At 50.6% G+C, this 57,671-nt stretch carries 53 protein-coding genes and 1 pseudogene (2 of these 54 cut by a window edge); 24 read left to right on the top strand and 30 right to left on the bottom strand.

Going from position 1 to position 57,671, the window contains the following annotated elements; translation table 11 throughout:
* Positions 1-793, top strand: partial view of a class I SAM-dependent methyltransferase gene (locus QZJ86_RS16425; RefSeq protein ID WP_301671556.1) — the 3' portion only. 134 nt of this gene lie to the left of the window's left edge; only the last 793 of its 927 coding nucleotides appear in the window; the start codon falls outside the window, past its left edge; its stop codon occupies positions 791-793.
* A 48-nt stretch (positions 794-841) separates the two neighbouring features.
* Here QZJ86_RS16425 and QZJ86_RS16420 read toward each other — a convergent pair whose 3' ends face one another.
* From QZJ86_RS16420 to QZJ86_RS16380, 9 genes are all read right to left on the bottom strand, one after another.
* Positions 842-1,168, bottom strand: a complete 327-nt coding sequence (locus QZJ86_RS16420; protein WP_301671555.1) for a hypothetical protein — start codon at positions 1,166-1,168, stop codon at positions 842-844.
* Positions 1,169-1,348: 180 nt separating this feature from the next.
* The gene (locus QZJ86_RS16415) at positions 1,349-1,483 is read right to left on the bottom strand and encodes a DUF2130 domain-containing protein (RefSeq protein ID WP_301671554.1); all 135 of its coding nucleotides are present in this window, start codon (positions 1,481-1,483) and stop codon (positions 1,349-1,351) included.
* A gap of 113 nt (positions 1,484-1,596) precedes the next feature.
* Positions 1,597-1,854, bottom strand: a complete 258-nt coding sequence (locus QZJ86_RS16410) for a type II toxin-antitoxin system VapC family toxin (RefSeq protein WP_301671553.1) — start codon at positions 1,852-1,854, stop codon at positions 1,597-1,599.
* 131 nt (positions 1,855-1,985) lie between these two features.
* Positions 1,986-2,270, bottom strand: coding sequence for a hypothetical protein (locus tag QZJ86_RS16405; RefSeq protein WP_301671552.1), 285 nt, complete (start codon positions 2,268-2,270; stop codon positions 1,986-1,988).
* 72 nt (positions 2,271-2,342) lie between these two features.
* A complete protein-coding gene (locus QZJ86_RS16400; RefSeq protein WP_301671550.1) occupies positions 2,343-2,966 on the bottom strand; it encodes an inorganic pyrophosphatase in 624 nt (207 codons plus the stop codon).
* Positions 2,967-3,100: 134 nt separating this feature from the next.
* The gene (locus QZJ86_RS16395; protein ID WP_301671548.1) at positions 3,101-4,156 is read right to left on the bottom strand and encodes a hypothetical protein; all 1,056 of its coding nucleotides are present in this window, start codon (positions 4,154-4,156) and stop codon (positions 3,101-3,103) included.
* A gap of 83 nt (positions 4,157-4,239) precedes the next feature.
* Positions 4,240-8,379, bottom strand: coding sequence for an EAL domain-containing protein (locus QZJ86_RS16390; protein ID WP_301671547.1), 4,140 nt, complete (start codon positions 8,377-8,379; stop codon positions 4,240-4,242).
* A 228-nt stretch (positions 8,380-8,607) separates the two neighbouring features.
* Positions 8,608-9,489 carry a transglutaminase family protein gene (locus QZJ86_RS16385; protein WP_301671545.1) on the bottom strand — a complete coding sequence of 294 codons (882 nt, stop codon included), beginning with the start codon at positions 9,487-9,489 and terminating at the stop codon, positions 8,608-8,610.
* 9 nt (positions 9,490-9,498) lie between these two features.
* Positions 9,499-12,033, bottom strand: a complete 2,535-nt coding sequence (locus QZJ86_RS16380; protein ID WP_301671544.1) for a circularly permuted type 2 ATP-grasp protein — start codon at positions 12,031-12,033, stop codon at positions 9,499-9,501.
* A gap of 456 nt (positions 12,034-12,489) precedes the next feature.
* Between QZJ86_RS16380 and QZJ86_RS16375 the strand changes: the two genes are divergently transcribed.
* Together QZJ86_RS16375 and QZJ86_RS16370 are read left to right on the top strand one after the other, a co-directional pair.
* Positions 12,490-13,944, top strand: a complete 1,455-nt coding sequence (locus tag QZJ86_RS16375; protein ID WP_301671543.1) for a circularly permuted type 2 ATP-grasp protein — start codon at positions 12,490-12,492, stop codon at positions 13,942-13,944.
* 1 nt (position 13,945) lies between these two features.
* Positions 13,946-14,884 carry an alpha-E domain-containing protein gene (locus tag QZJ86_RS16370; RefSeq protein ID WP_301671542.1) on the top strand — a complete coding sequence of 313 codons (939 nt, stop codon included), beginning with the start codon at positions 13,946-13,948 and terminating at the stop codon, positions 14,882-14,884.
* Positions 14,885-15,043: 159 nt separating this feature from the next.
* Here the strand turns inward: QZJ86_RS16370 and QZJ86_RS16365 are convergent, their stop codons facing one another.
* Positions 15,044-15,796 (bottom strand): peptidase, encoded by a 753-nt coding sequence (locus QZJ86_RS16365; protein WP_301671541.1) that lies wholly within the window; start codon positions 15,794-15,796, stop codon positions 15,044-15,046.
* Positions 15,797-16,182: 386 nt separating this feature from the next.
* Here QZJ86_RS16365 and QZJ86_RS16360 point away from each other — a divergent pair, with 386 nt between their 5' ends.
* A complete protein-coding gene (locus tag QZJ86_RS16360) occupies positions 16,183-18,207 on the top strand; it encodes a cache domain-containing protein (protein WP_301671540.1) in 2,025 nt (674 codons plus the stop codon).
* Positions 18,208-18,797: 590 nt separating this feature from the next.
* Here the strand turns inward: QZJ86_RS16360 and QZJ86_RS16355 are convergent.
* Positions 18,798-19,982, bottom strand: a complete 1,185-nt coding sequence (locus QZJ86_RS16355) for a glycosyltransferase (RefSeq protein WP_301671539.1) — start codon at positions 19,980-19,982, stop codon at positions 18,798-18,800.
* A gap of 76 nt (positions 19,983-20,058) precedes the next feature.
* Here QZJ86_RS16355 and QZJ86_RS16350 point away from each other — a divergent pair, with 76 nt between their 5' ends.
* On the top strand, positions 20,059-21,666 hold the full coding sequence (locus QZJ86_RS16350) for a tetratricopeptide repeat protein (RefSeq protein WP_301671538.1): 1,608 nt from the start codon (positions 20,059-20,061) through the stop codon (positions 21,664-21,666).
* A gap of 566 nt (positions 21,667-22,232) precedes the next feature.
* On the top strand, positions 22,233-23,030 hold the full coding sequence (locus QZJ86_RS16340) for a PEP-CTERM sorting domain-containing protein (RefSeq protein WP_301671537.1): 798 nt from the start codon (positions 22,233-22,235) through the stop codon (positions 23,028-23,030).
* A 96-nt stretch (positions 23,031-23,126) separates the two neighbouring features.
* Here QZJ86_RS16340 and QZJ86_RS16335 read toward each other — a convergent pair whose 3' ends face one another.
* From QZJ86_RS16335 to QZJ86_RS16310, 6 genes and pseudogenes are all read right to left on the bottom strand, one after another.
* On the bottom strand, positions 23,127-23,879 hold the full coding sequence (locus QZJ86_RS16335; RefSeq protein ID WP_301671535.1) for an SDR family oxidoreductase: 753 nt from the start codon (positions 23,877-23,879) through the stop codon (positions 23,127-23,129).
* A 19-nt stretch (positions 23,880-23,898) separates the two neighbouring features.
* The gene (locus QZJ86_RS16330) at positions 23,899-24,798 is read right to left on the bottom strand and encodes a class I SAM-dependent methyltransferase (protein WP_301671534.1); all 900 of its coding nucleotides are present in this window, start codon (positions 24,796-24,798) and stop codon (positions 23,899-23,901) included.
* Positions 24,795-25,400: a class I SAM-dependent methyltransferase gene (locus tag QZJ86_RS16325; RefSeq protein ID WP_301671533.1), complete on the bottom strand. Its 606-nt coding sequence runs from the start codon at positions 25,398-25,400 to the stop codon at positions 24,795-24,797. Before QZJ86_RS16325 ends, QZJ86_RS16330 begins: the two co-directional genes overlap by 4 nt.
* A 51-nt stretch (positions 25,401-25,451) precedes the next feature.
* Entirely contained in the window at positions 25,452-27,065 is a 1,614-nt protein-coding gene (locus QZJ86_RS16320) for a GMC oxidoreductase (RefSeq protein WP_301671532.1), read from the bottom strand.
* A gap of 329 nt (positions 27,066-27,394) precedes the next feature.
* Complete coding sequence (locus tag QZJ86_RS16315; RefSeq protein WP_301671531.1) at positions 27,395-28,453, bottom strand: nitroreductase family protein; 1,059 nt, start codon at positions 28,451-28,453, stop codon at positions 27,395-27,397.
* Between the two features lie 223 nt (positions 28,454-28,676).
* A pseudogene (locus QZJ86_RS16310) lies at positions 28,677-29,728 on the bottom strand (IS5 family transposase).
* Between the two features lie 68 nt (positions 29,729-29,796).
* On the opposite strand from QZJ86_RS16310, the gene QZJ86_RS16305 reads away from it, so the two are divergent.
* Positions 29,797-30,036 (top strand): transposase, encoded by a 240-nt coding sequence (locus QZJ86_RS16305; RefSeq protein WP_407081622.1) that lies wholly within the window; start codon positions 29,797-29,799, stop codon positions 30,034-30,036.
* Positions 30,037-30,340: 304 nt separating this feature from the next.
* Here QZJ86_RS16305 and QZJ86_RS16300 read toward each other — a convergent pair whose 3' ends face one another.
* The gene (locus tag QZJ86_RS16300; RefSeq protein ID WP_301671529.1) at positions 30,341-31,213 is read right to left on the bottom strand and encodes a ThiF family adenylyltransferase; all 873 of its coding nucleotides are present in this window, start codon (positions 31,211-31,213) and stop codon (positions 30,341-30,343) included.
* 128 nt (positions 31,214-31,341) lie between these two features.
* Between QZJ86_RS16300 and QZJ86_RS16295 the strand changes: the two genes are divergently transcribed.
* The 3 genes from QZJ86_RS16295 to QZJ86_RS16285 are packed head-to-tail and all read left to right on the top strand — an operon-like array spanning position 31,342 to position 34,186.
* Positions 31,342-32,478, top strand: a complete 1,137-nt coding sequence (locus QZJ86_RS16295; protein ID WP_301671528.1) for an ABC transporter permease — start codon at positions 31,342-31,344, stop codon at positions 32,476-32,478.
* Positions 32,475-33,185: an ABC transporter ATP-binding protein gene (locus QZJ86_RS16290; protein ID WP_301671527.1), complete on the top strand. Its 711-nt coding sequence runs from the start codon at positions 32,475-32,477 to the stop codon at positions 33,183-33,185. The genes QZJ86_RS16295 and QZJ86_RS16290 overlap by 4 nt, the downstream gene beginning before the upstream one ends.
* 23 nt (positions 33,186-33,208) lie before the next feature.
* A complete protein-coding gene (locus tag QZJ86_RS16285; RefSeq protein WP_301671526.1) occupies positions 33,209-34,186 on the top strand; it encodes an HlyD family secretion protein in 978 nt (325 codons plus the stop codon).
* Positions 34,187-34,192: 6 nt separating this feature from the next.
* Here QZJ86_RS16285 and QZJ86_RS16280 read toward each other — a convergent pair whose 3' ends face one another.
* The 4 genes from QZJ86_RS16280 to QZJ86_RS16265 all read right to left on the bottom strand — a co-directional run bounded on the left by QZJ86_RS16280 (position 34,193) and on the right by QZJ86_RS16265 (position 38,077).
* Positions 34,193-35,581, bottom strand: a complete 1,389-nt coding sequence (locus QZJ86_RS16280) for a TIGR03013 family XrtA/PEP-CTERM system glycosyltransferase (protein WP_301671525.1) — start codon at positions 35,579-35,581, stop codon at positions 34,193-34,195.
* A gap of 32 nt (positions 35,582-35,613) precedes the next feature.
* Positions 35,614-36,390: a S1 family peptidase gene (locus QZJ86_RS16275; RefSeq protein WP_301671524.1), complete on the bottom strand. Its 777-nt coding sequence runs from the start codon at positions 36,388-36,390 to the stop codon at positions 35,614-35,616.
* A 399-nt stretch (positions 36,391-36,789) separates the two neighbouring features.
* Positions 36,790-37,515 carry a UDP-2,3-diacylglucosamine diphosphatase gene (locus QZJ86_RS16270; protein WP_301671523.1) on the bottom strand — a complete coding sequence of 242 codons (726 nt, stop codon included), beginning with the start codon at positions 37,513-37,515 and terminating at the stop codon, positions 36,790-36,792.
* Positions 37,516-37,564: 49 nt separating this feature from the next.
* Positions 37,565-38,077 (bottom strand): peptidylprolyl isomerase, encoded by a 513-nt coding sequence (locus QZJ86_RS16265; protein WP_407081621.1) that lies wholly within the window; start codon positions 38,075-38,077, stop codon positions 37,565-37,567.
* A 182-nt stretch (positions 38,078-38,259) separates the two neighbouring features.
* On the opposite strand from QZJ86_RS16265, the gene cysS reads away from it, so the two are divergent.
* Positions 38,260-39,630 carry a cysteine--tRNA ligase gene (gene cysS, locus QZJ86_RS16260; protein WP_301939010.1) on the top strand — a complete coding sequence of 457 codons (1,371 nt, stop codon included), beginning with the start codon at positions 38,260-38,262 and terminating at the stop codon, positions 39,628-39,630.
* 10 nt (positions 39,631-39,640) lie between these two features.
* Positions 39,641-40,270, top strand: coding sequence for a methenyltetrahydrofolate cyclohydrolase (gene fchA, locus QZJ86_RS16255; protein ID WP_301671521.1), 630 nt, complete (start codon positions 39,641-39,643; stop codon positions 40,268-40,270).
* Between the two features lie 239 nt (positions 40,271-40,509).
* On the opposite strand, the gene nifA is transcribed toward fchA, so the two are convergent.
* Both nifA and nifL read right to left on the bottom strand, forming a co-directional pair.
* The gene (gene nifA, locus QZJ86_RS16250) at positions 40,510-42,036 is read right to left on the bottom strand and encodes a nif-specific transcriptional activator NifA (RefSeq protein ID WP_301671520.1); all 1,527 of its coding nucleotides are present in this window, start codon (positions 42,034-42,036) and stop codon (positions 40,510-40,512) included.
* Positions 42,029-43,666, bottom strand: coding sequence for a nitrogen fixation negative regulator NifL (nifL, locus tag QZJ86_RS16245; protein ID WP_301671519.1), 1,638 nt, complete (start codon positions 43,664-43,666; stop codon positions 42,029-42,031). The genes nifA and nifL overlap by 8 nt, the downstream gene beginning before the upstream one ends.
* A gap of 275 nt (positions 43,667-43,941) precedes the next feature.
* On the opposite strand from nifL, the gene rsxA reads away from it, so the two are divergent.
* The 11 genes from rsxA (at position 43,942) to QZJ86_RS16190 (ending at position 53,049) form a co-directional block, all read left to right on the top strand.
* Complete coding sequence (gene rsxA / locus QZJ86_RS16240; protein WP_026147191.1) at positions 43,942-44,523, top strand: electron transport complex subunit RsxA; 582 nt, start codon at positions 43,942-43,944, stop codon at positions 44,521-44,523.
* 10 nt (positions 44,524-44,533) lie between these two features.
* Positions 44,534-45,067: an electron transport complex subunit RsxB gene (rsxB, locus tag QZJ86_RS16235; protein WP_036273722.1), complete on the top strand. Its 534-nt coding sequence runs from the start codon at positions 44,534-44,536 to the stop codon at positions 45,065-45,067.
* Between the two features lie 11 nt (positions 45,068-45,078).
* Positions 45,079-46,587 carry an electron transport complex subunit RsxC gene (gene rsxC, locus QZJ86_RS16230; protein WP_301671517.1) on the top strand — a complete coding sequence of 503 codons (1,509 nt, stop codon included), beginning with the start codon at positions 45,079-45,081 and terminating at the stop codon, positions 46,585-46,587.
* Positions 46,584-47,645, top strand: a complete 1,062-nt coding sequence (locus tag QZJ86_RS16225; RefSeq protein ID WP_301671516.1) for an RnfABCDGE type electron transport complex subunit D — start codon at positions 46,584-46,586, stop codon at positions 47,643-47,645. Before rsxC ends, QZJ86_RS16225 begins: the two co-directional genes overlap by 4 nt.
* A gap of 8 nt (positions 47,646-47,653) precedes the next feature.
* Positions 47,654-48,394, top strand: coding sequence for an electron transport complex subunit RsxG (gene rsxG, locus QZJ86_RS16220; RefSeq protein ID WP_301671515.1), 741 nt, complete (start codon positions 47,654-47,656; stop codon positions 48,392-48,394).
* 382 nt (positions 48,395-48,776) lie between these two features.
* Entirely contained in the window at positions 48,777-49,487 is a 711-nt protein-coding gene (locus QZJ86_RS16215; protein WP_301671514.1) for an electron transport complex subunit E, read from the top strand.
* Positions 49,488-49,490: 3 nt separating this feature from the next.
* Positions 49,491-49,754 carry an RnfH family protein gene (locus QZJ86_RS16210; protein ID WP_301671513.1) on the top strand — a complete coding sequence of 88 codons (264 nt, stop codon included), beginning with the start codon at positions 49,491-49,493 and terminating at the stop codon, positions 49,752-49,754.
* A gap of 3 nt (positions 49,755-49,757) precedes the next feature.
* Entirely contained in the window at positions 49,758-49,979 is a 222-nt protein-coding gene (locus QZJ86_RS16205; RefSeq protein WP_301671512.1) for a (2Fe-2S)-binding protein, read from the top strand.
* 1 nt (position 49,980) lies between these two features.
* The gene (bfr, locus tag QZJ86_RS16200) at positions 49,981-50,445 is read left to right on the top strand and encodes a bacterioferritin (protein WP_301671511.1); all 465 of its coding nucleotides are present in this window, start codon (positions 49,981-49,983) and stop codon (positions 50,443-50,445) included.
* A gap of 353 nt (positions 50,446-50,798) precedes the next feature.
* Positions 50,799-52,106 carry a sigma-54 interaction domain-containing protein gene (locus QZJ86_RS16195; protein ID WP_301671509.1) on the top strand — a complete coding sequence of 436 codons (1,308 nt, stop codon included), beginning with the start codon at positions 50,799-50,801 and terminating at the stop codon, positions 52,104-52,106.
* Between the two features lie 13 nt (positions 52,107-52,119).
* Positions 52,120-53,049 carry an HDOD domain-containing protein gene (locus QZJ86_RS16190; protein ID WP_301671508.1) on the top strand — a complete coding sequence of 310 codons (930 nt, stop codon included), beginning with the start codon at positions 52,120-52,122 and terminating at the stop codon, positions 53,047-53,049.
* Between the two features lie 25 nt (positions 53,050-53,074).
* Here QZJ86_RS16190 and QZJ86_RS16185 read toward each other — a convergent pair whose 3' ends face one another.
* The 6 genes from QZJ86_RS16185 to QZJ86_RS16160 all read right to left on the bottom strand — a co-directional run bounded on the left by QZJ86_RS16185 (position 53,075) and on the right by QZJ86_RS16160 (position 57,218).
* Positions 53,075-53,866, bottom strand: a complete 792-nt coding sequence (locus QZJ86_RS16185; RefSeq protein WP_301671507.1) for an elongation factor-1 alpha — start codon at positions 53,864-53,866, stop codon at positions 53,075-53,077.
* Positions 53,867-53,944: 78 nt separating this feature from the next.
* The gene (locus QZJ86_RS16180) at positions 53,945-54,592 is read right to left on the bottom strand and encodes a c-type cytochrome (RefSeq protein WP_301671506.1); all 648 of its coding nucleotides are present in this window, start codon (positions 54,590-54,592) and stop codon (positions 53,945-53,947) included.
* 2 nt (positions 54,593-54,594) lie between these two features.
* Complete coding sequence (locus QZJ86_RS16175) at positions 54,595-56,214, bottom strand: b(o/a)3-type cytochrome-c oxidase subunit 1 (protein WP_301671505.1); 1,620 nt, start codon at positions 56,212-56,214, stop codon at positions 54,595-54,597.
* The gene (locus QZJ86_RS16170) at positions 56,207-56,731 is read right to left on the bottom strand and encodes a cupredoxin domain-containing protein (RefSeq protein WP_301671504.1); all 525 of its coding nucleotides are present in this window, start codon (positions 56,729-56,731) and stop codon (positions 56,207-56,209) included. The genes QZJ86_RS16175 and QZJ86_RS16170 overlap by 8 nt, the downstream gene beginning before the upstream one ends.
* A gap of 9 nt (positions 56,732-56,740) precedes the next feature.
* On the bottom strand, positions 56,741-56,893 hold the full coding sequence (locus tag QZJ86_RS16165; RefSeq protein WP_301671503.1) for a hypothetical protein: 153 nt from the start codon (positions 56,891-56,893) through the stop codon (positions 56,741-56,743).
* Between the two features lie 127 nt (positions 56,894-57,020).
* The gene (locus QZJ86_RS16160; protein ID WP_301671502.1) at positions 57,021-57,218 is read right to left on the bottom strand and encodes a hypothetical protein; all 198 of its coding nucleotides are present in this window, start codon (positions 57,216-57,218) and stop codon (positions 57,021-57,023) included.
* A gap of 33 nt (positions 57,219-57,251) precedes the next feature.
* Here QZJ86_RS16160 and QZJ86_RS16155 point away from each other — a divergent pair, with 33 nt between their 5' ends.
* A protein-coding gene (locus QZJ86_RS16155; RefSeq protein ID WP_301939008.1) for a glutamate-5-semialdehyde dehydrogenase crosses the window boundary here: on the top strand, positions 57,252-57,671 show its start. It continues 819 nt past the right edge of the window; the window shows 420 of its 1,239 coding nt (coding positions 1-420); it begins with the start codon at positions 57,252-57,254; its stop codon lies off the right edge, out of view.

Below are 57,671 nucleotides of genomic sequence, written 5' to 3'. Positions count from 1 at the left end.
CGACGGCAAGAAGCTGGAGCGCTGGGGCGAAGTCGTTACCATCCGTCCCGATATCCAAGCCCATTTCAAACCGGGCTGGTCATGGTCCGATTGGCTGGATAGGGCGGATTGGGAATTCGAGGAGCTATCGTCCACCCAAGGCACTTGGAAAAACTTGAAACAGCAGGCTCCCGAGCACTGGGATATTGCCTATCAACAATTGCACTTCGGTTTGAAGCTCACCAAATTCAAACATGTAGGCCTGTTTCCGGAACAGCAAGCCAATTGGCGCTTTATCGCGGCACGGGTGAAACCTGGTCAAAAAGTGTTAAACCTATTTGCCTATACCGGTGCGGCATCGCTGGTGGCCCGTGCCAATGGCGCGGAGCTGGTGCATGTGGATTCGGTCAAGCAGATGCTGGGTTGGGCTAACGAAAATAGGGAGCGCAGCGGACTAACCGACATCAAATGGGTGCTTGAAGATGCGTTGAAATTTGCCAAGCGCGAACTGAAACGCGGCAATCGCTACCACGGCATCATCATGGACCCGCCGGCCTGGGGCCTGGGCGCCAAGGGCGAAAAATGGAAATTGGAAAATCATCTCGCCGACTTGATCGAAACCGCGCGCGGCTTGATGCATCCGGGCGCGTTTTTAATCCTGAATACCTACTCGCCGAAAGTGGATTTGGCGGATTTGCAAAACGCCGCCGAGCAATGTTTCGCTAAGAATCAGATCGAAATCAAACAACTCTGGATGCAGACAAAAACCGGCAAGGCCTTGTTTTACGGTAATTTATTGCGGGCGATCAGATAGCGGCGACGGATTGTTCAGCCCATTCTATCGACTTACCCGTTTTTACGGCTAAAGAACCCAATGCTGCAGAGTTTGAATCGGATGCCGCAGCGGCGCATGCATATCCGGCGTTTGGGTGATGCCACTACCGCCGTCGCCGGAACCGACGATGTGGGTATGGCAATCCCACCAGTCGGCCGGATTGATGCCTTGCCAGGCCGCGGTTTCCAAGGCCGATGCCGGCGTTCCGGCTGGATCGAGACATTGATTGTTCAACCGGAACAGCGCCGCCGCCGGCGTGCTGGTGGTCGCCAGACTAGCAGCGGCCAGTTTTAGGAAACGGCGGCGGGCGCGGTTGGGGGTGGTGTCGGTATAACTTACGGAAAATGACTTCATGTCGGTGCTGGTTTGTCTCGGTAAGATTCGGGAAATCGTCGGAGAGGCGCAGGCCCAGCGCTGTTTAGAGTGCTCGACATTTTCGACAGTCTGTTCGCTGATATCGATTCCTTAGTGTTATACGGCGGCATTCATCGCATGCTGGTGTAACGTTTCGTTTAAGCCAAGATCGATTTGCGCTTAGCGCTTGGCCCATTGTTTCATGATGGCTTTGCATTCCTTGTCGAGGTCTTCCTGCATCGTCGAGAAGGCTTCGACGATGGCTTCAATGCGGTTTCTGTAGTATTTGGGCTGGTTAAGATAATCAAATGTCATAACTTGAGATTCTAGCAAGAGTCATGCTTCCAGCAAGAATTAAAATTGTCTTAGGTGCACGCGGAGCCGGCTTTTGATCTCAAAGAGATTGAGGTTGGTGATGAGTACCCGTCTCAAGCGGTAATTAATGGGTCGGTCAATTCCTGATAATTCGGAAATGCCGAATCAAAGCTGATGAGTTTATTTTGATTGACGATGCTGGTGGCGATGATGAGCCGGTCCGCTGGGTCTTTGTGATGTTCGGGGAAAATGCCGGCCAAGTGGGCGATTTCGCTGGTAATGGGGATTACTTGAATATCGGAGCCATGCAACGCCGCATCAAGCCATTGATTGAGCGGAACAGGCAATTCAATGCGTTGGCGTTTTTGCAACAGAATGACTTCTCAAATCGAAATTGCCGAAACGGCAATAGTCTCGCTGGTTTCTATTATCTCGACGATAACGTCCGGCAACGGGTCGTTACCAACTGGCCAGCGAACCCAAATGTGCGTATCCAACAGTATCAATTCAGAGCGTCCCATTCACTCTCGGTTGCGGCGGGTGCCATGATATCGCCAACGATTTTGCCTTTCCTGGCTATCAGCGTAGAAGGCTTGCGTCTCTTTGGCGGTGGAGGAGACTGATTCAGTACCAGGAAGATGGTTTCCAATCGCGCATTGGGCGGCAATTTGGGTATTTGCAGCAATTTGCCTTGTTGATCGGTTTCTAAAATGATTTTCTCGGCGTGCATGGATTTAATTCTTGGTTGGTAAAACCTTGGCATGCGCCGAGCGGTCTTATTTTGCATCTTGTCGTTGCTAGAGGTAACGCAACTGCGAATGCGCCGATTGCTGCTCGGCGCATCCATGTCCAGACAAATCTATTCGTCGTCCTGGCAGCCAAAATGATACTGATAATCCGCCATCGCGCGCTTGATCACCTCGTGGGCCTCTTCGCGGCCGTAGACGTGAGTGATTTCGCAGACGCTTTTCTCGCTGGGCAGATGTTTGTAGGTGAGGAAGTAATGTTTCAGGCGGTTGATATAGGATTCCGGGCAGTCGGAGACATCGCGCCATTGCCGATAGAACTCGTCGCCTTTCATCACCGCGATGATCTTGTCGTCGGCTTCGCCGCCGTCCAGTAAGCGGAATCCGCCGATCGGAATCGCTTGCAGCAGGATGTCGCCGTGGGTCACGCTGCGTTCGCTCAATACGCAAATATCCAAGGGATCGCCGTCGCCCTTGCTGACCGGGCGGCCGGACCGGGCGGCGGCGTAATCGGCGGTTTTTTCCGCGCAATAACTGCGCGGGATGAAGCCGTACAGCGTCGGAATCATGTTGGAGAATTTCTGCGGCCGGTCGATTTTCAGATAGCCGCTTTCCTTGTCGATTTCGTATTTAACGGTATCGGATGGGACGATTTCGATGAAAGCGGTGACGATGTCTGGCGTGTTGTCGCCGGGGGAAATGCCGTGCCAAGGGTGTGCTTTGTGTTGAATATTCATCTAAAGTTTTCTGTGTTAACGGAAATAGTTGCGAGGGATTATGACGATGGTGGGGACGCTACCCAAGCGATTCAAGGCTAATACTAGCATTGGATGCGGCTTGGGTAGCCATTCTTGCGGCCGGCGGGGTGAGTTTATTGCTCGACGGCGACCGTGGCGGGTTTACGTTTTAGGTCTTTATTCAGGCGTTGCAGACGTTTGATCATTTCTTTTTTCATCTGCTCGCGGCCTATCGAATGTTTCAGGCTGCTGCCCATGCCGGCGACTTGGTCGGTGGAGCTGCGGATCGAATAAAACACCAGTGTGCCGTCTTTATACGGTAAACCGCCGGCCACTACATGGCTGGAGTTGTAGGAATGGCCGACGTAGAACTGCCGGGAGACGATAATGCCGCCGGCCTCGCCGGTGACCATCACGCGGTGATTGAGGATGGCGGTGGGCCGGTCTTCGACCCGGCGATTGAGCCAGCTGAATTGCTCGGTGGCATTGGCCGGCAGCGTGGCCGGATAATTGAGCCAAGCTTGTTGCAGTTCCGGAAAATAGCGCGCCCAGGCTTTGCTGTTGACGGCGTCGTTGCGCAATTCGGCGGCTGGGTCGGCACTGCCGTCGTCTCGGCTGTAGGCAGGGATGCCGGCCAGGCCGCTTTTACGGTAGACCTGCAAGCGTTGCAGCAGAAATTCCCGATATTTTTGATTGGCGGTTTTCAGCAGGGTTTTGTTGTCGGCGTTTTCCAGTCCGGCTTTCAGGCTTTGCAAACTGTCGAATTCGCTTTTGGATAGATTGAATTCGTCGCCGGGCTCGGCTTCTAAAAAGGCTTTGGCCTCGTCGAGCTGCTTGTCGGTAAAGCCGAATTTCTTGAAGGCGTCGATGCCGGCGTTATCGGTGAGTGCGCCGCTGGCGATGATGTCGCTCTCGCCGGCATTGAGTTTGCCGCTTTTGATGTAATCGACGATTTGCGGCAAGGCCACCGGAATGATCATCGCCACGCCGATCGCCAGTTCTTTTTGACTGGTTTCGCTGACATCGTAGCCGACGATTTCGCCGCGTTCCAGCTGGGCGAATTGCGCCGACTCGATGCCGAAATTTTGCAGGGCTTGTTGCGGGCTGGGCGTGTCCTGGGCAGAAGCCGGTAGGCTGAATAACGCGCCACTCAGTAACACGGCCTTGAAACGGATTAGGTCGATGCGCATAAATACTCCTAGAAAATTTGGCATAAGTTGGATAGTAGCCAATTTGGCGGGTTTTTGCCAAAAGCGTTCAATATCCGATGCGCTCAATCCACCGATTTGTCGGAAGCGAACAGTTTGGAAATGCTGGAATCAGCGCGGGTTGCCGATCTTGCCGCCGGTTTTGTCGAGGTTTGTGCCGATGGCTGCGCTTCCGTATCGAACAATAGGACAAATTCAGCGGCGGGCAGCGGTTTGGAGAACAAATAGCCTTGACCATAATCGCAGCCGGCCGCCGTCAGCAGATCCAGCTGTTGTTGGGTTTCAATGCCTTCGGCGATTACTTGTAGCCCCAGTTTGTGCGCCATCACGATGATGGCCTCGCACAAGGCATGGTCGCTGGAACCGGCGGCCAAATTGCGGGTAAAGGATTGATCGATCTTCAGATAATCGATATCGAATTTTTTCAAATAGGATAGCGAGGAATAACCGGTACCAAAGTCGTCGATCGCCACCTGGATACCGGCGTCGCGATAGGCGTATAAATGTTCACGCACGGTGCTGTCCGCGTCCAGCAACAGGCTTTCGGTAATTTCAACGACGATGCTTTGCCCGGACATGCCTTGTTGTTGTAGATAACTGATCCAGTCGTTGCCACCTTCAGCGCTACGGATGAATTGTACCGGCGATTTATTCACCGCAATTTTAAAGTTCGCTTGGTAGTTGGCGCGCCATTCGGCTGCCTGCGTCGCCGCGGTGTGAAATACCCAGTTGCCGATATCGACGATCAAACCGGTTTCTTCCGCAAGCGGTATGAATTCGACTGGACTGATCATGCCGCGGCTGGGATGTTGCCAGCGAATCAGCGCTTCGGCTTTGTGGATATGGCCGCTATTCAACGCGACGATCGGCTGATAAACCACCCGAAATTGCTGTTGGGCAAGCGCCTGACGTAAATCGTTGGTCAAGCGCATCCGGTTTTGCGCGGCTTGTTCCATTTCTAGGGTAAAGTAACTGTAACGGTTGCGGCCCTGTTGTTTGGCGGAATACATGGCTTGGTCGGCGTTTTTGACCAATTGCTCGGCCTCTTTGGCGTCTTGTGGATATAGTGTGATGCCGATGCTGGCCGAGATATAGGCTTGCTCATCGCCTAGGCGGAACGGATCGGCAAGCTTTCGCAAGATCGCCTGCGCTACTCGGTCGGCGCTGACGCCCGAGTCCAGATCGCCTAGTATGATGGTAAATTCGTCGCCGCCCAGGCGGGCCACGGTGTCCACCTTGCGTACGCAACTGAGGATGCGTTTGGCGGTTTCTTGCAACAATGTGTCACCCATGCCGTGGCCCAGGGTGTCGTTGACTTCCTTAAAATGATCCAGATCCAGCAGCATCACCGCCAGGCTGTTGCCGTCGCGCTGGGCTTTGTTGATTTCCTGGCTCAAACGGTCCTGGAACATGCGCCGATTGGCCAGGTCGGTGAGCGGATCAAAGTTAGCCTGCCGCCAGATGGTTTGTTCGACCTGCTTTTGCTCGGTGATTTCCGAGAACATGCCCACACGGCGTTCCACGCTGCCATTGCTGCCATAAATGGTGTTGATCACCAGCCACTCGTGGTAAATCTCGCCGTTTTTGCGTTTGTTCCAGATTTCGCCCTGCCAATGCCCGGTGAGCGCCAGCGAGTGCCACATCGGTTGATAGAAATCCGGGTCATGACGGCCGGATTTCAGCAGATTGGTGGATTGACCGATCGCGTCCAGTTCCGTGTAGCCGGTTAGGCGGGTAAATGCCTCATTGATGGCAATGATGCGATTATTCGCATCCGCCACCATCACGGCCTCGCCGATGGCCTGATAGATCATCGCCATCAACTGCATTTCGTGTTCAACCCGTTTGCGTTCGCTAACATCCAGCACCGAGACGATGATGGCCCGCTGATTATCGATATCGATGGGCGTTAGACTGATCTCCACTGGAAATTCGCTGCCGTCGCGGCGCAAGGCTTTCAAGTCGCGGCTGGCATTCATCGGTCTGGCCTTGTTATCGCTCACGAAATGCGCGCGTTGCCGGTCGTGGCCGGGTCGGGCGGCATGCGGCACCAGGCTGTCGACTTTGGTGCCGATCAACTCGTCAAGCGGATAGCCAAATATCCTCGCGGCAGGTGAGTTGGCCAGTTTGATGTTGCCGTTAGCGCCGACCAGCAACATTGCTTCCGGCGAGCCATCGACAATCTTGGCGAGTTGGGTCCATTCCAACTGCTTGCGTTCGGTAATATCGGTCTGAGTGCCGATCATGCGCTGGGCTTTGCCGTTCGCATCGCGGCTGACTACCAGGCCGCGAGTCAGGATCCAGCGCCATTGCTGATTGGCTTGTCTGACCCGATGTTCGTTGTGGAAGCGCGCGCTACGGTTTTCCAGATGCGCCTGTAAATCGGCCATCATCCGGGCATGATCTTCCGGGTGTATGGTGTCTTGCCAATTGCGGTAATTGTAGTTTCGATCCTGCTCGTTCAAACCCAGGATTTCCATGCAGCGCGGCGAATAAAATGCTTTGCCGGTCGCCAGATCCCAGTCCCAAACGCCGTCGCCGCCGCTTTCCAACGCAAACTTCCAGCGCAGCTCGCTTTCTTGCAGCATTTTCTCCGCTTGTTTGCGTTCGCTGATGTCGGAGGAGATGCCGCACACCGCATAAATTTCGCCTTGCGGATTGCGTAATGGAAATTTATGCGACAAATAAATGCGGGTTTCGCCGTTCCAATGAGAGACTTGTTCTTCAAATATCCGTGCTTGACCGGTATTCAATACCAGGAAATCGTTCTCACGAAGTGCGCGGGCTTGGTCTGGCGGAAACAGATCAGTATCGCGTTTGCCTCTGATAGTCTCATTGTCGATGTTGAACAGCTTTTCGAATTGGCGGTTGATCAGCAGATAGGTTCCGTTCCGGTCCTTGCTGTAAATGACCGCGGGTGTGTTGTCGAGAATGCTTTGGAAGCGCGATTCGCTGGCCGACAGGGATTTGCCGAATTCAATGTGCAGCGACTCATCGTTAATCAGCTCGATCACGCCGACGATACGTTCCTGTTCGTCGCGCAACGGCATTTGCACTGTGCTGATCCAGATGCCTGTGCTGGACATAAAGGGGGCATGACTGACGGTTTCTCCGGCTAGTGCTTTTTGCATGCCTTGGGGCAGCGTGGTTTTCGCTAGCCAGGGAAACACATGCAGCGGCGACTTGCCCAAGCACTCGGCTTCGGCGATGCCGCTGAGCTTTTCCATAAAGCGATTCCACAGTTTGAAGCGGCCGTGAATATCGTAGACTACCACGCCTTCCTGTAACGATTGCAGAATTTGCCGATTGAAGTCGCTAATGGCTTTTATGTTCTGTTCGGCGTGTTTATGTTGCACAAAGGCCAGCGCCAGTGGAATCCCTATGCTGGACATCATCAACAGGAACGACCAATGCAGTATCAATCCGGTTTCGCCACTGTCGGCTGCAAAATAGCCGACTTGCAGAATGACGCTGAACATACTTTGCAGCGTGACCATGCCTATCAGAATCAAGGTGCCGTGCAAGCCAAAATGCAGCGCGCCGTAGACCAAAAAGGCGAACATATAAAATGCTTTACCATAGTGGCCAAGATCAAACGGCCATTGCAAAAAGACCATTTGTCCTATCAGAAATGCCGTAAGCAAATAAATCGCCATGTGCCAGGCTTGTAGCCGACTCCAGACGAAGCTGATAGGTTGCCGCCACATCAGAATCAACGGCGCCACGATGGTGATGCCCAGCGTATCGCCCATCCACCAATAGGCCAGGTTGCTTGGCCATTGCCGTTCCGATATAGCGCCGGAATACCATAAGGCCGAGGAACCGATGATGGCGGCGATACCGGAAGCTAACCCCGCTGCAAATAACCAGCGCAGGTAATCGCGCGGCTGTTGCAGCTTGCTAGCCAGCGTCCCCAGCAAATAGCAAACGGCCAAGGCTTCCAGGGTATTGCCACCCGCTATCGGCAAAGCTTGCGCAACCGAACTGCCTGCCCATAGATTGCCGGCCAATGCGCCGAGGAATACGCCGGGCCAGAGTTTTTTGCCGTCCAAGAGCAAAGCTGCCAGCGCGATGCCGCTGGAGGGCCAGATGACGGAAACCAAATAATTTGCCGCAAAAAACGCCAACACCAGTTTCGCGACTAGCGCATAGACAATGGCCAATCCTACTATTCTGGCGCCGGCACGGGTCAATAAATGTCGCAATGGATTATCTTTTTGTAGGTTAATGCTTACAGAAATCAGGAGAATAGGCCGGCCAGTTTATCTCATGAAATACCATGTGTTGTCACGGGTTGAGTGTCTGTAATGTAAGGACGTAATCAATATCTGGAAATCGGTCGCGGAATGCTGTTGATGAAGGGGATAGAGATAGAGGTATAGCGCGGCAGTTGTGGTCCCTGGAACTAACAAGCTAGTGTGGCATGGCGAAAATTATGCTCCCAAATTTGCTACTTCCACCGCCACTTTTAATTCATGGTTTTGACCGCCGAAAATCACCCCTTTCAAAGGCGTCACGTCGCTATAGTCGCGGCCCCAAGCGACGATGATATGTCGGTCGCCGGGCAGTTGGTTGTTGGTAGGGTCGAAATCCATCCAGCCCAGATCCGGCAAGTACACTGAGAACCAGGCGTGCGAGGCGTCGGCGCCGACCAGTTTTTTCTTACCCGGCGGCGGCAAGGTTTCGATGTAACCGCTGACATAGCGAGCTGCCAGGCCTTGCGAGCGGATGCAGCCGATGGCGAGGTGGGCGAAGTCCTGACAGACCCCGCGCCGGTGTTCCAGCACGGTGGCCAAAGGCGTGGCAAGATTGGTGAATTCCGGGTCGAAGGTGAAGTCGCGATGGATGCGTTGCATCAGGTCGTGTATCGCTTCGATCAGTGTTTTGCCGGGGGAGAACGAGGCTTGAGCGTAATCGGCCAGATCGGCATCGGCGGCGATGAACGGCGAGTCCAGTGCGTATTGCCTGGCTTCCAGCGTAGGTTCGCTCCTGTCGGTCCTCAGCGTTTCCTTGACCGCCTCCCAACTCATGCCGTGGCTGAAGTCCAGCTGCACCGGCTGCGGAAACACCTGCACTTCGCTCACCGCGGTGACCAGGAATTCCCGATGCGGTTCGCGGATCGAAAACCAGACCACCTGATTGCCGAAAAAATCGGTTCGGGTCCGATAATCGCTGGGTTGGGGGGCGATGCGCAGGCTCGAACTTAGCAATTGCTGGTTGGGGCAGGGGCGCGGCTGCATCCGGACTTCGTTATAGGACAATCCTACCGGCTGGTGATAGCGATATGTGGTGGTATGAGTGACTCGATAACGCATGGGGCTTCCTTAAGACAGCGATTGCGGCGCGTCCCCGTGCCGAAAATAGGTAGACGTCAGGGTATCGGACAGCGCGGCCAACAGCGCGTAGATTTTGCCGAGATGTTGATCGAGCGTTTCGCGGATGCCGGCTTCGGATACGCTCAGCAAGTCTTCGATATTGGCGATATTCAGAATACAGCTGGCCTCCAACAATAGCCGCTCCGCTGGGCTGATCCGGCGCTTGTCGGTTTCGCGCGGCAGTTTGCCGACATGCTCCTGCAGTCGGTTGATTTGATAGGCCAGCGAGCGCGGGTTATTCGGGTCCATCAACAATAATTCCAGAAACGATCCCAGTTCCAGATTACTGCGGTAATGCTGGCGGTAGCAGATCAGATTATCGCTGGTGTCCAATAAGGATTCGATCAAGCGGGTTTCCGCCGCTTCGCTTTGCGCCATCGCAAATGCGGTTCTTAATACCGAAACTAGCTGCAAGCCGCGCTCCAGCCGCCGGCCGATGTCCAGAAACAGCCAGCCGTTACCGCGCGTCATGCTTTCCATCACCAAGCCGCTGAACGCCGATAAGGTGGTAATCAACTGGTCCATCTGTTCCTGCATCGACCATAAACCGGTTTTGCCTAGCCGCCGGGCTTCGGTGATTTGTTCCTCGATCTCGTCTATCACCCGCCAGGTGTCGGACGACCACAAATCGCGCACCGCATAACCCGATTGTGCCATTCTGGCCACGGTGTTGGCCAAACTGCCAATACGGTTTTCGGCCGTCACCACCGCCAGCAGTTCGGTTTCGGGTGCTTGTAGCAGACTATCGTTATCCTCGGCAAAAAATCCGGGGTAGGTGCCGGTCATACTGGTCACGCAACACAGCAGAGTCTGAAGGCTGTGTTGGTAATCCGGATTATCGCAGTCGGGATTGATGAACAGTTTTTTGATGGTGGCGCGCAGCAGGCGCACGCCGCCTTCCGCGCGTTCGGCATTGCGGCCCACCCAGAAAATATTGTCCGCTGCCCGGCTGGGCAGAGCGTTGCCGTGGTTAGCCACTCCGCTGTTGCTCTGTTTGGCCTGGATCGCAGCGTGTTGCGGCTCGGTGGCGATCACCCAGGTGTCCTTGCTGATGCTGCCCATTTGGCTGGTGATCAACATGTCGCCGTATTGCGGGGCGCTACGGGTCAAGCCGCCCGGCAGCAAGGCATAGCCGTCGGCGCGCGCCACCATGAAACAACGCAGCAGCGTGGGGCGTGGTTCGTAGCCGCAGGCAATCAACGACGGTACCGTGGAAAAGCTCTCATATTCCTGACCCACGTACATGGCCGGTCGGGCGCGGATTCGCTCGCGCCAGGTCGCCAACTGCGTCCGGCTGAGTTGATGGCCGAACACCGAGTGTTCGCCAGGTTTGCGGTAGATCGGTTTGATCACCAGCCGTTCCAAATTGGCCAGCACATAATTCAGTTCGCGGGCCTGGCCGCACCACCAGGTGGCGATCGAGTTCAGTTTCAGCGCTTGGCCGAGGAAGTGTTTGGCGATCCCAGGCAGGAAGGGCATGATTCCGGGATTTTCCAGCACGCCGCTGCCCAGCGGATTGGCGATGGCGACATTGCCGCGTCTGGCGACGTCCAACAAGCCGGGGACGCCCAGTCGGGAGTCTTCGCGCAATTCCAAGGGGTCGCAGTAATTGTCGTCGACCCGGCGCACAATCACGTCAACCCGTTGCAGACCGACTAGCGATTTCAGCCAGACATAGCCGTCGCGGACGGTCAGGTCGTCGCCTTGTACCAAGGGATAACCTAGATAAGAGGCTAAATAAGCATGTTCAAAGAAGGTTTCGTTCAGCGGGCCGGGGGTTAGCACTACGATGCGCGGGATTTCGGCGTCGCTGGGGGCGATGGCGTTCAGGCCGGCGCGCAGAGATTGAAAGAAACGCGCCAGCCGGTGGACATGCGTGTCGCGGAACAGACTGGGCAAGACGCGCGACATCGCCATCCGGTTTTCCAGTGCATAGCCGGCGCCCGAGGGTGCTTGGGTGCGGTCGCCCAATACCCACATTTTTTTGTCCGGGCCACGGGCCAGGTCGGTGGCGTACAACACCAGTTGATGTTGGCCTGGCAGGAACACTTGATCGCAAACCCGCAGGAAGCCGCCGTGGTTATAGATTAGTTCCAGCGGTAGCAGGTTTTTCTTGATCAACTCGCGTGGACCATATAAGTCTGCCAGGATCAGGTTCAACAGTTCGGCGCGTTGCAATAAGCCGGCCTCGATATCGAACCATTCGTCGCCGGACAATAGTAGCGGTACCGGGTCGAGTTGCCAGGGACGGTTGATGCCGTCCGGATCGCCGTAGACGTTGTAGGTGACGCCGTTTTCGCGCAGCAGTTTCAGGGCTTCCAGGTGGCGTAGCCCGACTTCTCGTGGCCCGAGTTGCTGCAAGGCCTGCATCAGATGCGCCCAATGCGGCCGCACTCGGCCGGTCTCGTCCAACATTTCGTCGTAGATGCCTGGGTCGAGGGGATATCCCGGCGCGAAAGCTTCTGGTGTACTTAGCGTTTTCATAAGGCTTAGTTTGCCGGTTTGTTGGGTATTGCGCAATTTATCAAACTTGATCGCGATTCGGCGTTTATGCCGAATCGGATTCCAGGCAGGGGTTGATGTTTTGAATGAGGTATCGGGTTGCTGCTAACGGGCTTTGCATGGGACAAATGCAAACGCAAAAACCATGCCGTGAAGCGTGCGACTAACTCGTGAGTCCCGGCTTCGACAATAGTCCAGGGCGATTGGCCTGGAGCGGTACTGATGTCCAAAGCGATCAGTAGCTGGTCGGCACAGATCAAACCAGCGGATGGGCCTATTTATCCGATTGTTTGGGTAGCGTCCTTGAAACTTGGCATTGCTATTGCTTTAGGGGTATCAACCCATTAGAACCGGCTTGCTTCGAAATGGTGCAGTACTTTTCGCACCATTATCGAGCATATCCGCACCATAAAAGCAATGCTCAAGGATGTAAACAATATGGCTACGCAATCGATTTGGGCGCAGTACAGCGCCGACAAGGCTTACGACGAAATGATAGCAGCGGGCGGCAAGTCTCGTGACGCCTGCGCCAGTTTGAGTCAATACCTACAATCCTTGGGCATGGAAGCCATTAAAGGCCGATTGTCGGCGGCGGAAGCGGCGATCATGGAGATGGGCATCACCTTCACGGTTTACAGCGACGAAGGCAATATCGATCGGGCGTGGCCGTTCGACATTATTCCGCGCTTGATCGATTTTCAGGAATGGAAAATCGTCGAAACCGGCCTGAAGCAACGCCTGAAAGCCTTGAATTGCTTCATAAACGATATTTATAACGAACAACAGATTATCAAGGATGGCCTGGTGCCGGCCGAACTGATCGCCAGTTCCAGCAATTTCCGTCAGGAATGTCTGGGCATGCGACCTAAGTTCGGCAGTTGGGCCAATATCTGCGGTAGCGATCTGGTACGGGCCGGCGACGGTAAGCTGTATGTGTTGGAGGACAATTTACGGGTGCCGTCCGGTGTGTCCTACATGATCGAAAACCGGGTGATTACCAAGCGGATATTTCCGGAGTTATTGGAAAATCTGAATATTTTGCCGGTGGACGATTACCCGACCCAATTGTTCGAGATGCTGGCTTCACTGGCGCCCAAGCCTGACGACACGCCGCAAATCGCGGTTTTGACACCGGGCATCTACAACTCCGCGTATTTCGAACACGCTTTCTTGGCCCAGCAAATGGGCGCGGAGCTGGTGGAAGGCGGTGACTTGCTGGTCAAGGACGACGATTGCGTCTATATGCGCACCATCAAGGGCTTGGAGCAAGTCGATGTGATTTACCGGCGCATCGACGACTTGTTTCTCGACCCGGAAGTGTTCCATAAGGACTCGGTGTTGGGCGTCAAGGGCTTGATGCGGGCGTGGAAGGCCGGCAATGTGGCCTTAGCAAATGCGCCAGGTGCTGGCGTGGCGGATGACAAAGTGGTGTATGCCTACGTGCCGGAAATGATTCGGTATTATCTAAACGAAGAACCCATCCTGCCCAATGTACCGACTTATCTATGTAGCGACCCAGAGCAATGTGCCTATGTGTTAGCGCATTTGCCGGAACTGGTGGTGAAGCCGGCCAACGAATCGGGCGGCTACGGTATGTTGGTCGGTCCTCACGCTACGCAAAAGGAGATCAGGCATTTTCATAAGTTGATCCAGGATAATCCGCGTAATTACATCGCCCAGCCGACCTTGGCTTTATCGACTTGCCCGACACTGTGTGGCGACAAACTGGAACCTCGGCACATCGATTTGCGGCCCTTTATCTTGCAAGGCGAGAACAGCTTTGTCACCGCCGGCGGCTTGACCCGCGTGGCGCTGCGGGCCGGTTCGCTGGTGGTGAATTCTTCGCAGGGCGGTGGCAGTAAAGACACTTGGATTATCAATAGGGAGCAATAAGATGTTATCGCGATCTGCCGAACGTTTGTACTGGATGGCGCGTTATCTGGAACGCACCGAAAACACTGCCCGCCTGATCAGCGCCACGATGCATTTGATTTACGATCTGCCTTATGGGGTGGAACTGGGCTGGCGCAATCTGCTGAACATTTGTGGCGTGGAAGAGGCGTTTTACCAGCGCTTTAAAAATCCCAGCGAGCAAAATGCAACCCGTTTTTTGCTGGCCGATATGAATAACCCTGGCTCCTTGCTGGCTTCGCTGTCATTTGCCCGCGAGAATATCCGCACCAGCAGGGAACTGATGCCCGACGAAGCCTGGCAGCAAGTCAACGAGATGTATCTGTATGCCAACAATAATCTGGATAGCCTGTCCAACCGCAGGGGTAGGGCCTTGTTTTTGCAGGAAATCATGGCTGGTTGCCAGCGTTTTACCGGTTTTATGGCCGGAGCGATGAGTCTTAGCGACAGTGCCCGGTTTATCTGTATCGGTCGTAATCTGGAACGGGCCGACATGACCAGCCGGATCATGGATTTCGGCACCGTATTGCTGGCGGAAAATCGTAGCGACAAGATGCGCGAGTACGAGACGATGTTGTGGATTAATGTCTTAAAGTCGCTGAGCGCGGTGCTGATGTACCGCAAACATGTACGCAACCGGATTAAGGGCGAGGATGTATTGAATTATCTGTTAAAAAATCCGGATTTTCCCAGGGCGGTGCTGCATTGTCTGGAAGAAATTACGCACTGCATCAAGCGCTTGCCGCATGCTGTCGAGTTGTATCCACATCTGGAACAGCTGGAACAACATTTGTTGGCTATCGATATTCAGCAGGCCTCTCCGCAACAATTGCATCAGGTGTTGGATGGCTTGCAGAGCCAGTTCGACGATTTGCATCGACAGATAGCCGCGACGTGGTTTTTTAATAACCATGAAGCTTGACGTGGCTGCCGAGAGTCGGCACGGGTAAGTATCATGGGTTTTCCCGATGCGGTGCGCCAGTCCTTGCGCCTCTAAAGATGGGGTGCAAGGACTGGCAGATCGTGTTTTGTATGGGTGGCTGCCGCTTGAATCGGGATGGCCAACGCCTTTTACACTGATTTATATACTGCCCGGTAACGGCCTTGAATCATTCTTACTGAACTGCGGTAAGGTTGCAAACGCTTCTTTTAGTTTCTCGTGCCACATCCGCCGCAGTTGAATCAAATACTCGTTGTCTTCCTGAAAACAATAATACTCATCCAGCGCCAGGGTGTCCCTGTGGTAAATCAACAGTTCCACCGGCGCACCGACGCTGGCGTTGCTGCGCATGGTCGAGTCCATCGAGATCAAACAGCAGCGGCCGGCTTCCTGTAGCGAGGTGTCGATTTTGATGAAGCGATCCAATACCGGTTTGCCGTATTTGTTTTCGCCGATTTGCAGGTAGGGGGTTTGCCGGGAGGTGGTGATGCAGTTGCCTTCCGGATAAACCAAATAGGCGCCATGAGGCTCTTGGCCGATTTGGCCGGCCAGGATAAAAGTGGCGGAAGGGTTGAAACTGCTTTGACCGGCGTCGACATGGCGGCGTTGTTTTTCGACGCTGATTTTGCCGATATAGTCCGCCGCTTCCGACAAGTAACGTACGCTATCCAGATTGACTTCGGTTTCTTCCTTGATGTCGCGTTTCAACTGGTCGATCACGGCCTGGGTGGTGGCCAAGTTGCCGGCGCTGAGTAGGACGATCTTACGGTCGGCCGCCGTGGTAAAAGCATGCATTTTGCCGTAGATGCTGACATTGTCGATGCCGGCATTGGTTCTGGAATCCGAGGTTAATACCAGTCCGTCCTTTAGAGAGACAGCGATACAGTAAGTCATACGCTCTGCGCCTGGAAATGGGTTGTTGGCAGTGTACTAAAGATGCGGGATAAAGGCCAAGGGGCGGTCTTGATTAACTGCCGGTGTCAGCAGGCGGCGTATTGGTCGGTATTATCGCGACGGGAGCCGGGTCAATTTCAGCTGACTTGGAACTCGGTTTTATCTGCTCCATGCCGGTGCGAGCACGTCAAGATTTGGTGCGATCGGTATCTCGTTCGCTCGCAAATACGTCCCGCCTAGATCGAAAGGTCTCGGATTTAACGGTTTGGTACGGATACTGCTTTCAGATGCGCGAGTTTAAGCAATGCGCTGCGCAGGCTTCGGCTCAAGCAGTCTTGTCGCTATCCCGACACATCGTTATTTGCAACCGGTCAGCAAAGGATATTATGAATACACTCTTGGAAACTCATTCGGCTAAGCTGTTGTCGGCGATGCCCGTGGTAAAAAGCTTTGAAAGCAAACTGGCCTCGTTGAACGATTGGTGGGGCAAGATCGCCCTGATCGGTAAAATCAACAGCCATAACGTGGCGACGACCATTCTGGATGATATGCATCGCACCCAGAATAAGTTCGGTGAGCTTCAGAAACAACTGACCCGTAATCTGCTGATTGAAAATGTGCAGAAGTTGGTGCTGGATAATTCGTCGAAAGCCCAAGTCGCCATCGATCTGCTGATTCGTAATTTGTTCGAGCGTACCGCGGATGTCGGTTTTCTGGCGACTGACGAGGATATAAGAGCATTTCTGGCGTTAGACATGCCCAGTGCCGACCAGGAGCAGTTCATCGAAAATCGGCTGCGAGAATATGTCAGAAAATACAGTGTGTATGATGAGATCATCGTTTTCGATACTCAAGGCCAGGTAAAGGCTCATTTGGACCAGACCAATCCGATACGTTTTTCCAGCGATCCGCTGTTGGCGGAAACCCTGGCGACCAGTCAAGATTATCTGGAAACGTTTAGGCATTCGGACTTACAAGATAATCGGCTGCGTTCGTTGATTTATTCCTGCAAGATCACCAGTACCGATGACAAGAGTTCGCAGTTGTTGGGGGTTTTATGCCTGTGCTTTCGATTCGATGACGAGATGAAGGGCATTTTCGCTGGGCTGTTGATGCCGGGTGATACTGGAACCATAGCCGTGACTGACGCGGACGGGCGCGTGATCGCCAGCAGTGACGAACGACTGCTGCCGCTGAATACCAGTTTTAAAGGCGAGGAGCGAGTGCGGATCGCTTCCTATCGGCGCCAAGATTACATCATCAATACCCGCGCTACCGCCGGTTATCAGGGCTTTTATGGTCTGGGTTGGCGTGGGGTGATGATGACCGCGCTGGATAAGGCATTTAGCCAGGATGATTCGGCGGGGCAGAAAAATAATTACGCTGACATTATCGATCAGGCCAGTACTTTTCCTAAGGAGTTGCGCGACATCCGCAAGGCTTCGGCGGATATTAATACCGATTTGGGTTTGCTGGTGCTGAACGGCCAAATCGCCTCGGCCCGGAAAAAAGCTGCCGAGTTCATGCCGGTGCTGGAGGCGATCAAACAAATCGGCAGTGATATTGCCGGTATTTTTGCTGCCTCGGTTAACTGCTTGCAGGAAGTGACCGTAATGTCCTCGCATTTGAACAATGCCGGATTTTTAGCCTCGTTGGCGGTCGATATCATGGACCGTAATTTATACGAGCGTGCTAACGATTGCCGTTGGTGGGCGCTGACCTCAGCCTTCAGACGCTGTTTAGCGAGTGCCGATCTGTCTTTTTCCGCCAGCCGGCAAATCACCGAGATTTTGCAGTATATCAATGCGCTATACACGGTTTACACCAACCTCTATGTCTACGACCGCAGCGGCCGGATTCTGGCGGTATCCGATCCCAAGCAGTCAATGTTGGTCGGCATGCAGGTCGATGCACTGGGTGGCGCGTCCGAGGCCTTAAAAAATGGCAGCTCGCAGCGTTATAGCGTCTCGGCGTTTGCGAAAACGCCGCTGTACCAGGGTCGGCATACCTATATTTACAATGCCGCGATCACCGATTTGCATGACCCGAGACAAATATTGGGTGGTATAGGCATCGTGTTCGACAGCGAGCCGCAATTTCAATCGATGTTGAACGATGTGTTACCGCGCGATAAGCAAGGCAATATCTTGGCAGGCTGCTTCGCGGTGTTTGTCGAACGAAATAAAACCATTATCGGCGTTGCCAATCATTCGAAGCTTAAGATAGGTGATACGCTGGGTTTGGACGAGTCGTTCTTTAAGCTGAAAACCGGCCAACGCAGTTCCGAAGTTGTGCAATACCAAGGCAAGAATTACGTATTGGGTGGGGCGGTATCCAAAGGATATCGGGAATATAAGGTTGAGGACGCCTATAGCAACGATGTGATTGCCATGGTGTTTATTCCGTTTTGAATGGTGGTTAAACGGAGGCCGAGGGGAGGTATTGGTGCCGACTACACCTAACTAAAAATCAGGCTGCCCTTTTTTACCTTGAGTTTAGCCACTAACAGGCTGTTGATTTTATCTCCCCCTCAAGCCGCATTGATTCGTTGAGTCAGAAACGATACCAATCAATAAGGCGCTGTTTTTATTGTAAAAATATCATTCATTGCATATTGCATTGACTTCATGCGTGGCGCCGACATTCGCAGAGTATAACAAGCTATACCCTAAGCCTCAGGCAGTGGGTCAGGAAATTTTGCATTGGGTTGGCTCGAGCAAAGGGTTCTGGATCCTTTACGGGTCTTGGGTGGCTCGAACAAAGAACTCTGACACCTTTTGCTATTTCTCTATAAAAACATTTTATACGTTTTGCTTGGTGTTTTGGGTTTTGGCGTGGCGGATATTTCGGTTCTTTGTGAAGCAGGATTTGAGCTGATTTGGCGCGCCTGACAAAACGCTAAGAAATTCGAGCTGTGCAGATGCTATTTTGCCATTACGGGGGGGGGTGATTTCGGCGCTTCCTCCCTTGACCGAGCAAATCTCAAAATGACTATCTAATGTTACGTAACGGAATCTATCAATTCCGAAATTCTTCTTGCATCAAATAAACGATCCTCACTGACTTCCGGCCTGTTCTTATTCGACAACGTTCGATTAACAGCAGACATTATCTTCTCCGAACTAACCTGACTAGGCCGAATAAGCACACCATGGCCCAATTTTTCTACCAGACTCATCATCAAAAATTGATCCAGATTGCTTGGAATCCCTATAAGAGGTTTATTTTCGATTAGGCTTTGATAAACCATTGGGCTTCCTCCGTTGCAGATCACAACGTCAGCTTTTTTTACACACACATCCGCTGGCAAATATTTACTTAAAAATATGCTACGAGCCCCCATTTCTTGCGGAAAATCATCAACGGTCGCGCAAATTACCGTGACTTGCATTGCACTCAGAGTTTGCAATAATAACGGCAAAACGCTACTGTCTCCGGAACTTCCAAGTGTAATGAAAATAATTGGATTTTCGGCTGGTACTCTATCCCACCAGTCAGGTAAAGGTACCGGTGCGGACCATAGTACCGGGCCGATAAACAAATGACTTGACGGGAAATGTTTCATCGGAATAAAAGAATCCAAATCCGCATAAAAAGTGAAATCAGCATCGGTGTACATCTCTCGTAAATCTTTTACTAGCCCTGAGTGCCCAAATTTTTTACATACTTTGTTAAACGCATTCGTATGAATTTTAAAGACAAAAGGTCTGACAAAATCGAATATTTTCTGAGCAAAACGGACGCCGAGGATTTTAGTCAGAATCATTTCAGGAACTGGATATTCGATATTTGCATAAGGACTCCAATACGCATTGGTGATCGTCGCGAACGGAACCTTTCTTAGGCGACAACTGATCGCCAAAGTAAGCCTGAAATCACCGATAACAAAATCCGGCTTAACTTCATCGATAATTTCCAATTCCTCATTAACGTATCGAGTCAACTCGTTAACGTTATAAATTGGCATCCCTTTCTGTAATCGTTGCTTGAATTCCGTGCAGCTTATGGAATACAAGTCTATCCGCTTAAATTTGATTAACCCCAGCATTTGATCGAATCGTGAGTCAGCAGCCAGCATAATGCTATAATTTTTGCAGCGGGCTAGTTCATTTGCAATTTTAATGCATCGCGCGACATGCGCGAGAGTAACCGTTTCCGCAAAAAAAAGGATACGTTTAGTGTTCATTTATTCTAAGTTTATTGGGGTTTAGTAGTTCTAAACTTTAAATTGAAGCAAATCCACCAAAGAGCAAGGAGTACCAATGTACGCCAATTTTTTAAGCCATTCAAACAGAACCCTAAAAGCGATAACACAATTGATTTTTCTGTCAGCTTTGTTTGCACCGCAAGGCTATGCAGCTAAATTCGACTTAGACTCGCAAAGCGAGGTGATTTTTCCTTCGTTTGATTCCAACAAAGCGCTTCCCGGACTTGAATCAGGCGAAGTTTATCAAGGAACTGACGATGTTAAATTACTTGAAAGCGAAGATGATTCGATCAGAAATTTACTTAGAAACGGCATTCTTCATTTTCGTGCTGGTGACATAACAAAGGGGTTGAACGAGCTCAAACAGGCTTGGGAAAAGGCTCCAAATATGCCTTCAACCAGTGTCACGCTTGGCATGCACTATGTTAAAGCCAAAAAGTACAGCGAAGCACTGGGAATAGCAAAAAAACAAAAAGAATTTTTTCCTGACAAACCATATGCTTTTATTTTAGAAGGTTTTGCGTATCAAGGTTTAGGGGAAAAAGACCGATCTATAGCTGCCTTTAATCAAGCGCTCAAAATGAGTCCGGGAGAACCCGTGGCATCCGCAGCACTTGCTGATTACGCCGTAAGTGAAAAGAATACCGACAAAGCCAGAGACCTATATCTGGCAGCACTTAAACATCATCCCGATAGCCTTAGTACCTTATTACTTCTGATAAGACTCGATAATCCATTAAAGAAAGATACTCGCGAAACTGAAATGCTTGTTGAAAAAGCGGTCCAGGCTTCTCCCGACACACCGTTCACCCATAAAACGGTTGCTTATGCATATTTTCTACTTAAACAATATTCGCATGCCGTAGCGGAGATAAACAAAGCTTTAGCGGTTGAATCCAATGCACCGACCCAGTTTCAACTAGCTCAATATTTAGCGTATGACGGACAAATGAAGGCATCGAGTGAAATTTTGCACACGTTAATGAAGCAATACCCTGATAAGGTAGCCCCAAAGGCACTGGCTGGAAGACTCGCTCTCGCACAAAAGCAGCCGGAAGAAGCGGTAAAACTCTTTAAGGAGGCTTATGCCTTACAAGATACGACAGATATTGCCCTCCAATTAACCTTGGCACAAATCGCCACAGGCGATAAGCAATCAGCTTTCATTACGCTGGAAAACCAGGTCAAAAAATTTCCTAAAGATGCAGTGCTGCGTGGCCGCTACGCCGAGCTGCTTAGAAAAAATGATCGTCAGCAAGAGGCCATTCAGCAATACAAAGAAATCTTAAGCCTCACTCCCGGCGATCCGTACATTAAAAACAATCTAGCGTGGCTACATTTCGAACAAGGAGACCTCAAGGCGGCGATGCAGCAAGCTGAAGCGGCAAAAGATATCGCTCCAAATGATCCTAAGATTTTGGATACTTATGGTGTAATGTTAATGAAAAACAATCAATTTTCGATGGCTGTTGAAATTTTTCAAAAAGCGCTAAAAGAACAACCAGATAACACGACTGTACGCATTCATTTAGCCGAGGCATTAGCCAAAACAGACAAAATCGATCAATCCAGGATACTTTTGAAAGAATTAATCAAACATACCGATTCGTTAGAAGAGCGTCAGTCAGCCGAAGAATTACTGAATAAGCTTGAATCACATTAGGGGACCTCGAAATACAGGCAAAATGGCCTACAAATCTGTATCTAAGTGACCCATCAAACCAGCCAGCTGATTTGGTGCCTTATTGTCGCCCTGTTTGGGGCTGCTTTTATCCTGAAATCGCCTTTTTTTAACGATGACAGGCACACACTATGCTTGTCAGAAGGCAAGCAGGCTTAATGCGGCCGCTCCTTAAACTGCAGAGGCGGCGCAAATTATACGTGGCGTCCTTAAATTTCAGCTAACGTGGCGCGAGCTAGCTCAATACTTCGCAAGCCTTTGTCGCCCATCAGTTCCAAGCTGGCAAACACATGCTCAACTCGGGTACGGGTTTTGGCAATCCGCGTATTGCGCCGCTTTTGGAAGTTGGATATTTTCTTATGGGTGCCGGTTTTTCGAGGAGTCCCTTGGTGTCAGATTTTTTTACACTATAACGTAAAACCTTGCCGCGCCATTTGGGTTTTTATTTAAATTTCAATAACATAAATATTATGGCCCGTATACTGCTTATTCTTTATCGCAATCAACAGATTGTTTGTTGAGTTCGAGAGTTTTTACTGGAGTTTATTATGAAATTACATACACAAATATTGGGCGCGGTTTTCGCACTTTCTGCGAGCGCAAGCGCGAGTGCGGATGGTTATATTGACTTATTTGCAGATCCACCGGGTGGCATTCAAGTTTTAGACAAGGTCGAAGGCGCAAATGCCGACAACGCCACTAACTTTGCCGAGAGCGGTGCATATGCTTCAATTTTAGGCGGGTATCGTGATATAAAAGCAGACCTTATCACTACTAATGATCCGGGTTTTGATGCAACTTCTATAGTCGTAAATAACGGCCACTTAGCATTTAATAACGACCAAGGCACTAACGGATTAGGCATAGTACAGTGGGACGGCCAGGATAATAGTAGTGCCCTTGATACGAATGGTTTAGGCGGAGAAAACCTATACAGCCTTGGAGATGCATTTTTCTTCGAAGTCTTGACAGCAGACCTTGGTTTTGATTTTAGTATTGGCCTTTATGACATTGATGGCAACTACACAATTTACGATCTTGCATCAAATTCGGGAAATCATTTTCAAACTATTGCCTTTGACTTATTCGACAACGCACAAGGCTTAGGATTGTGCGGACAGACTGATTTTGACACAGTTGCTGGGCATGTTAATTCTGTGACGTGTAGTGGAAACGTCGATCTTACAAGGCTTGGTGCCATTGAGGTAATATTCAACACCAACGGTGGTATCGTAGATGTTGACTTATCCATTGGACCGGTTAAAACAGTCCCCGAACCAAGCACAATGGCTCTTTTAGGCTTAGGCTTAGTTGGTGCTGGTTTTTCTCGCAGAAAAAGAAGTTAAATTTATCAAAAGGTTGGTAAGTTGAGAAAAGCGCTCCTTTGAGCGCTTTTCGTTTTTGCGTCAACATACTTTACGTCCATAATTCTTACTCGACTTCTATTTGTTTAATGCGTTTGAAACCATTCGGTTCGCGAGAACTCCCATTACCCCAGGAAAAAAGCGATATATCCAAAGCAAAATCTTTATCTGCCCTATCGGAATAAATACCCGACCTTCCTTTAATTCCTTGATAATTTCGGCGGCTACCTTATCAGGCGATAACTTTTTCATCTTAAAATCAACCACCATTTGTGTATCTACTGGCGGTAATAAAACCTCGATCACTTGCATTTTGGTATTCCTTAACTGATAGCGAAGCGATTGCGAAACTGAATGTAACGCAGCTTTCGAGGCACTATATCCCGGCATTACAGTCAAAGGCAGAAAAGCAGCCGCAGAGCCGATATTTACTATAGCAGAATAAGGCTGATTTCTTAAATGTTCTGAAAATAACTGCGCCAGCCTGAGCGGTGCCAAGAAATTCGTTTCCATCTCCTTTACTATGTTTTCGTAGAAATTCTCGTCTCTTAAATCACTAAAAAAAGCAACTCCCGCGTTGTTTATAACAATGTTCAGCTCTGGAAACTGATTCTTCAGTTCACTCACAAGATTTTTCCGCTCACTATCTTGGCAAAGATCGCACTTTACTGCATGAAGCCTAGGAAATTTATTTTTCACTTGAAGCAATTTTTCGTCATTACGACCGGCAATAATTACCGTATTATTCAGTTGAAGTAGGGCTTTGGCTAGAGCCAGACCCACGCCGGAGTCTCCGCCGGTTATCAATACGGTGTTTCCTTCTATTTTCATCCGCTACCGCCTCCCCAGGCTAATTTTTTCTGACAATAACCGCTGGTTCGGCGGCGGAAGGAAACCAATAACCAAATAACGCAAAAAACCATAATTTCGGATTCCGCAAAAACGCACGCGTAGTATGTTGCTCATTCATCGCATGATCGAGATTATGGCCAAGCGCTTTATTCAGTTCGTCGAGAAAGCGATAATTGGAAAACGGTCTTAGTGTATCGTGATATGAACGACGGTAATGAGCAACCAATGTAACATCGTAACGCTTAACAATGTTATGTAATGTCGATTCGGTAATGATAATACGGTGATAGGGTTGATGAAGCCGCATAACATGTGGCTCTAAATTTTCCATATTGACCGGCTCAGAATCAGCGGTGCCTATATATAAAAGCCCTCCAGACCTCAAAAGCTCAAGGTTTAATTCGATCAGTTTATAAATATCATCGCAGTGCTCCAATGTATCGTTATTGACAATGACGTCAAACGGAGCTTTATCTGACGGCAATTCTGCAAACGCTTCGACATAAGGATCATAGCCTACAACACTCTGAAAACCCTGTTGTTTAAGATAGTCGACATAGATGCCGTTTCCGCACCCAACATCAAGAATTGTGTCCGTTTTCTTTACCCCTGACCTCAACAGGCGTCCAGTAAGATTTTTCAATGTTCCTTTAGCAAACACATCCAACTGGCGTTTGTTTAACGGGTAATCTTTGTAAATATCTTCAAAATCTACAGGCTGAATACTTATGATGCTCAAACATTTCGGGCATTTCCATAATGGAAAATCCGTATGGAGGTAGCGCTCGGTATTTCCTTTGACAGTGCCTAAATCCTGCGGCCTAGGATCGGTGGTTGAAAAATTACAAACTGGACACGTCAGGGGGTGATTATTACAGTCAAAGCCGCTTTTCTTCATTTGCTTTCAAGTTTTTTCGCTACGCCAAAAATAAAATCTCCGCCGGCCTTCTGAACCCAGCTTTGCCTAATTTCAAAACCTAGCCTTTCCAGTTCCTGAATAAATACATTCCCTGAAAACCGATTTTCCATCGGATGCTTAAATAATACGTTATAGGGCCATCGTAATATCCATTGTTCGGTAACTTCTTGAAAAATAAACTGACCATTAGGCTTTAAAACGCGATGAATTTCGCTTAGAGCGACCTGCCAATCCGGAACATGATGAATCGCGGCAAAATTAACCACTGCACCAATACTGTTGTCGCGAAATTTCAGGTTTGTAACATCACCAACAAACAACTCTAATCTATTACTGCTGAATTCGTTTAACCTGTTTTTCGCTTTACTTAACATATCTTCATCCAAATCAAAAGCAAACACTTTCTTTGCGTTCCATTGGTTTAAAATTATTTCCGTTCCGACGCCATGAGCGCATCCCACTTCCAGTACATCCAAGCCGTCAACGTTTGCTCCAAGTTTTTTAAGCAATGGTGCTTCGATTTGGCGTTGAATATAAAACCGAATTGGATTGTTCATCGCCATTTTTTCAAGAAAGTTCATTTTCATTTCGTGAAGCTCCCAAATATACTTCAATAAAATATAAGTTAAAATTCACAGACTCAATAAATGATCTGCGACACGCAACGCGTTCGCAGCAATAGTAAGGGAGGGATTGGCTCCCCCGCTAGAAGGAAAAAATGAGCTATCTATAATCGTTAAATTATCAAAATCGTGAACGCGGTTGAATTTATCAACTACGCTAGTTGCTGGATCGTCGCCCATTCTACAAGTACCACACACATGCGCGAGTCTTTCATTGTTTTCTGCTTGCTTGATAAGAATATGACGTAAAGGCTTGAAAACTTGCTTTAACTCCGTTCGGAATCTTTTTATTCGCCTTTTATCATAATCTTTGATTTTGTACGTAAACTTGATTCCAGAATTACCATCCGGGAACACTCTATTATCTGTATACGGCAAATCTTCGAGAGTTGATGCAAGAATCAAACGGTTACACAACATTTGTTCTACCATTGGCCTAATAATGGGTTTTATCCCTCTATAAAGATAGGCAGCAAAAGCAAACGCAGTATTATGTATATCTTGTTCAATTGTCTCGACTAATATATCAGCGGGAGGCATCCAACCAAATGATTGAACAGTCCCGAATTTCATTTTAGTTGAACAATAAAAATCATTAAATGCAATTTCTTTTATATTTTCGTACTTTTGTGGTTTGATTCCTGAATGAAAAACATACATATCAACAAAGTGCCGCATCAAGTTTTTTCCTACCATCCCTGAGTGGTTTGCCAAACCGCTTGGATATTTTTCCGTGGCTGAGCGAAGTAGAATAACAGGCGTTACCAATGCCCCCGCCGCTAAAACAAAATGCTTCCCTTTAAGCCGAATTTGACTACCTTTCCACTCTGCGTGAATTGCTGTTATTTTGTTTTTAGACGAATGAATTTTTTCTACCTCACACTGATCTAATAGTGTTGCTCCATATCTGGTGAGTGCTGGTTCTAAACAAATTTTTGAACTGTCATTTTTACATGCTTCGGAACAGAGATATCCTTGGCATGTATTGCATTTGTTCGAGGAAAATTCGCAAGCAATTGGCAGCCTATAAGGATGCATCCCTTGTTTTTGTAAAAAATCATATAACTCCTTATTGGCATTGGAGAGCGGAGGCGCGGCAAACGACATATTATCCCCTCTAACTCTATATAATTTTTCTGCCAATTCGTAGTAAGAAGAAAGTTCATCGTAGGTAATAGGCCATTTTTCAGGAATCGAAGATTCCTCAGCGTCGAAATGCCAACGACCAGCTTCGAAGTCTTCTGGTTTGAAACGTTCCATTGCTGCACCATAAAGCGAGCTAGATCCACCCGTTCCTACGCCCATGAAGGGGATAAAACTCTTTGTCTTTTTTGCGGAAACATCTTTGATTTTAAATGGCCACCTTCCTGACTGTTCTAAAACTTCATGATCTTCTTCAGAAGGCGATTTCCGAATTGGAAAGAACTGCTCCGCATAATCTCCTGAAAACTCCCCGGAAGTAGCAAATAACGAACGTCCTTTCTCGCAAAACAGAACCTTTTTTCCTTCTTGAGCTAGTCGGAAACCTAACGTTGCCCCTCCAATGCCTGTGCCAACAATAATATAATCCCAGTCAATATCTTCAGGATTATCGGTCTGGTCATTAAGAACTGAATCTTTCATAAATATTAATTCGTTTGTATGTTGTGCTTAGTGTTTAGTGAAACATTCCCAACATCAATATAATTATAGTATTCCATTATTATCCAGTTAAGAATTAGTGGCCGTAACTGCAAAACCTAAGCAACTTGAAGTTAAGGTGCCGTCATTCTAAAGCAAGGGCTGATAGGCGTTGGGATAGCGGCAATCAATACCCTCAATCTCCAAAGTTACCTAGAAATACTCCCCATCGATTGGACTGTCCACTAGATGGCGGCATTTCTGTCATTGATTAAGTCTCTCCAAAATGTTTTTTCCATGGCAACTTTAGAAACAATCCAAATTCCATTTTTCTAACTATCTAAGTTTCTCCGTTTTGTTTCGATTGTGCGTGCGCTTCCGTAACCAATTCGAAAGCTTGAAATTAAAGTTTCCGTTTCAGAGATACTAGATTGATCAATTAAGGATATCCTCGTACGCTCGATCATTTGCCTATGTTTATCACCAAAATTCAATACTTTTGTTTGAATTAATCGGTGTATAAGTAACGGCAAACCTATTATGGGTTGCATTTCTAACCCCTGATTTGTCGCTTCCAACCATAGCCTTTGTACTGCACGACCGCCTTGCACGAATGCAAATTTATCATTTCCAGCTGAACTGATCATTGCCAAAACTGAAGCATTTCGGCAATTCCACCAGCATTTGAGGCCTATAATTCTCGACAAACCGAATAAGTTAGCTATTTTGACCACCCTCCAGAACCGCATTAGCGGAAAAAACACTTTCTCTATAGGATTGAGTCCTAATGTTTCAACCGGCAAACCATCTCGCGTCTCGTCTACTTGCTCCATGTTCCAACGGATTTTGTCAAACAAGAAGCCATGTAGATCCTTGCGCTCGAAGACTAGGCGATCATTGACCATTAAAATTTTTGCCAACGCATTGATTTTATCTTTTTGGTTTATAAGGCTGATTGATATATTGTCAAGACATTTTACAGATTCCTTTAACTTCTCAAGTGATTGTTCCGTAACGTCGACTCGTCGAAAAGGGAATCGGTTAGTGCGTCGATTGAAAATCGAGTGATACAAAGGATCGGGTTGAGGCAATGCACCGGTCAGATCCATTCGAACCACTAGGTCTGGCTCCAAATCATCGGGAAATAATTGATAGCGCACTGCAATTCCCATATGCCCCGCTGCAATCAAAATGTTTTCCAATAAGGCCCCATGGGCTATATAGGAAGCAGCTTGCTCGAAGTTGTAATAGGAATCGTCTTTCTCCGGAAGGTTATACAAGTCTATCCTTGTAAAATCTTCCGACACCTGAAACCGCCACGGTTGGACGTTATCGCCGGAAGGGGCTCTAATTGCGGCTTCCAAAATTTTATTGATCAATTCTTTATTCATTTTTTGACCCGACATCGGATGTGAATTTAGGGTGTTTTTGGATTTTATTCAGCCACCGTTAAAATAATGGGGGACCTCGAAATACCGGCAAAATAGCCTAGAAATCTGTATCTAAGTTACCACTCAAACCAGCCAGCTGATTTGGCGCCTTATTTTCGCCCTGTTTGGGGCGGTTTTTATCCTGAAATCGCCATTTTTGACGATTTCAAGCGCACTATGCCCGTCAGAAGGCAAAAGCAGGCTTAATACCGCAGGTCTTTAAACTGCAGAGGCGACGCAAATTATAAGTGGCCACCTTGAAGTTCAGTTGTAACGTGGCGCGAGCTAGCCCAACACTTCGCAAGCCTTTGCCGCCCATCTGTTCCAAACTGGCAAACACATGCTCAACTCGGGCACGGGTCTTGGCAATCCGCGTATTGCGCCGCTTTTGGCAGTCGGATAGCGGTTTGCCTTTGGCCGCCTTGCGTTGGATATGCACCCGAAGACCTGACGCTTTGATTCGCGCTTCACGTTCTTTGTCCACATAGCCTTTGTCAGCATACAGTTCGCGGCCGGTATTAAAAGTGTCCAGCACCTCATCCAGATGCAAGGTATCGTGCTCGCTGGCCGTGCTGACTTTAACTTTACGAACCAGTTTGTATCGCTTATCCACGTTGGCTGACAACTTGTATCCGAAGTACGATTTGCCATGCTTTTTTGTCCACGTCGCATCGATGTCTTTTTGCCGACGCTTGGCGGGTGACCAGTCGATAGGCATGGCCTGCTCTTCGATCAGGGCTTTCTCGCCTTTAGGCCGATGCTGCTTGGGCGCGGGCACGATGCTGGCATCAATCATTTGGCCACCACGCGCCAGATAGCCGTGCTTATCTAATTCGCGATTCGCGGCTTCAAAGATCGTTTCACTGGCTCCCGCCGCCATCAGCCGCTCACGGAATGTCCAGAACGTGGTACCCACAGGGCATAAATGCGATCGGGGATCTGGCTGCTGTGCCTTAGCCCGGCAAATCGTTGGAAACTCAAACGATCCAGCAATTGAAATTCCAGTTGCTCGTCGCTGAGGTTATACAGTTGCTGCAATAACAACATACGAACCATGATTTCGGTCGGAAACGGCGGACGACCGCCGCGCTCCCGACTGGGTCGGGGTGCCGCTGCATCAATCGCAGCTGCTAAGGCGGCGAAATCAACATGCTGTTCCAGGATTTGAAGAACATCACCTAACTTGTTCAGCTTGGTTTCTCGTTCTTTGGCAGCAAACAGGCTTTCTTTGATCATGGGCTTTAGAATCCGCTGGATGATGATGCGACTATGTTCTCTTGGGGGCAGGTTTTTCGAGGTGCCCAATGGCGCCACCGAAAACAGACTACGTAATACTTATCCAAGCCGAATATTTGCATTGCGAATTCCTCTACCGCCAAAGCCTCAAAATCCGCAAGCGGATAGAAGAAGTCTTCAGTTGGACCAAGACCGTCGGCCCGCTACGACAAACCAAGTTTCGCGGGATGAAGAAGGTCGCGGCACAAGCGATTTTTACCTTCGCGGCCTACAAATTGGCACGGATGAGCGCCATTTTTGGCTGGTGATACAGCACCGCCTAGGCGGTCGTGCGCCTGAAACCCGCCAAAAGGCGGAAACTTAACCCCTTTAGGGTGAATATAGGCGGCCAGAACGGTTTTTTAAGGCGTGCTCGGGCTTCCGGACGCCCCGCAGCCGCAAAAAATGCTTTTGAAGCCGAAGGCATGGGGGCAATTTTCAAAAGCCTGTTAAACGACGGCGAAACCTTGCATATGCTGTTCAGGGTAGGCTACCCAAAAAAATGCCGATAAAATCGAAGCGATTGCCATCGAACGCGGTCTATTCTGGCATTTCGTTTGAAAACGAATGAAATCAACCCATTGTCAATTTCATAAACTGCCGCTTAGCCAGCGCAATGCCTAAACGCTGAATCGGATTACCATTCCCGCCAGGCCGCCAAGTTCTTACCAGTTTGTTTGTGTATGCATCGAACTGTAGGCCCCACGGCGCCGCCAACACTTTGCCGCGCTTGAGCAATATCTTTAACACTTGTGTTGCAGCAACACCGGCACAGAGTTCACAGGCCATCGGCGTAGAAGGGCCTTGGTGACGGATCAAATCGACCGCGCTTTGGTCGACTAAATAGCCTTGTTGCAGCATCGCAGGCGACAGTCCCAGCAGGAAATGAAGGATTTTATCGGTTTCGGATTTGCCTTCCAGCCGGAAATATTGTTCGAACGTAATTTGGCCAGGCAAGAAATTCAACAGCGCCGTACCCATGCCCAACGGCGCAGCCGTCACTGCGGGGATATTGTGTTTGGCACAATAGGCGAAAACCTGCTCCCGTGCATCGAAAGCAAAAAAATCCAGACCATCGACATATATATCGACACCCGTAAAAAATTCCGACAGATTTTCTGCCGTCACTCCGCTGGGAAATGTTTTAATCTTTATTTCCGGATTTATATCGCGCGCCATTTGCTCGAGGACCTCGGTCTTCGGTCGTTCCAGGTGTGAAACAGCTGCGCCAGCCTGGCGATTAAAGTTGGGCAATTCGAATTTATCGAAATCGGCGATATTAAAGGCACCCACACCGAGGCGCGTCAATGTCAATAAATGACTCCCTCCCACGCCGCCTAAGCCGGCTATTGCTATCCTTTTGCCACGCAAAATATATTGCTCTTCCGTCGTCATCCAGCCTATGTTTCTGGAAAACGCCTGTTGATAATCAAATGCCGTAGCCATAACTACCCCTGTTGTTTATTTATGGTTGTATAGGTGAAATGATATACTGTCAATCTGAATCTGTATTGAGAATCTAATTATGACCTTCCCATTGGCGTTCGCTAAAACTTAACTTAGCTGTTCTACTAATGAAATCCGTTGTAGTGACCGTTTCCACACAGATGCTGTATCACAACCCCATGCGTTTGGTTATGACGGTCATCGGCATCGCCATCGCTTTTTTCCTTGCAGCAGCGCAAATTGGCCTGCTGGTCGGCTGGGTAAATACTAATAGCGCAATCATTAATCATGCTGGCGTTGATATCTGGGTAATGCCCAAGGCAACCCGTACCCTGGATTTCGGAAACCCACTTCCTCGACATCGAGTTCAACAAGTCAGTAGCGTTAAGGGAGTAAGTTGGGCTGAAGGCTTGATAGTGACCTGGGTCAATTGGCAACATCCGCAAGGCAAGCGTATAACCGTCGAATTAATTGGTATTGACATCGGAAATGCGGGCGCACCGTGGAAAATGAAGTCCGGTTCGATTGATTCCATCCATCTACCAGGCACCGTTATTGTCGACGAATTATCAGCTGACGCATTAGGCGTCAGCAATGTTAACGACAAAGCGGAAATGGAGGAAAAAAGGGTTATCGTTGGCGGTATCTCAAAAGGCGTCCGTACTTTTACCGCCTCTCCGTTCGTCTTTACATCTATCAAAAACGCTTTGAATTATGCGCGATTATATCGCGATGACGAAATATCCTATGTTGTAGCCCGTATCGATTCCGGTTCCAACCCATTTGATGTACGTGACCGCATAGCAAAGGAAGTGGCAGATGTCGAAGTTTTGACCACTGAGGAATTTGCCGATAGATCAGTGAAATACTGGATGTTGGAAACGGGGGTTGGCATAACTGTCATCATCACAGCGCTGTTAGGGTTGCTGGTTGGAGCTGTCATTATGAGCCAGACTTTGTTCGCCATAACCCAAGACCATATCGGCAATTACGCTACATTATTAGCTCTGGGCTTCCATCAAAAAACCTTGCGTCAAATCGTTCTAACCCAAAGTTTGAGTTTGGGTGGAGTGGGTGTGGCTGTCGGTTCTTTGCTGTTTATCATTGCATGTAACATCTCTGCACGTAGCCCGATTCCTTTAGAGACCACGCCTTTGGTTTCATCCTGCCTTATAGTCTTTTCACTATTTTGCTGCATAGCCGCTACCTGGTTTTCGATCAGAGCCATTTTTAAACTTGACCCTGTATCGGTGTTCCACGGATGAAAAATGTCATGACATGCCAAGGGATCATCAAAAACTATGGTTCTGGGGATATTATGGAATTGGTGTTAAAACAAGTGGATTTGGAGTTCTTTCAAGGACAAGCCTCCGTTTTGATTGGTCCTTCCGGCTCAGGGAAAACCACATTGTTATCAATATTGGGCTGTTTGCTCTCACCTAGTGAAGGGAAGCTATTGATAGACAATCAAGCCGTCAATTTCTCTGACAAAAGCAGTTTGACAGAAGTGCGTCGGCAAAAATTAGGGTTCATTTTTCAGCACGCGCAATTGCTCCCGTTTTTGACGATAGAAGAAAATCTCGCTGTTGTAGGTCAAAATGCCGGCATGAGCAACGATGACATTTTCTTCCGCCTTGATGGGCTATTGGACCGTCTCGAACTCAGAGCAATGCGTTACAAATACCCGTCACAACTCAGTGGTGGCCAGCGACAACGTGTAGCCATTGCCAGAGCCTTATTACACCGACCATCAATCGTTCTGGCAGATGAGCCTACTGCCGCATTGGATTGGCAGACAGGTAAAACTGTAGTCGAGCTATTGCTAGACCAAGCGCGACTAGAGCAGGCAGTGCTGGTAGTCGTAACGCATGATACACGTATGCTGCCCTTGTTCGACCGGATACTATCGATCGCAGACGGCATTGTTTCCGAACAACAGCAAACTGCGGCTACGGATAATATCTTTTACTAACCTAATATCGTTGGAAATTTAGCATGCGACGCCTTTCCTTCCTGTTTTTCTTTATTAAATTAGCGACAGCACAACCTGCATACTCCGAACAACGCTGGATTCAAGGAATTGGTTATGTTGAACCAACTAGCGAGATTCGCCGACTTGTTTTTAGGCATGAAGGCATCTTAGGCGGATATAAGGTTGATATCGGTCAACAGGTTAAAATTGGCGATATCTTGGCCAATCAAAAAAATGACGAAGAACAAGCCGCAGTAGCCTTAGCTGAAAGCCAATTAGTCGCGGCTCAGGCAGAATTAGAAAAGGTGTTGGCAGGAGTTAACCCTTACGAAATCGAAGCCAAAAAAAGTGCTGAACATGTCAGTATATTAGATTCAGAGTACGCTCGTCGCAAATTAGAACGCATCGATAAATTAATGGACGGTAAGTTTGCATCTGAAGATGAGCGAGATTTGGCCGAAACCAACGCCAAGCTCAAACGAGCGGAAAGCCAACGCGCTATCGCCGAAACGCGCTACCTGACTAACTTTGTACGTGACGTCGACAAACGAGTTGCCGAAGCTCAAGTAGCTATTGCTAAAGCCCAATTACAATCGGCCAAACAACATCTATTGGAAACGATGCTAGTTGCCCCAGAAAATGGGACTATACTGGAAAGGATATTGCGTGTTGGCGAATCCACTTTTGCAGCCGGTAGCCCTGAACCAGCTTTACTGCTTGGCAATTTATCCAACCTCAGGATCAGAGCCGAAATAGACGAAAATTATGCTTTAACGCTTCGAGAAGGGCAAAAGGCAATTATTTTCGGCCGCGGACTCGGGGAAAGAGAAATTCCCGCCCATGTCGCCTTGGTGAAAAAAATCATGGGCAAGAAAACGGTTTTTACGAAAGCCGCTACCGAACGCAAAGATATCGATGTGATTCAGGTATTTATCGAGCCTGATGGTGAATTACAGTTGCCCGTAGGCTTGGAAGTGAATGTGAAAATAGCCACAAATTGAACACACTCACCTTGCACCTTTACCCCACAAAATCACTTCTACCGTACTCATCATAATCGTCAAGTCCAGAAAAAGACTATAATTTTTGACGTAATATAAATCGTATTGCAGTTTTTGGCGGGTGTCGTATTCGCTGGCACCGTAGGGATAACACAGCTGAGCCCAGCCGGTAATGCCCGGTTTCACTCGGTGTCGTTCCTTGTAATAAGGGATGTTCTCTTCAAAGCCTTTGACGAACTCGGGGCGTTCCGGGCGGGGGCCGACAAAGCTCATATCGCCTTTTAGTACATTCAATAGTTGCGGTAGCTCGTCTATCCGGTATTTGCGAATGACTTTACCTACTAACGTGACGCGATTATCGGTTTGGCTAGCCCATTGCGCGCCGTTCTTCTCTGCATCCACGCGCATGCTGCGGAATTTGATGACATTGAAAACGACGTTACGGTAACCCACGCGTTTTTGCCGATAAAAAATCGGTGCTCTAAAACCGCTCTCGATATAGATAGCCAGCATGGTAAGCAGCATCAGCCACCAGCTCACGGCAAGTAATATCAGGCTGGCAAAGATATCGAAGCTTCGTTTTATGATGGGACGTAATCCGTTATTGACGAAACCATCAGAGAATAGCAGCCAGCTAGGGCTTAACGCTTCCAGGAAAACTAGTCGCTGCTCTCTTTCATAGAAGGTTTGCAGGTCCATGACTTGTACGCCTGACATTTTGACGTCCAGTAAGTCTTCGACCGGTAGTTTTTTTCGTCTGTCGTCGACCGCTATGACGATTTCATCAACATTGGCCGCTTCCACAATGTCTGTGAGCGTGATGGCGTCGCTGAGAGCGATAGCATGAGGAACGCTGATGGGTTCGTCTTCCAGTGTGATGTAGCCGACGATTTCGAAGCCCTTGTAGATGTAACTAGAGTTAACGACGCTGAGTTCGCCGGCTCTTTGACCGCACCCGATGACCAGCACCCGACGTTTTAAGTTATCAAGGTTAACGAAGCGGTAAAACAGATAACGAGTTAACAGCAATCCCACGAACGAAAAGATGATCGCCGAGATTAAAACGCTACGGGCCAACATCAAACCTGGAATGATGTAATAAGTGAACGCTAGTATAAAAACAGCGATGGCGAAGCTAACGCTAATGCGCTGCAAGATATTATATTCTTCTTTATCTAGGGTTTTTCGATACAAGCCCAAAGCCGAACAACTGAGGATAAAGGCGATCGAAAAAACCAATGCCGATGCTGCCAGTTCAGATGGCGAATACCAGGACGCGGAATATAAAAATCGAACCGCCGCGCCGCAGTACATGGCGACATAAAATACTAGCGATTCTGTTAGCAGCAACCAAAGATAGGCTGCGGAGATATAGTGTCTAAATATTCTTATCATATCGAGCTAAAGCTAGACTGCTGAAGGTATTATCATTTGAGGCTATTTTTATTCATTAGCGCCTTGATGTGTTCCGCAGGTATCGCATAAGTAATACCACTGGGGTTAGATATTGCATTTTCTTTGCTGCCCTGCACGAACACCTTATTGATGATGCCTATAACCTTGCCGGAGTTGATGTCGTATAAGGGGCTGCCACTGTTGCCCGGATAGGCGGTCGCGTCAAGTTGAAACACGTTAAACGGGGTTTCTAGTCTTTTCAGCATGTTGACATTCAGTTGTCGGGTAGCAATTACGGGTATGGCATTGGGTGAAATCGCCGAAATAATGCTGCGGTGGGTGACAGGATATAAGCCTAACACCATACCTATCGGATAACCGGTGAACGCATATTGTTCGCCTTCGCGAACCCGTAACGAGTCGCCGAGTTCAAGTGCCGGCAATGGGCCTCCATCCACAGTCAGTAGCGCTAGGTCGTGGTCTTCGTCGGTTGCCGAGAGTTCGGCTATTTGCATTTGTTCTTTCTGTTCTTGGCGATAGAACACCGCGAAGCGCTCCAGATGTTCAATATCCAGTTTTTTAGCGGTTACATGCGCATTAGTGATTACTTTTTGTCCATTGGCAACCGCGAATCCGGTGCCGAGAAACACTGCGCGAGGACTGCGGGTTGGCATGTAGGTGCCGATTGCCACAATCCCTGGTTTGATGCGGGCAAGAATGTCTGGCAGGTTGGCTTCATTGGCATGGCTGTTGGTTAGCGCTAAGGAACCTAATAAAAATGCTAAGAGATACGAAGTCAGGTTTTTCATGAATTAGAGGATTCAATAGGCCCCCAAAGGGCGGATGCTTGGCAAGTTTAGCGTAACTTAGCATGATTAGCATGGGGAGCTGGATATAACTGCCTTGGATGTATATTGGTGTTTGGTTGCGCGTTCGACCAGTGTCGATAGCAATAGGTGTTGATGATTGATCCGAACCACTGATGGTATTGCGATTGTACTTATTATACGTCGGATTGAGTGGACAAATTTTCTATTTCCCAGTGAACTAGTGGGTTTAAGCCTGGTCCATAAACGCGGGGATAGTAGAATGTTTCCCGGTAGTGTCGAGCGGTTGAAGAAAGGCAATCTGGTGGCTAAAAACTATAGATTGCCGAGTTTCGTTTCCAAGTTCGTTAACACTGCCGGGTTTTTTACGACTTTCCGCAGCTAAACAATTTCAACTTCAAAGCCGGTTTTTTTCCAACACAAAAGCTCTGCGCCTAGCGGTTTCCAATCCGCGAGTACAAAACGTTTTGCCGGTATGCCGTCTATCGTAAATTCGTGCAGATTTGGCCGGTGCGTGTGGCCATGTATCAGCGTGTGGCAATCGTAGTGGCGCATCATTTCAATCACTGTCTGTTGATTAACATCCATGATGTCCGGCGTCTTGCCGCGCTTGTGAAAGTAGCTGCGCAACCGGTACCAGCGTGCCACCAGCAATCTTAGCCAGAGCGGTTTGGATAGCACGTTGCCTTGCCATTCAGTACTGTGCGATTTGATTCTAAAGGCTTGATAAGCCAGATCGTCGCTACAGAGTAAATCGCCGTGAGTCAGCAAAATCCGCTGACCGTCCAATTCAATGACCGCATATTCCTCCAATAGCTTGATGCCGGTTTCACGGCAAAAATTTTCGCCTAAAAGGAAGTCGCGATTGCCTTGCAACAGAAAAATGTCGGTACCGGAATCGGTCAGTTGTCTTAAGGCTTTTTTGATGGTGGGGTTGGGTGGGGTATTGTCGTCGTCGCCGATCCAGGCGTCGAACAGATCACCCAGAATATAGAGTGCTTTCGCCTCGACCGCGCGCTGTTGTAAAAAACTCAGGAAGCGCCGAGTAATCTCGGTTTTCTCCAGAGCCAGGTGCAGGTCGGATATGAATAATATGTCGTGTTTCAAGTGAGTCCGGAATCTTTGCCGCCCGTAAACGGGCGGCAACTATTGAGCCTTATTCGACGATTTCGGCTTTTTCGATGACGATGTCGGTTTTCGGCACGTCCTGATGCGGGCCGCGATTGCCGGTAGCTTGCTTGGCCATGGCATCGACTACATCCATGCCTTCGACGACTTCGCCGAATACTGCGTAGCCCCAGCCGCTGGGTGTCGGGCTGGTATGGTCCAGAAAGGAATTGTCTTTGTAGTTGATAAAAAACTGAGCAGTAGCGGAGTTTGGATCATTGGTACGGGCCATGGCCAGGGTGCCGCGTTTGTTTTTCAGGCCGTTATCGGCTTCGTTTTTGATTGGCGCTTTAGTTTCTTTCTGGTTGAAAGCAGTATCGAAGCCGCCGCCTTGCGCCATGAAGCCAGGAATCACTCGGTGAAAGATTGTACCGTTATAGAAGCCGTCCTTGACGTATTCGGCAAAATTCGCGGCCGAAACAGGCGCTTTAGCGCTGTCGAGTTGGATGACGAACGCGCCTAGTGAAGTGGTCAGTTTTACTTTGGTTTGGGTATCGGACATTTTATTTTCCGTTGCAAATGAAAGGGTTGTGGATAAAAGCAGTATCAGAAAACTAAGGGTTGTGCGCATGAAGGTTCCTTTAAATCGCTGCAAGCGGCGAATTCTATGTGTTTTTATCTTGAAAGAGAAGCTGGAATCTTGATAGATTGCCCGATGTTTTGCCGTATCCATCCATCATCGCCATGCTGAAAATCTACAATACTCTGTCTCGAAGCAAGCAAGAATTCGTCCCCAAACAGCCCGGCAAAGTCGGCATGTATGTCTGCGGCATGACGGTTTACGACTACTGTCATATCGGCCATGCGCGGGTGATGGTGGTGTTCGACACGGTCGCCCGCTATCTGCGACACGCCGGCTATCAATTGACTTATGTGCGTAATGTTACCGACATCGACGACAAGATCATTCAGCGTGCCAATGAAAACGGCGACAACTTTACCGCATTGACCGAGCGATTTATCGAGGCGATGCACGAAGACGAACGGGCTTTGTCCGTGTTGCCGCCCGATATCGAACCAAAGGCGACGCAATCGATTGCCGACATCGTTAAGATGATTTCCGTCTTGATTGAGAAAGATTTTGCTTATGTCGGCGGCAACGGCGATGTGTTTTATGCGGTCAGCCATTTCGATGGTTACGGCAAACTGTCCGGGAAAAATATCGACGATTTGCAGGCTGGCGAGCGGGTCGATGTCGATACCGCCAAGCGCGATCCGCTGGATTTCGTGCTCTGGAAAATGGCCAAACCCGGCGAGCCTTCTTGGGAGTCGCCATGGGGCAATGGTCGTCCCGGTTGGCATATCGAATGCTCGGCGATGTCCACCTGCTGCCTGGGCAATCATTTCGACATCCACGGCGGCGGCATGGACTTGCAATTTCCGCATCACGAAAACGAAATCGCCCAATCCGAAGGCGCCACCGGTGAGCCATTCGTCAACTACTGGATGCACAACGGTTTTGTGCGAGTCAACGAAGAAAAAATGTCCAAATCCTTGGGTAATTTTTTCACGGTGCGGGAGGTGTTGAAGCAATACCGGCCGGAGGTGATTCGGTTTTTCATACTGTCCAGCCATTACCGCAGTCCGCTGAATTATTCCGACGAACAGCTGGATGAGGCAGGTGTGGCTTTGACCCGGCTGTACACGGCCTTGAGAGGCGTCGAGATTGCCGATGTCGCCATTGACGCCGATTATCGTCAGCGTTTTGAGCAGGCGATGGACGATGATTTCAACACGCCGGTGGCTCTGGCGGTGTTGTTCGATCTTGCCCGAGAGTTAAACAAGGCCCGGGACAAACAAATATTCGCGGTAACTCTGAAGCAGTTGGCGGCGATTTTAGGTTTGTTGCAGGACGACCCCGACAGTTTCCTGAAAGGCGGCGCGACTGATGGCCTTAGCGAAACCGAAATCGAACAATTGATTGAAGATCGAAAAACCGCCAAAGCCAACAAGGATTGGACTCAAGCGGACGGCATACGCGATCAGTTAAAAGAACAAGGTGTCGTCTTGGAGGATGTGGCGGGCGGTAACACTATTTGGCGCCGCGGAAATTAAGGGACTGGCGATGAGCGAAATCAAAGACAAATCTGTTCAAATTTTTCTCGACGAACTGGCCAGCAAACAAGCAACCCCGGGCGGCGGCAGTGCGGCGGCGGTGATGGGGGCGCAAGCGGCGGCCTTGACCAGCATGGTTTGTAACCTGACCATTGGGAAACCCAAATACGCCGAAGTGGAAGCGAAAATGCAGACGCTGTTGGCGGAATCCGAAGCGCTACGGGCTACCCTGATCGGCATGATTAAGGCCGATGTCGAGGTGTTCGATAAGCTGATGGCTTGTTACGGCTTGCCGAAAAGCAGCGACGACGAAAAAGCGCTACGCACGCAGCAAATCCAGGCAGTGTTGAAAGAAGCCACTCGCGTGCCGTTGGAATGCGCGAAAGCCTGTGCCAAGGCAATCGAACTGAGTAGGGTGGCTGCCGAACACGGCAATCTGGGCGTGATCAGCGATGCTGGCGTCGCGGTGATGGCGGGCTACGCCGGACTAAAAAGCGCGGCGCTGAACGTGCAAATCAACGCCGCCAGCTTGAAGGACAGGACATTTGCCGAAGCCCAGCTAGCCGAGCTGGATACTTTGTTGCAAGCCGGCGAACAGGCTGCCGAGCAGATATACCGGTTAGTCAGGGAAAAGCTTTAAATCATTCCTTGGGTTAGGGGCGATTGAAATCGCCTCGACAGTCTCTTTGATTAACCTAAGCGGCACTATTCAGCGAATCACAAAACCCGGTGAATAGTAAAAAGTATGCCCCTCTCCCGATGGAGAGGGCTGGGGTGAGGAGATTTAAACCAGTAACTTGCCTTGTTTTTATTCCCCTCACCCTACCTCTCCCTTTGGAGAGGGGCTTTGTTGTTGCGCGCTGAATAGTTACTAATTTGCTATATCTGCTTAACGTTGATATTCAAAGTCTGGATCCGATAAGCAATCTGCCGAGGCGTCATATCCAGCAGGCGCGCGGCCTTGGCTTGTACCCAGCCGCTTTGCTCCAGCGCGGCGATTACCCGTTCCCGTTCGTCCATGTTCTCGTCATGTAGATCGACATGTTTGATGGATTGCGGGGTGCGGCTGATGCCGATCTCGTTTTCCAGGCCGGTGCTGGCAATCACGTCGCGGTCGATAATGCCTTCCTGGCTCATGATCGCCGCGCGTTCCAAGCGGTTTTCCAGTTCGCGGACATTGCCGGGCCAATCGTGTTTCATCAAAATCCGGATCGCACTTTCCTTGATCTCCAGCGGCCGGCCACCTTGTTGCCGAGAAATCCGGTTTAACAGAAAACTAGCCAGTTCCGGAATGTCCTCGATACGCTCGCGTAGCGGCGGCATCTGAATCGGCATCACGTTCAAGCGGTAATACAAGTCTTCGCGGAAATTGCCGTCAGCCACTTCCTGCTCCAGATTGCGATTGGTGGCGGCGATGATGCGCACATTCACCTTCAAGGTTCGGACGCCGCCGACCCGCTCGAATTCGCCTTCTTGCAATACCCGTAATAATTTGGCCTGAAACGATGCGGAAATCTCGCCGATTTCGTCCAGAAACAGCGTGCCATTGTCGGCCAGTTCGAAACGGCCCTTGCGCTGCCCGATCGCGCCGCTGAAGGCGCCTTTTTCGTGGCCGAACAATTCGGATTCCAACAAGGTGTCCGGTAGCGCCGCGCAGTTCAGCTTCAAAAATGGGCCGTTGGCGCAAGCGGAATTGAAGTGGATGGAACTGGCGACCACTTCCTTACCGGTGCCGGATTCGCCGCGTATCAACACGGTGGTATGCCATTTCGCCACCTGGCGGATGATGTCGAATACTTTCAGCATCGGCTCGGAATGGCCGATGATGTTTTCGAAGCGGTAATTCTTGACCAGGGTTTGTTTCAGATAATCGCGTTCGCTGGCTAGTTCGTACTGCTTGCGCTCCATCACCCGCAGCATATTGACGCTGTGAGCGATCAGATTGGCGACCATTTCCATGAAACGGGCGCGTTCGCCCAAAAAAGTGGAGCTGCAAGGCTGGGCGGCGAGAATGCCTACCACTTCGCCTTGTTCGACGGCCAGCGGCGAGCCGATAAAGGGCAAGTCCGGATCATAAAGTCCCAGCCGGCTCAAGAAGCGCGGTTCGTCGGCGATCCGGTCGACGACGATCGTGCTGCCCTCATCGAGGATGGCGCCGACCAAGCCTTCGCCCGGTTGGTAGCGCACCGAGCGGTCTATGCCTTCGCCGTAAATCTCGCAAATGCTCATGCTGTCGTCTTCGATGTCGCGCAACGTGATCATGCCGGAGTGCAGGCCGTTACGTTTATGCAAGATCTCCAGGATGCCTTTGAGTTTGGTGCGCAAATCGTGGGTGCTATTCAGTAATTGGCTGACCAGAAACAGGGTGTCCAGCTCGGATTCGACCAGTAATAAACGATCACTCATGGATGTTCACCATGTGGGTGTTTTTTTGACAGGGGAAGCTAATTTTAAAGCTACAACCAGTTTGATAATGGGGGTCGATTTCGATCATGCCGCTATGTTGATTGACGATTTCCTTAGCCATCACCAGTCCCATGCCGGCCTGGACGCCGACCGCGTTGTGATTGGTGGTGAAAAATGGTTCGAATACTTTACTGCGCTGATTGGCCGGGATGCCGGGGCCGGTATCGTCGATGGTGACGCAAATCCAGTCGTGGTCGATAGCCGTGCTGATTTTGATCACGCGCTCCCGGCTGCCGGCCCGGTTCATCGCGTTAACGGCGTTGTCGATCAGTTGCTTGAACAGCATCCGTAATTTGTTTTCGGAACCCAATATAGTCGGTAACACCGGATTGGGCAGCCAATCGACCACGATACCGTTAGCCAGAAATTTGGTGCTATACAGCAGCATCACTTCGTGCAAGAGTTGGTTGAGGTTGACCGGCACCACAGCCGATTCCGGGATTTCCGGTACACAGCGTTGCAAGGTGGCGAGCGTCTCCTCGCCCATTTTTTGGACTTGACCCAGTAAATCGCGCAATGGCAAGTTATTAGCATCGTTACGTTGGGTCATGATCTGAATCGCCGCGTTGACCTGGTTCAAGGGTTGGCGAATCTGATGCATGGCGCCGAGCAAGGTTTCGCGGATACTGCGGATATGTTCCTCTTCCGCCAAAATAGTGCGCAGGGTCTGGATTTGCAGTTTTTCTTGTTGCCGACGCAATTGGCTGACGTCGTTAATGGTCAGCAATAAATAATCCTTGGGTTGCTTGGTAAAGAAGTTGTCGGCGCAGACGTCGTTTTCGATAAACCAGTTGCCGGAACACGAAAACCAGCGAGTGCCTCTGATGCCAGCGCTTTCGATGCGAATCTCGTGATTGGCAAAGCTATGTTGGCGATTGACGGTCTCGTCCCATAAATCGCCCATATCCTGTTCCAACGCGTCCAGAAAAAATAGGGCGGGTTCCTTTTTATCCAGTTCGCTGATCAACATCTTGTACATCTGATTATCCAAGACAACCTTTCTATCGCTATCCAACACCGCCATCGCCACCGGCGAAGTGTTCAGTACCGATTCGATCAATTGTTTCTGGTTATTAACCTGCTGTTCGGCGTAATGCGCTTGAGTCACGTCGCGGTGCATGCCGATGTAATGGCTGATCGCGCCGCGGTCGTCGAGCATGGGGGCAATGGTCAGGTCGGCCAAATAACGTTGACCGATTTTTTGGCGGTTGACCAGTTGGCCGTGCCAAACCTGTTTGCGGGAAATGGTGTGCCAAAGATCGTAATAGATCTGCCGAGGTGTGGATTTATCGGACAGTTTCGATTCGTTCTGACCGAGAATTTCCGCAGCGTTGTAGCCGGTGACTTCGGTGAAGGCGTCGTTGATATACAGAATATTGGCTTTTTTATCGGTAATCGAAATGGCTACCGGCGCCTGCTCGACGGCTTTGACGAACAATGAGAACGGCAGAGTCTTGCTCGGCTTGCCGCTTTTCGAGTGTTGCGCGTTGGTGTCTAGTGCCGGCGATAACAGATCGGCCGTTTCTATCTCAATCTGGCTTTGCAGGTAGTCAGGGGTGGATTTGGTCATGGCAAATTGTTCTCGAGTATTTTTCTTGGGTGAGGTTTTAAAAATACATGCAATTTGGGCGCCAAATCTGTTTCGGCTTGGCTGCTGTCGGAAAATCCCGGTAATTTGTATGGTTTACGACAAATTTTAGCGGACTTGTTTCGGCTCTGTGTTTTTTAGGACAGAGAATCTGCCGTTAATTTCCCCCGCTATGCACTAATCCGGTGAGTTGCGGCACCTTCAACGCGTTGGCACAAATGATGCTGAGTTATTAGCAAAACATCTGGTTCAAAGTGATGAGCGAATATTTACTTCTAATATTGGGTACGGCGTTGGTCAACAACGTGGTATTGGTCAAGTTTTTAGGTCTATGCCCGTTCATGGGGGTTTCCAATAAGCTGGATACCGCATTGGGCATGGGCTTGGCGACGACTTTCGTGTTGACCCTGGCCTCGGCGGCCAGCTGGGTATTAGAACACCGTTTGCTGATACCGTTTGATATTGGCTTCCTGAGAGTGCTAGGTTTTATTTTGGTGATTGCCGCCGTCGTGCAATTTACCGAAATGGTGATTCATAAAACCAGCCCGGTGATGTATCAGGTGTTGGGAATTTTCTTGCCGCTGATTACGACTAACTGCGCGGTGTTGGGTGTGGCGCTGCTTAACATCCAAGAGAAATATAATTTCGTGCAAAGCCTGCTGTTTGGCTTTGGTTCGGCAATGGGTTTTACCCTGGTGATGGTGCTCTTCGCCGGCCTACGTGAACGCTTAGCGCTCATGGCAGTGCCGGCGCTTTTTTCAGGCACCCCCATCGCGTTTATTACCGCCGGCATTTTGTCGCTGGCGTTTATGGGGTTCGCGGGGCTTTACAGCAAATAAGAGGCACATCATGTACGTTTTATCTGCCATTGTTATTTTGACATCGCTAGGACTACTGCTAGGTGTGGCTTTGGGTATAGCCGCCAAGTATCTGAAAGTGGAGTCAGATCCCTTGATCGAAACAGTCGAGGCCTTGATGCCCGGCTCGCAATGCGGCCAGTGCGGCTTTCCGGGCTGCCGGCCGGCCGCGGAAGCGGTGGTTTCCGGCGCCGCGCCGGTGACCTTATGCCCGCCCGGCGGTACTTCGCTGGTCGAGCAACTGGCCAAATTATTAGGGGTCGATGTCGATTTAAGCCAAACCCAGGATCAAGAAGCGATGGTGGCTCGCGTCAGCGAGGAAACCTGCACCGGTTGCACCCGCTGTTTCAAGGTTTGTCCGACCGACGCGATCGTCGGTGCACCAAAACAGATCCATGCCGTGGTGGCGGATGCCTGCATCGGCTGCAAAAAATGCGTCGAAGTTTGCCCGACCGAATGTCTGCAAATGCACCCGGTTGAAGTCACCTTGCGTAACTGGCGTTGGCCTAAACCGCTGGCCGCCTGACGGAGACGCCTATGTTCGCTTTATTCGAAAATCCCCGCTTGCGCGGCGGCATCCACGCCGAGGAACACAAATCCGAAACCTCGCCGCATGGCATCGTCACCGATTTCCCGTTACCCAAGAAACTCTATATTCCGGTGCAACAGCATGTCGGTAAACCGGCCGAGCCGGTAGTTAAAGTTGGCGAGAAAGTATTGAAGGGTCAATTGCTTGCTTATAGCCAAGGCACCATTTCGGCGCCTGTTCATGCACCAACATCGGGCATTATTGCCGATGTGAAGGATTTTCCGGCGCCACATCCGTCGGCATTGCCGATTCGTACCGTGGTGATCGAGAGCGATGGCAAAGAGCAATGGGCCGAACTGACCATCCCGGACGATCCGTTTCAACTCGATCCCGAGGAAATTTGCGAGCGGGTCGGCGCGGCCGGCGTCGTCGGTCTGGGCGGCGCGGTATTTCCGTCGGCCGTCAAACTGAGTCTGGGCCGCAAAAACAAGATACATACGCTATTGATCAACGCAGGGGAATGCGAACCCTATCTGACTTGCGACGACCGTTTGATGCAGGAGCGCGCCGGGGAAATCGTCGGTGGCATACGCTTGATGCTGCGCGGCATGGATGCGCCGAAAGCCATGGTCGGCATCGAGGACAACAAGCCCGAAGCCTTTCAAGCGATGCAGGCGGCTAGCCGGGATTTTCCGAATATCGTGGTCGCCCAAGTGCCGACTCGCTACCCGATGGGTTGGGATCGGCAAATGCTGCGCTATTTGACCGGGCAAGAAATTCCGGCCGATGGCCGTGCCACCGACATCGGCGTGGTGGTGCATAACGTCGCCACAGCTTTTGCGGTCTATCAAGCGATATGCTTGGGTCGGCCCTTGATCAGCCGGGTGGTCACCGTCTCCGGCGCCGCTGTCGCCAAACCCAGAAACGTGGAAGTACCTATCGGCACTTTGATGTCGGAAGTGCTGGCCTATTGCGGTCTGGAAAAATCGAAGATGGCGCGCTTGGTGATGGGCGGACCGATGATGGGTGACGCCTTACCGATTGCCGAAGTGCCGGTGGTGAAAGCCTGCAACGGCATCCTGGCCTTATCGCACGCCGATATCGACGAACCTCCAGTACAGCCCTGCATCCGTTGTTCAAGTTGTGTGACGGCTTGCCCGGTGGGGCTGCTGCCCTTGGAAATGGCTAGCCGGATCAAGGCCAATCAACTCGATTCCGCGGTGGATCTGGGCTTGAAAGATTGCATCAGTTGCGGCAGCTGTTCCTATGTCTGTCCGTCGAATATTCCTTTGGTGCATTATTTCAAATTCGCGTCCGGCGAGTTGGTCAAGCGCCAGCAGGCCGAGCATAAGTCCGATCAAACCAAGCGCCTGATCGAAGACCGCAATAATCGGATGGAACGGATTCGTCTGGAAGCCGAGGCGGAAGCTTTGCGCGCCCAGGAAGCACGGGCGGCTCGTCTGGCCGCGCAGCAGGCTCAACAAGCGCAACAAGCAAAAGCCGAGGAGACCGCATGAGCAGTAAACCGATTAGCGGACCCCACGTCGCAGCCACCCGCCGCGTCGATCAAATCATGCGTCTGGTGATTATCGCCTTGGCGCCGGCGACGGCGCTGGGTGTATTGTTGTTCGGTTGGCCGGCCCTGTATTTGCTGGCGGTGACCGTGCTGTCAGCCATGGCTTTCGAAGGCTTTTGCCTGAAATTGAAAGGCGTGCCCGCTATGCCTTATTTGCGCGACGGTTCGGCGATCGTCACCGGCTTATTGGTGGCGATGACTTTGCCGCCTTGGGCGCCTTGGTGGATAGGCGTGGTTGGCTCGGCGATTGCCATTATCCTGGGTAAGCACGTCTACGGAGGCCTGGGGCAAAACTTATTCAATCCGGCAATGCTGGCGCGTGTGGCCTTGCTGATCTCCTTTCCGATCGAGATGACGACTTGGGCCAATGTTTCGCCGCTGTTGACGGGGCCTGGTGTGATAGACAGTTTGGCGATTACCTTCGGCGGTTTGGACAATACCGATGCGGTGACCGGCGCGACTACCCTGGGCTTGGTGAAAACTGAGTTCTCGCAAAATCATCTGTTGCCCGGCATTCTCAGCGATTATTCCGGCTTTTTGGCCTTCATCGGCTGGGAGCGCGGCAGTCTGGGCGAAACCTCGTCGCTACTGCTGCTGGGCGGCGGCATCTGGCTGATGCGCCAAGGCGTCATCAAGTGGCACGGTCCGCTGGCATTGCTGGCGACTATTTTTTTGTTATCCAGCATTTTTCACCTGTGGGATAGCAAGCATTATCTGAGCCCTTGGGTGCATTTGAACTCAGGGGCAGTGATGTTGGTGGCATTTTTTATCGTCACCGATTATGTCACCTCGCCGAATACGCCGTTGGGGCAGGTGATTTTCGGTGTCGGCTGCGGTTTGCTGATTTTCGTGATTCGTTCCTGGGGCGGTTACCCGGAAGGCACCGGCTTTGCGATCTTGTTGTTGAACGCGGTGACGCCGCTGATTGATCATTACATTCGTCCCAGAATTTACGGCCGCTACCGTAACGGCAAGCCGCTCGATATTTCCAATCCCTGAGAACGGCCATGAATTCCGAACCCGCTAAACAAACGCCCAAGGCCAATGAAGCGCTTGAATATGCCTTACGTACCTTAAGCAGCATCAAGCAAAAATTGGCAGTTTGGCTGGAGCCGGCGCATCTGGAGCAGCTTAGACCGCAATTGCAGTTTCAGGCCGGCATACTGGGCGGTTTTGCGTTATTGGCGGCAATTTTGCTGGGCGTTGCCGATCTGGCCACGCGTGGCGTGATACAGCAGCGCTTGCAGGAAGACTTGCAAGCCAATCTGGAACAGGTGGTGCCGGCGGAGCTTTATGACAACCCATTATTGGAAGATAGTGTGCTGTTACCTTCTGCCGACGCCAATCTGGGCGCCGAGCAAACCGAAGTGTATTTGGCCAAGAAACAAGGCGTGGTCAATGCGGTTTGTTTTAAATTTGTCGCGCCGGACGGGTACGCCGGGCCGATCAGTCTGGTGATGGGTATCGACAGCAAGGGCGAAATCCTGGGCGTGCGGGTGATCGCTCACGTTGAAACGCCGGGCTTGGGCGACAAGATCGAAGTGACCAAATCAAAATGGGTGTTGTCATTTAACGGCAAATCCTTGGACAACCTGACTGTCGAACAATGGGCGGTAAAAAAAGACGGCGGGGTGTTCGATCAGTTTAGTGGGGCAACGATCACGCCGCGTAAAGTGGTGCAGGCGATCAAGCGGGGATTGGAGTTTTATAAACTGCATCAGGCGGAGTTGCTGAGTCCTCGCCAATAATATTTATGTGTCGCTGTCGCGACGGACTTAGTTGAATCGGGTGTTCGCATCCGAAGGCGAGATACTTTTGCTACGAAAACCATCCATGGTTTTCGCCCTCGCGGGCCAGCCTTTTGGCTGTTCAAATTCGTTCCAAACGAATTTGTGCTCCGCCAAAAGAAAGTACCCAAAGAAAAGGCGGCCCGGATGCCGCTTCGATCCTGCGCTCCGTAGCGTTTATCGAGGGTCGGCGGAGGGGCTTCCCAGCCCCTCCGCCGACGCGCCGCTTCCTTGCGGCGCCCCTTCGGGCTGTTCTCGATAAATGCTACGGTGCTCGGCGCGGCATACGGGGTGCAAAACCTCGCTCGATACCAAGTTTGCTGAGTTTTTTGGAGAAACCATCATGAATCTTTCGATTCTGTTTTCAGAGCAATATAGAAAAATCGCCCGCGATGGCCTGTGGGACAACAATGTGGTGCTGACGCAGAACCTGGCCTTGTGTCCGCTGCTGGCTGTCACAGGCACGGCGACTAACGGCTTGGGCATGGGTTTGGCGACCATGGTGGTGATGGTGGCGTCCAACGGTGCTGTTTCGGTAAGCCGGCATCTGATTCCGTCGGAAATTCGCATCCCGATCTTCGTGTTGCTAATTGCCGCGCTGGTCACCTTGGTGGACATTTTTCTGAATGCCTGGATGCATGAACTGCATAAGGTGCTGGGCCTATTTATTCCGCTGATCGTCACCAATTGCGTGATTTTGGGTCGGGCCGAAGCGTTTGCCTCCAAGCAGCCGGTGATGCCGTCGATGTGGGACGGGCTGATGATGGGCGTGGGTTTTACTGCCGCGATGGTGGTGTTGGGGGCGATGCGGGAGATCAGTTCGGCGGGTACTCTATTCGCCAATGCTTCTGTGCTGTTGGGCGAGAGTTTTCGGTTTTTGGAGACGACGCTGATTCCGGAATACAAAGGCTTCTTGTTGATGGCGCTGCCGCCGGGCGGATTTATCATGCTGGGGTTCATGGTGGCCTTGAAACGCCTGTTTGATCGAAAAGCCGCCGTCAAAACGGCCCAGCCTATTATGGTTGATGCGGTTATCGTGGAAGAAGGAGCGTAAGCTATGAATGTGGGTGTATGTTATGCGCAGGCCGATCGGCAAATCTGGTTGCGGTTGGAGGTCCCGGAGGGCAGTACCATCGCCGAGGCTATCGAGTTGTCCGGCGTATTGAAGCAGTATCCTGAGATCGATCTGGAAACCCAAAAAGTGGGGGTTTTCGGTAAATTGGCTAAACTGGATGCGGTGGTCAAGGAAGGCGATAGAGTCGAGATCTATCGTAAAATTACCGCCGATCCGGCTCAGGTGGAACGGCGGCGGGTGGCCTAAGCCATGTATGTTTGCGTCTGCAAAGCGGTCACCGATAGTCAGCTTGATGCGGCTATCGAAAGCGGGTTATGCTCACGCAAACAGTTATTTCAGTGTTTCGGCGTTGGTGGTGATTGCGGCAAGTGCAACCGCGATATCGTCCGGATATTGAATCAAAAAAATGCATGTCGGCTATTACAGGCCGCCAACGATGCGCAGCTAACCCCCAAATCCCAGGAGAATTGACATGCAAGGCGATAAAAAAGTTATCGAATATTTAAACAAAGCGCTGGAAAACGAATTAACTGCGATCAACCAATACTTTCTGCATGCCCGTATGTATAAGAACTGGGGTTTTCAGAAGCTTAACGAAAAGGAATATCACGAGTCGATAGACGAGATGAAACACGCCGATCGCCTGATCGAGCGGATTTTGTTTCTGGAAGGCCTGCCCAATCTGCAAAGCTTGGGACGGCTGATGATAGGTGAGAATCCCAAGGAGATGTTGGAGTGCGACCTTAGATTGGAACATCTGGCCTTGCCGTTGTTGAAGGAGGCTATTGCCTATTGCGAAAGTGTCAACGACTATATATCCAGGGAAGTGCTGGAGCATATTCTGGAGAGCGAAGAAGAACATATCGACTGGTTGGAAACCCAACTGGAATTGATCGAAAAAATCGGCATTCAGAATTATCTGCAATCGCAGATGTAAAGGCGCCAATAGTCATATCGGCCAAGCAGGCGAGGCACGCCTGCTTGGCCTTTTTTGTTTAATCTGTCCAACAAGCCAACATCCCGCTTCGGGAGCGATTTAGTCTTGCCTGGCTGTTCCTCGATCGACAAAGTCCAAAGGCGAATATGCGCCCCGCGGCTAAATTTCTGCTTTTTTCAGCGAGTTATTATGATGAATGCGTTATGCTCAACTTATAAGCTGGGAGCCAAACGCATAGAATCTTGGTAATGGGCTGTTTCTGGTTAAAATGGCCTTTGAATGAATGACAGCGCTTAGTGCGAGTAGCGCAATTGCGATTGTCAGTACATATTTCAAATTCGGAAAAATGTTGAATGGAATTTATGCCGCAGAGTGCCTTTACGCTGGAATCATTGCTGGAAACTCATGACCTGCCGTTGGTCATTATCGACGCCAATTTGCGCGTCGTTGCGGTGAATCGTGCCTGGGAAATGGGATTTGGCGCGACCAGGCAAAGCCGAATCGGCCAAGCTTGCTGCAGCGACAACAGCGATTGCCGTCATCGGCGACTGTTTCAAACCCTCGAAGCCTACGCAGGCGTCGTTGCCGACACCACAGTGGTCAATGCCCAGCGCTTGCTGAATGTGCGCGGTTTTCCATTGTTGGATGCAGATGCCACCTTATATCTAGGCGAGGTGGTCACTGTGTCGAACAGGTCGGTGGTTGCCGACGATGGGCCGGGTATGGTGGGTAAGTCGGCAACATTTAGCGAATTTAAAAACCGCTTGCAGCAGGCAGCGGAAACCCAAGCGCCGGTGATGTTGCTGGGCGAGACCGGGACTGGTAAAGAACTTGCCGCCGAGTTTGTGCATAGGCATTCGAAGCGGGAGAGTGGCAATTTTGTGATTGTCGATTGCACCATCCTGGGCGAAGAACTGTTCGAAAGCGAATTATTTGGCCATGAAAAAGGTGCATTTACCGGTGCGACATCGGCTAAAAAAGGCTTGTTTGAGTTGGCGGATAACGGCACCTTGTTTTTTGACGAGATTGGCGATTTGCCGCTTTCGCAACAGCCGAAACTGCTGCGAGCCCTGGAGAACGGCCAGTTCCGGCGCGTAGGCGGGACGACGATGCAAAAGGCGAAAGTCAGGGTGCTCTGCGCCACGCATCGGAATTTGGCTGATATGGTCAAGTCTGGCCATTTTCGTGAAGACTTGTTTTACCGGCTGTCGGTGTTTCCGGTCGAGGTACCGCCATTACGGCAGCGCCGGCAGGATTTGCCGCTGTTGATCGACCATTTTCTCAGCCAACTCGGTGACAGCGCGGCTTGTTCTTATGAGATTACGCAGGAGGCTTTAATCAAACTGATCCAGTATGCCTGGCCTGGCAATATCCGCGAGCTGAGAAATTGTCTGCAACTCGCCGCGGGATTGTGCAAGGATAAAAATATTCAGGAAGCTGATATTCATTTCATGCAGCGCCAAGGGTGGACACAAGCCGCCGATACCAGCCTAGCGAATGAAACGCCGCATCCCGCTATTAGTAGTCTGGCGCAATTCGAGGCGGAATTTATTAGCAGCCTGATTAGCAAATATCAAGGTAATCGCAAATTAATCGCCGCGGAAATGAATATCAGCGAAAGAACGCTTTACCGAAAACTTAATCGGCTCAATCTGAGCTAGGCGGCGTACAAAGATGATGGAATCCAATTTGGTAAACTGGACGCTCGACAACATTGGCAGCCGGCAACGCAACGGTTTTATGCCGCCGCGCGACATGCGCGAGACTATCGCCCAAATCAAAGCCTTGCCGCCCCTGCCGGGCAGTGCGCTACGCATATTGAATCTGATCGCCGATCCTCACGCCGATGCAGGTAAGTTGGCGGAAATTATCGAACTCGATCCTTTGTTGACGGCGCAAATCATCAGGTGGGCCAGCTCGGCGCTTTACGGTTATCGCGGACATATCACCACGGTACACGATGCGATTACCCGAGTATTAGGTTTCGATTTTGTGCTGGATTTGGCACTGGGCTTGGCAGTATTGGCGCCCCTTAAATCACCGAAGGAAGGCCAGATTGGTACCCGGATGTTCTGGACTCATGCCTTGGCCAGCACCAGACTGATGGCGCAACTGGCCGCGGCGATGCCGGAGGCCGTTCGACCCGAACCGCAGGCTTTGTTTTTAGCCGGTCTGATGCACAACATCGGTTTTCCGTTGTTGGGGCATCGTTTCCCGGATGAATTTAACTATTTAAGCGAATTGATAATAGCCAATCCCAGCCTGGCCATATTTAATCTGGAGACCTTTGCTTTCGGACTGAATCATGCCGAAATCGGTACTTGGCTGATGAATGTCTGGTCGATGCCGCGCACCATTACCGATATTGTCTATCACCACCACAACCCCTGTTATCGGGGCGAAAATCACCAACTCAATCTGCTGACCTTTTATAGCGATTGTTTGTTGGGCCGATTAGGCGTCGGTGACGCGGTTAATCAGCTTTGTCCCGGCGAAGTGCCGGAATTGCTGGGTTTGGATGAAGCCGTTTGTCTGGAGATTCTCGATAGCCAGAACGACGACTTGGTGAAAATTCAAGCAATGGCCGAACAACTGACCGATTAGCGATCGGGGGGCATTCCAGGCTGCGCTAGTCGCGCAATACCGCATTGCGGCGGTCGGATTGTTTCAGAATGCCGCCCAGTATCCACATTTGATACATTGAAACGGTCCACATAAAGGCGAAGGATACGCCCAGGCCGGCGCCGGCGATGATCACCAGCCAGGCAAAGTGCGGATTGAGCTTGGTCAGCCACCAGGAGGCAATGTCGATCAGCAAAAACAGATAGGGCATCACGATGGCCGGATATTTGTATTTGCACGGCACGTCGGTGCTGAAACTGAAGATGATGCCGACGAACATGAATATAAAGCTGATGCCGAACAAATGGATATGTGATAAGCGGGTCAGGGACTGAAACGTCGCGCCCTCACTGGATTCGGAGACTTTTTTCAGGTTTTCGAACTTGGAGAAATCCGGTAACGGGCTGGCGCCGGCGTTGTGGCAGGTCACGCAATTCCGATCGATCACCGGTTTAATATTGCTTCGATATTCCGCTTCCGAAGCGCCGTCGCGCACCCATTGCACGATTTTGAAGCGTTCCTGTTCCGGCGCGTTGAATTTCATCGAGCCGTTTAATTTCGATTCCAATACCGATCCCGAGCGGTCGCCATAATAACTGTACACCACGTCGTCCAGAGATAAGCCGAATTTACCGTCGGCCATGCCGTGGGTGAACAGGATTTGGATCAATGCCATCAAATAGCCGGCGGCGATAGTGACCAGATAACCGGTAAACAGCAACTTGATCGAAGTCCCGAAACTGATCAGATTAGCGCCCTTGTAGGCATATTTAGCAGGTATGTTGCAATCGCTCGACATAATCAATCCAATGGCTTAAACAAAAAAAGCTCAGCTCGGCGGGACGGTGAGCTGCCCGCCGGCTATCGTCACAGAGCCTCAATTTCTGATGTTTTGATAATAAAAACCCAATTCTTCGATTTCCTGATCGGTCAGGCTTTCGGCGATCAAGCGCATCCGGCTGTAGATGTCGTTACGGCGCGCGCCGCTTTTAAAGGCTTTCAAGCTGGCCGAGGTATAGGCCGCATTTTGACCCGACAAGGCCGGCATATCCATTTCTTGTCCTTTGCCCGAACTGCCATGGCAGACTTCGCAGGGCGGTAACACCCGTTCGTTATTGCCGTTTTTGACCAGATTTTCCGCCTGCTCGTAAACCATCGGGCTACGGGATTGAAAAGCAGGTGCTTGCGAACCGAACCAGGCGGCCAAATCCGCATTGTCCTGTTTGCTAAATCCCTTTGCGATACTGCCCATCATCGGATCCTGGCGATCGCCGTTGGCGTAGTCCTGCAACTGCTTGTAGAGGTAAGTCGGCAATTGCCCAGCCAGGGACGGATAAGTAGGCGAAACGCTGATGCCTTTGTCGCCATGGCAGGCGGCGCAAGTTTTGGCCAGTTCCTGGCCTTTCTGCGGATTACCTGTTTTGACGAAATCCAGTTGATCGGCGCTCCAGGCCACTTGGGAAGACGGTTGGCCGAACACGACGCTTGGCAGTAACAAAGCTGCGCTTAGAATGATATTTTTCATGATCAGACCCCCCATCTGCATGAGCCAAAGGTTTCCATCAAGAAGAATTGCAGGATCGGGTAACCGAAGGCAATCAACATGAATACGGCGATGACGATGTTCCACAGACTAAAGCTGTTCAAATAGTTGGGCAAATCCTTGACCGGATGAATCGGTTCGGCATATTCGACCTCGCCTTGGTAGCTTTCGTTGCCAACCTGGGTTTTGTAGAGGTTGTAAATCAGCAATCCGGAAGAGTAGATCAGGATCGCGCCGCCGAATATCATCGTCGCTTCGTAGGGCTCCCAGGACAGAGTCAGCAGGTTGTTGTAATTGACGCTATCGATCCGGCGCGGTTGGCCCAGCAAACCCAGGACATGCCAGGGCGTGGTCAGGAAGATCATGCCGACGAACCAGGTCCACAACTGGGTGATCGCCATCGATGGACAATGCAGCGGCTTGCCGGTCAACACCGGCCAGAAGTAATAGGCGATGCCGAAATACATGATGATGGTGGTGCCGCCGAAGATCAGATGAAAATGGCCGGACACCCAAGCGGTGTTATGAACCATAGCGTTCATCGCGTAGCTGGCATTGATCAGGCCGCCGAAGCCGCCGAAGATCAGCATCAACAGGCCCAGAATGATCGCCAGCACCATCGGATTGGTCCAGGGCAGCGCCGCGATCCAGCCGAACAGGCCCTTGCCGCCGTTCAAGCGGCCGGCGATTTCCAACGAAGCGATCACGGTAAAGCCGGTGATGAAGGTTGGCAGGGTTACGACGAAGGTGCCGACCGCATGTAGCAGTTTCCAGCCGTGGCCTTGTTCAGGGTCCATGTACAGATGATGAAAACCGATCGGCAGGCTGAATACCACCAGCAGGATGAACGCGGCCCGGGCCATTTCGTCACTGAACACAAAGCCGCCGGCCTGTTTCGGCACCAGGGTGTAAAAAGCGGTATAGGTCGGGATCAGCCAGAAATAGACGATGGGATGCAAGGTCCAGGCAAACAGCGTGCGCGCCAAGCCGGCATCAATCGTGTCTATCCAGCCCAAGGCCCAAGGAATCAATTGAAACAGGACTTCCACCGCGACGCCAACGCTGGTCCACAGCCACAAGATAGCGTTGGCGGTGGTCGCGAACATCGCCAGCGGCACCGGCAAGCCGGGGTTGGCCTTCTTCCATTGCAGGTACATGACGATCATCGACACGCACCAGAACCAGGAGCCCACTACCAGCAAGGTGGCGCCGATATAAAAAATCGGATGCGCCATCAGCGGCGGATAGAAGGTATACAGTACCGATGCCCGGCCGATCAGCAACGGTAACGCCGCCAATACCACGCCGGTCAGCGCCACGCCGAAGCCGGTCCAGGCGAAGGTTTTATTCCACACCGGCAGCTTTAAGCTGCTGGTGGCGACGTAATAGCCAAAACCCATGATAAAGAAGAAGGTCAGCACGAAGCCCATCAACACCCCATGGGTACTGACCGAGGCGTAATAGACCTCGCGCGATTCCAGGAAACCGAAAAAGCCGCTACGTTCGATGACCTGATACAAACCCATCACCGAGGCCAGCGCGAAAGCGCCGAATGCGACCCATAGATGGGTTAGCGCCAATTTTTTCTCGACTGCGTTATCCATGATTCGCTCCCCCGTTGTTATTGAGCGCTTCCCACTGCGTTTTGTTGACGACCTTGATATTGGTCCACATATGCGCATGGCCCATGCCGCAATATTCGTTGCATAGCAGTGGATAGTCGCCGATATGGTGCAGTTCGGTTTTGACCTGCGCTACGTAACCGGGCACGATCATCGTACTCATATTGGTCATCGGAATGTGTACGCCGTGAATCACGTCCAGGCTGACCCAGCGAAAGGTGATATGAGTATCCGAGGGCAAGGTCAGGATTTTGGGATAAAAGCCGTAGCGGCCTGCCACCATGCGCACCGTGACGCTGCCGTCGGGATTGCGTTGGGGGCCGAGATTGTCTTCGGCAAATTCCTGCGACAAATGCAGGCGAGCCGAGTCTATGGTCTCCACGTTACTGGGCGCATGAATGCCGTGAAACAAGGCGGAAGCCAGGATGACGACAACAAAAAGGCCGGCAATTCCCAGGGAAATGCCGGCCCATTTTTTTTCCAATCGATCGATATGCATGGCAGCCTCCTAACCGATATGGCCGCGGGGCAAAAACACCCCGTAGTACATCAGCAGCCAGGCGATTACCATGCCCCCGCCGACGATCAGCATCAATGCCCAGGTGCCGACCGGCGAGCTCTCCAGAATTTTTTTGCGTTCTTCTTCGCTGAGATTGTTCATATCCTGCCTTCCTACATGTTGTTATTGGTATTGGGTTGGTGATAATCGGCATGAACGGTGCTGGCTGTGTCACTCTTGGTCATAACTGTGGCCATTTCATTGCTGAGCGCAATCATAACCCTAAGATTTAAGTTATCCAAAGTAATAGTTGAATGTTTTTATGGGCTTGTGAGATGTTTTTATTAAGGTTTTCTAACATTGCTTGGCGAACCAGGAAACCAGCAAAACCGGCAACATTTTTAAGTACTTGAAGGGGCTTATCGGCAGGTCTAAATCCGGCAAGGCATGGATTCTGAGGGTATAATGCCCGGTTTTTCCAGATCATCGGGTAGTCAAAGCCGTGGACATCAACACCTATATGCAGCAGCTCGGCCAACAGGCCAGACAGGCCGGCCGGGAAATCAGCAAAGCCGACAGTGGTCGGAAAAACGACGCCTTATTGAAAATTGCCGAAGCCATTGCCGCTGGTAGTACGGAATTGGCCGTCGAAAACCGTAAGGATTTACAGGCCGGCCAGGATAGCGGCATGGATTCGGCATCACTGGACCGCTTGGAACTGACGCCGGCCCGCATCGAGGCGATGATCGAAGGTCTGAAACAAGTGGCGGCTTTGCCCGATCCGGTCGGCGAAATCAGCAATCTCAGCTACCGACCCAGCGGCATCCAAGTTGGTCAGATGCGGGTGCCTTTGGGCGTGATCGGCATCATTTACGAATCGCGGCCTAATGTCACTGTCGATGCGGCTGCGCTGTGTCTGAAGGCCGGCAATGCCTGCATC

Source organism: Methylomonas montana (assembly GCF_030490285.1).
Lineage (GTDB): Bacteria > Pseudomonadota > Gammaproteobacteria > Methylococcales > Methylomonadaceae > Methylomonas > Methylomonas montana.
The sequence above is the reverse complement of the archived record's forward strand: the minus strand, read 5'-3'. Positions and strand labels throughout refer to the sequence as shown.

Bases quoted from the DNA above. Each gene is read 5' to 3' on its own strand.
- QZJ86_RS16320 (WP_301671532.1), bottom strand. From the start codon at position 27,065: ATGAAAGATTCAGTTCTTAATGACCAGACCGATAATCCTGAAGATATT.
- QZJ86_RS16225 (WP_301671516.1), top strand. From the start codon at position 46,584: ATGAGCAGTAAACCGATTAGCGGACCCCACGTCGCAGCCACCCGCCGC.
- bfr (WP_301671511.1), top strand. From the start codon at position 49,981: ATGCAAGGCGATAAAAAAGTTATCGAATATTTAAACAAAGCGCTGGAA.
- QZJ86_RS16395 (WP_301671548.1), bottom strand. From the start codon at position 4,156: ATGCGCATCGACCTAATCCGTTTCAAGGCCGTGTTACTGAGTGGCGCG.
- QZJ86_RS16305 (WP_407081622.1), top strand. From the start codon at position 29,797: ATGGCGCCACCGAAAACAGACTACGTAATACTTATCCAAGCCGAATAT.
- cysS (WP_301939010.1), top strand. From the start codon at position 38,260: ATGCTGAAAATCTACAATACTCTGTCTCGAAGCAAGCAAGAATTCGTC.
- QZJ86_RS16385 (WP_301671545.1), bottom strand. From the start codon at position 9,489: ATGCGTTATCGAGTCACTCATACCACCACATATCGCTATCACCAGCCG.
- QZJ86_RS16175 (WP_301671505.1), bottom strand. From the start codon at position 56,214: ATGGATAACGCAGTCGAGAAAAAATTGGCGCTAACCCATCTATGGGTC.
- QZJ86_RS16280 (WP_301671525.1), bottom strand. From the start codon at position 35,581: ATGATAAGAATATTTAGACACTATATCTCCGCAGCCTATCTTTGGTTG.
- QZJ86_RS16180 (WP_301671506.1), bottom strand. From the start codon at position 54,592: ATGAAAAATATCATTCTAAGCGCAGCTTTGTTACTGCCAAGCGTCGTG.
- QZJ86_RS16290 (WP_301671527.1), top strand. From the start codon at position 32,475: ATGAAAAATGTCATGACATGCCAAGGGATCATCAAAAACTATGGTTCT.
- QZJ86_RS16205 (WP_301671512.1), top strand. From the start codon at position 49,758: ATGTATGTTTGCGTCTGCAAAGCGGTCACCGATAGTCAGCTTGATGCG.
- QZJ86_RS16405 (WP_301671552.1), bottom strand. From the start codon at position 2,270: ATGCAAAATAAGACCGCTCGGCGCATGCCAAGGTTTTACCAACCAAGA.
- QZJ86_RS16380 (WP_301671544.1), bottom strand. From the start codon at position 12,033: ATGAAAACGCTAAGTACACCAGAAGCTTTCGCGCCGGGATATCCCCTC.
- QZJ86_RS16315 (WP_301671531.1), bottom strand. From the start codon at position 28,453: ATGAATAAAGAATTGATCAATAAAATTTTGGAAGCCGCAATTAGAGCC.
- rsxA (WP_026147191.1), top strand. From the start codon at position 43,942: ATGAGCGAATATTTACTTCTAATATTGGGTACGGCGTTGGTCAACAAC.
- QZJ86_RS16210 (WP_301671513.1), top strand. From the start codon at position 49,491: ATGAATGTGGGTGTATGTTATGCGCAGGCCGATCGGCAAATCTGGTTG.
- QZJ86_RS16265 (WP_407081621.1), bottom strand. From the start codon at position 38,077: ATGTCCGATACCCAAACCAAAGTAAAACTGACCACTTCACTAGGCGCG.
- QZJ86_RS16330 (WP_301671534.1), bottom strand. From the start codon at position 24,798: ATGAAGAAAAGCGGCTTTGACTGTAATAATCACCCCCTGACGTGTCCA.
- rsxB (WP_036273722.1), top strand. From the start codon at position 44,534: ATGTACGTTTTATCTGCCATTGTTATTTTGACATCGCTAGGACTACTG.
- QZJ86_RS16215 (WP_301671514.1), top strand. From the start codon at position 48,777: ATGAATCTTTCGATTCTGTTTTCAGAGCAATATAGAAAAATCGCCCGC.
- QZJ86_RS16375 (WP_301671543.1), top strand. From the start codon at position 12,490: ATGGCTACGCAATCGATTTGGGCGCAGTACAGCGCCGACAAGGCTTAC.
- QZJ86_RS16285 (WP_301671526.1), top strand. From the start codon at position 33,209: ATGCGACGCCTTTCCTTCCTGTTTTTCTTTATTAAATTAGCGACAGCA.
- QZJ86_RS16325 (WP_301671533.1), bottom strand. From the start codon at position 25,400: ATGAACTTTCTTGAAAAAATGGCGATGAACAATCCAATTCGGTTTTAT.
- QZJ86_RS16295 (WP_301671528.1), top strand. From the start codon at position 31,342: ATGAAATCCGTTGTAGTGACCGTTTCCACACAGATGCTGTATCACAAC.
- QZJ86_RS16350 (WP_301671538.1), top strand. From the start codon at position 20,059: ATGTACGCCAATTTTTTAAGCCATTCAAACAGAACCCTAAAAGCGATA.
- QZJ86_RS16190 (WP_301671508.1), top strand. From the start codon at position 52,120: ATGATGGAATCCAATTTGGTAAACTGGACGCTCGACAACATTGGCAGC.
- nifL (WP_301671519.1), bottom strand. From the start codon at position 43,666: ATGACCAAATCCACCCCTGACTACCTGCAAAGCCAGATTGAGATAGAA.
- QZJ86_RS16360 (WP_301671540.1), top strand. From the start codon at position 16,183: ATGAATACACTCTTGGAAACTCATTCGGCTAAGCTGTTGTCGGCGATG.
- fchA (WP_301671521.1), top strand. From the start codon at position 39,641: ATGAGCGAAATCAAAGACAAATCTGTTCAAATTTTTCTCGACGAACTG.
- QZJ86_RS16275 (WP_301671524.1), bottom strand. From the start codon at position 36,390: ATGAAAAACCTGACTTCGTATCTCTTAGCATTTTTATTAGGTTCCTTA.
- QZJ86_RS16185 (WP_301671507.1), bottom strand. From the start codon at position 53,866: ATGTCGAGCGATTGCAACATACCTGCTAAATATGCCTACAAGGGCGCT.
- QZJ86_RS16300 (WP_301671529.1), bottom strand. From the start codon at position 31,213: ATGGCTACGGCATTTGATTATCAACAGGCGTTTTCCAGAAACATAGGC.
- nifA (WP_301671520.1), bottom strand. From the start codon at position 42,036: ATGAGTGATCGTTTATTACTGGTCGAATCCGAGCTGGACACCCTGTTT.
- QZJ86_RS16335 (WP_301671535.1), bottom strand. From the start codon at position 23,879: ATGAAAATAGAAGGAAACACCGTATTGATAACCGGCGGAGACTCCGGC.
- QZJ86_RS16415 (WP_301671554.1), bottom strand. From the start codon at position 1,483: ATGACATTTGATTATCTTAACCAGCCCAAATACTACAGAAACCGCATT.
- QZJ86_RS16400 (WP_301671550.1), bottom strand. From the start codon at position 2,966: ATGAATATTCAACACAAAGCACACCCTTGGCACGGCATTTCCCCCGGC.
- QZJ86_RS16195 (WP_301671509.1), top strand. From the start codon at position 50,799: ATGGAATTTATGCCGCAGAGTGCCTTTACGCTGGAATCATTGCTGGAA.
- QZJ86_RS16355 (WP_301671539.1), bottom strand. From the start codon at position 19,982: ATGAACACTAAACGTATCCTTTTTTTTGCGGAAACGGTTACTCTCGCG.
- QZJ86_RS16420 (WP_301671555.1), bottom strand. From the start codon at position 1,168: ATGAAGTCATTTTCCGTAAGTTATACCGACACCACCCCCAACCGCGCC.
- QZJ86_RS16165 (WP_301671503.1), bottom strand. From the start codon at position 56,893: ATGAACAATCTCAGCGAAGAAGAACGCAAAAAAATTCTGGAGAGCTCG.
- QZJ86_RS16340 (WP_301671537.1), top strand. From the start codon at position 22,233: ATGAAATTACATACACAAATATTGGGCGCGGTTTTCGCACTTTCTGCG.
- rsxG (WP_301671515.1), top strand. From the start codon at position 47,654: ATGAATTCCGAACCCGCTAAACAAACGCCCAAGGCCAATGAAGCGCTT.
- rsxC (WP_301671517.1), top strand. From the start codon at position 45,079: ATGTTCGCTTTATTCGAAAATCCCCGCTTGCGCGGCGGCATCCACGCC.
- QZJ86_RS16370 (WP_301671542.1), top strand. From the start codon at position 13,946: ATGTTATCGCGATCTGCCGAACGTTTGTACTGGATGGCGCGTTATCTG.
- QZJ86_RS16160 (WP_301671502.1), bottom strand. From the start codon at position 57,218: ATGATCTGGAAAAACCGGGCATTATACCCTCAGAATCCATGCCTTGCC.
- QZJ86_RS16170 (WP_301671504.1), bottom strand. From the start codon at position 56,731: ATGCATATCGATCGATTGGAAAAAAAATGGGCCGGCATTTCCCTGGGA.
- QZJ86_RS16365 (WP_301671541.1), bottom strand. From the start codon at position 15,796: ATGACTTACTGTATCGCTGTCTCTCTAAAGGACGGACTGGTATTAACC.